Below are 57,671 nucleotides of genomic sequence, written 5' to 3'. Positions count from 1 at the left end.
CTACGTCGTCGACACCGGCGCGAACCTCGTCTTCAAGGTGAGCAGGACGAACGGCGACCTGACCTCGCTGGTCTACCGGGGCACCGAGTACCAGGGCTACGGCGGCAAGAACTCGCACGTCGAGTCCGGCCTCGGCACCTCCACGGTGACGATCAAGCAGTCCGGGACGACGATCCTGGTCTCCGTCGCCTACGGCACGCTCAAGCACTACTACGCGGCCCGCAGCGGAGAGAACAACATCTACCTCTGGACGAACAAGGCCGACACCTCCGTCAGCGCCACGCGCTACATCGTGCGGGTCAAGGCCGGCCTGTTCCCCAACGACGAGCCCGATTCCTACACTTACGCGCCCACCGTCATCGAGGCCGCGGACGTCTTCGTGAAGTCCGACGGGCAGACCCGCTCGAAGCACTACGCGAAGCGCCGCGTCATCGACTACGCCGCGACCGGCTGGACCACCGGGGGCGTCGGCCTGTACGTCGTCCGCTCCAACCACGAGAAGGCCTCGGGCGGCCCGTTCTACCGCTCCCTGCTGCGCCACCAGAGCACCGACGGCGGCGGGCTGTACGAGATCCTGTACTACGGCGAGAACCAGACCGAGGCCGAACGCTTCGGGCTCCAGGGCCCGTACGTCATCGCCTTCACGGACGGCGGCGCCCCCTCCTCCTCGCTGTACCCGGGCACGCTGACCACCGCGTGGGCGGACTCGCTCGGCATCTCCGGCTACGTGGCGGCGAGCGGCCGCGGCAGGGTCGCGGGCGTCGGCATCACGGGCCGCGACACCACGTACGCGTACACCGTCGGGCTTGCCGACCAGGCCGCGCAGTACTGGGGTTCGGCGCGGGCCTCGGACGGCTACTTCTCGATCGGCGGCGTCCTGCCGGGGACGTACGCGCTGACGGTCTTCAAGGGCGAACTCGCCGTCCACACCACCTCGGTGACGGTCACGGCCGGCGCGACGACCACCCTGAACACCATCACCGTCGCGTCCACGAACGACCCCGCCAACGCGAGCGCGATCTGGCGGATCGGCACCTGGGACGGTACGCCCGCCGGGTTCAAGAACGCGGACCTGATGACGTACGCGCATCCGTCCGACGTCCGGGCCGCCGCGTGGACCGGCAACGTGGTCATCGGCAGCGGCGGCGAGACCGCGTCCTTCCCGGCGTACATCTGGAAGGACGTCAACAGCGGTCTGCTGGTCTACTTCAAGCTGACGGCCGCGCAGGCCGCCGCCGCGCACACCCTGCGGATCGGGGTGACCACCGCATACGCGAACGGACGGCCGCGGGTGACGGTCAACGACTGGGTGTCGTCGATCCCTTCGCCGCCGGCCCAGCCGAGCACCCGTTCCCTGACGGTCGGTTCGTACCGCGGCAACAACCACACGTTCACGTACAGCGTGCCCGCGAGCGCCTGGCTCACCGACACCAGCCGGTACAACGTGCTGAGGATCGACGTGGTGAGCGGATCGGGGACGACGTCGTTCCTCAGCGCCGGCACGTCGGTCGACGCGCTGGACCTGCTGGTCTGACCCCGGAGCGGCACCCTATACGCCTCACCGGGAAGGGGTTCACATTTCCCCCGTTCCCGCCGAAGGGCGACTTCGCGGTGCCACAGTGGCCTCTCCCGGGCGGGGGCCCGGGTGACCGACGGGGAGGGAACCTTGAACGATCCGCGATGCGAAGCCGCGCTGGCGTTCACCGACGAGGCGGACCCCGAGGGCGCGGCGGAGGCCGTGTCCCTCCTGGCCGAGGAGTTGTCCCTGCTGGATCCCCTCTCCGTACGGCACCAGGAAGGCGGTCCGGCGCCCGGCGGCACACGGGCCGGGACGACGGTGGTCTGGACGACGCTCCTCGTCACCACGACGAGCGCGGCGACGCTGCGGGCCGTCGTCGCACTGGTCCAGGACTGGCTGGCACGCCGCAACTCGGGCTCGATCGATCTGACGATCGGCGGTGACGAACTGCGTCTGACGTCGGTCTCCCGCGCGGACCAGCGGCGCGCCGTCGAGCTGTTCGTGGACAGGCACGCTCCCAGGGACACCGGTGCGCCCGATGCGTAAGGCCGCGCTCCTCGTCGTCAACCAGCACTACGCCGACCGGCGTTTCGACGAACTGCCGGGAGCCGCGGCGGACGCCGAGCACCTCGCCGCCGTGCTCGGCGACCCGGCCGTCGGCGAGTTCGAGGTCACCGTCGTCGAGAACGGCACGGCGCCGGAGATCCGCAGGGCGGTCCAGTCCTTCTTCGCCCACGCGCGGAGCCAGGACCTGCTCCTGCTCCACCTCTCCTGCCACGGCCGCAAGGACCCGCGGGGCCGGCTGCACTTCATCGCCTCGGACACGGAAGAGGCCTATCTCGACGCGACCGCGGTCTCCTCCCAGTTCGTCGCGGACCAGCTGGAGCAGAGTCCCTGCCGCCGGGCCGTCGTCCTGCTGGACTGCTGCTACAGCGGGGCGTTCGCCCAAGGGATGCGGACCCGCGGCGCCCCGCCGGCGGTCGACGTGAGGGAGCCCTTCTCCGGCCGGGGCCGGATCGTGATCACCTCCTCGACCGCCCTGCAGTACAGCCACGAGAGCGAGCTCAGCAGCAGGGAGCGGGCCGAGCCGTCCGTCTTCACCGCCGCCGTGGTGGAAGGGCTGCGGGACGGCTCGGCGGACCTGGACGGGGACGGCTACGTGTCGGCCGAGGAGCTGTACGCCTTCGTCCACGACCGCGTGCGCAGCCGGCTGCCCAGCCAGACGCCGACCCGCAGCGTCAACAACTGCGAGGGCACGCTCCGTCTGACACGCGCCCCCGGCAACCTCCACCCGGCCGCGCCCGGGGGACCTGCGTCCCCGGGGCTCCGGCACGGCCACGGCCTCGGCCTCGGCCTCGGCGAACCGCCTCCCGGTGCGCCGGCCGCCGCCTCCCGGGTCACCCGGCCGCTCACGCACGGGTCGAAGATCCTCGGCATCGACTTCGGGACGACCAACTCCGCGGTGGCGGTGTTCCTGGACGGCGGGGTGCGGGTGATCCCGAACCGCCACGGCGAGGTCACCACCCCCAGTGTCGTGGCGTTCGCCGAGGACGGGACCCTGCTGGTGGGGAAGGCCGCCAAGGAGCGTGCCTCCCGCGTTCCGGGCGGCGGCATCCACCGGGTCAAACGGGAACTGGGCACGGGGTGGACACACCGGCACGGGGTCCGCCGCTTCTCCGCCGAGGAGGTCGCGTCCTGGATCCTGGCCGACCTGCGGCAGAGCGCGGAAGCGCATCTGGGCGAGACGGTGACGCGGGCGGTCCTCACCGTGCCCGCCCACTTCACCTGCGTCCAGCGCGCGGCCCTCGCGGACGCGGCGGCCCTCGCGGGCATCGAAGCCGTCAGGATGCTGAACGAGCCGACCGCCGCGGCGCTTTCGTACGGCTTCGGCCGGGACGACGAGAACATCATGGTGTTCGACCTGGGCGGGGGCACCCTGGACGTGTCCCTGCTCGGCATCGGTGACGGGGTCGTCGAGACGCTGGCCACCGGCGGCGACAGCCGCTTGGGCGGAAGCGACTGGGACCGCCGTCTCGTCGACCACCTCGTCCGTGACCTCGCCCTCCGCCAGGGCGTCCGGCTCACCGACCGGGCCGCCCTCCAGCGGGTGGCCGAGGCCGCGGAAGCCGCGAAGATCGAGCTGTCGCAGGCCACGGCCGCCGTCGTGCGCCTGCCCCACATCGCGGCCTCCCCGTACGGTCCCGTGCACCTGGACACCATGCTGACGCGCGCACAGCTGGAGGGGATGACGAAGGACCTGCTGGAGCGCTGCGCCCGGCCCGTGCGGCGGGCGCTGGAGTCCGCCTGGGGCATCGACGGCGTCAAGGACGTCGACCACTTCATCCTGGTGGGCGGAGCCACCCGGATGCCGGCGATCGCCGCGCTCCTCAAGGATCTGGCGGGCGGGCGGGAGCCGGTCCGGGCCATCGTCCCCGAGGGGGTGGTCATCGGCGCCGCTCTCCAGAGCGCCGTTCTCACCGGCCAGTTGTGCGACGAACTGCTCCTGGACGTGACCTCGCTCCCCCTCGGCGTCGAGACGGAGGACGGCGTCATGACCGAGGTCGTCGGGGCGGACACGACGATCCCGACGAAGCGCGACGGTCTCTTCACCACGGTCGAGGACGGTCAGAGCCACGCCCGGATCGGCGTCTGCCAGGGCAGCCGGGAGACCGCCGCCCACAACACGAGGCTCGCCGTGCTCGAACTGCCGCTGCGCCGGGCCCCGCGCGGCGTCCCGCGGATCGAGGTGACCTTCGACATCGACGCCGACAGCGTCGCCCACGTCACGGCCAAGGACCTCGGCACCGGTGAGGAGGTGTCCGTCCTGCTGGACCGGCGCAGTGCGGCCCACGCCGGGACGCGGGAGTCCGACCCCCGGAAGGCGCTGGCCCCGGTCCCCCGCGGCGGCCCGGAAGCCGGTTCCTGACGGCACCGCGCGGCGCACGCCGAGCACCGCGCGTCCGGCACCGGTCGGCTAGCGTCGTGGCATGGCCAGCGAAAACGCCCCCGCCCTCGCCGCCGCGCTGTCCCGCGGTCCGGTCGTGCTCGACGGCGGCATGTCCAACCAGCTCGAGGCTGCCGGTCACGACCTCGGCGACACGCTGTGGTCGGCGCGGCTGCTCGTGGACCGGCCCGAGGCGGTCACCGAGGCCCATCTCGCCTACTACGAGGCGGGCGCGGAGGTGGCGATCACCGCCGGCTACCAGGCGACGTTCGAGGGTTTCGCCCGGCGCGGCATCCCGCGCGAGGAGGTCGCCGGACTGCTCGGCCTGAGCGTCGGACTGGCGCGCGAGGCCGCCCGCCGCGCGCACGCGAAGGGCGTCGCGCGGCCCCTGTGGGTCGCCGCGTCGGTGGGCCCCTACGGGGCGATGCTCGCGGACGGTTCGGAGTACCGGGGGCGGTACGGGCTGAGCGTGGCGGAACTGGAGCGGTTCCACGTGCCGCGCCTGGAGGTGCTGGCCGCCGCCGCGCCCGACGTACTGGCCCTGGAGACGGTCCCGGACACGGACGAGGCGCGGGCGCTGCTCCGGGGGGTGCGCGGGCTCGGCGTACCGGCGTGGCTGTCGTACAGCGTGACCGGTGACCGTACGCGGGCCGGACAGCCGCTGGAGGAGGCCTTCGCCCTGGCCGCGGAGGCGGACGAGATCATCGCGGTCGGGGTCAACTGCTGCGCTCCCGGTGACGTCGACGCGGCCGTCGCCACGGCCTCGCGCGTGACCGGGAAACCGGTCGTGGTCTACCCGAACAGCGGCGAGACCTGGGACGCGGGGGCACGTGCCTGGACCGGCCGTTCCACGTTCACGGCCGGCCAGGTCGGCGGATGGGAGCGGGCCGGGGCCCGGCTGATCGGCGGCTGCTGCCGGGTGGGCCCGGAGGCGATCACGGGGATCGCCTCGGCACTGCGGGCCGCCTGAGCCCACGCGGCGCGCGGGCCGGCCCCGGCGGACCGGTCGGTGCCGGGGCCGACCGGTGCCGGGCCGGTCGGTGCCGACGGGTAGGGCTCAGTGGCGTTCCGCGCCGCCCGAGCGGCGGAAGCGTCGTACGGCCGACAGCGGTGTCCTGATGCGCACGGGGGCGGGGGAGGCGGGTGCGCCGTCCACCTCGCCGGGCGGGGCGTCCGCGGTCTCGGCGGCGAAAGCGCCCGCGGGCCCGTCGGCGTTCCCGGCGCCGGGAACGGTGTCCGCGTCGAGGGCGGGCCCTCCGACGGCTTCGAGGGCGGCCGCGCCGATGGTCCCGACCGTGGATCCGCCGGTCTGCCGGCGCGTGGGGCCGGTCGCGGGCCGGGCCGCGGCCCTGGCCGACTCGGCTTCCCACAGGGCGAGTTCACGGTCGTGCGGGCCGTGCACGGTGTGCGGCTCCCCGGCGCCGAAGACCCGGACCGGGTGCGAGGCGTCCCAGGCGGCCCACCCCGGGTCGCCGTCGACCGCGAACCGCACCCACGCGCCGTGCATGGCGTCCGCCAGCTCCTGCGGAGCGCCCTCGCCGGCGAGCTTCGCCGCCTCCGGCGCGCCGACCGTGTCGAAGACGAAGCCCAGTTCCAGGGCGTGGCAGGCGCCGAGCCCCGGCACGTTGGACGGCCAGGCGAACTCGTAGACGTGCGCCGGGGCCCGGCCCCCGCCGGGAGCGTCCGCGCCGGGGGCCGCGGCGGGCGTGCCGCCACGCGCGTCGGCGAGACGGTGCAGCGGCACCCGCAGCAGATGGTCGGTGATCATCTGGCCGACGAGATCGGCGGTGCCCGTCTCCGGCTCGAGGGCGCGGTAGCCGCGGGGCACCTCGTGGCCGCAGTGGCAGCGGGCCATCGCACCGGCCAGGGCGACCGGGCCGAGCCGGTCGACACGCTCCAGGAGCCCGCCCGGCACGAGCCACAGCCGGTACTCGTCACGGGTCCAGCCGAGCAGGAGGCCGACGTCCGCCGCGGCGCCCTCGACCAGGGCCTCCAGCGGGTCGCGCGGCACGAGGTCGCCGTCCACGACGATGCCGAAGGCGGGACCGCCGAGCACCGGACTGCTGAGTCTGCCCACGTCGGCCTGGGTGCGCAGCAGCAGGTCGCGGTCGACGGCGGCGAACGCCTCCGCCGTCGCGGGGATCTTCAGCCGGGTGGCCATCCTGCGCACCATGCGGCGCACCTTGTCGCGGTCGCTCGCCTCGGGCGGCCCGCTCTGGAGCACCGCCCGGTGGAACAGGCCGCGGGCTCGCGGGCTCGCGAGCAGCGCGCCGATGCTGATCGCCCCGGCGGACTCGCCGAAGACGGTCACCCGGCCGGGATCTCCGCCGAACCGGGCGACGGACTCCTGGACCCACTCCAGCGCGGCGAGCTGGTCGCGCAGCCCGGGGTTGGCGGGAGCGTCCGGGAAGAGGCCGTAGCCCTCGACGCCCAGGCGGTAGTTGACGGACACGAGGACCACGCCGTCGCGGGCGAAGGCGTGCCCGTCGTACACGGGCACGGCCGAGGAGCCGCGGGTCAGCGCCCCGCCGTGGATCCACACCATGACGGGGAGGCGGGCAGCGGGGTCCGGCGCCGGGGTCCACACGTTGAGGTTGAGGCAGTCGTCGCCGGGGACGACGGGGTCGGCGAGGAGGCGGGCGAACGCCTCGGAGTACGGCGGTTTCGGCGGCGTCGGCCCGAACGCGCCGGCGTCCCTGACGCCTTCCCAGGGCTCGGGCGGCTCGGGCGGGCGGAAGCGCCGGTCGCCGAAGGGCGGGGCCGCGTACGGGACGCCCCTGAAGACCGCGATCCCGTTCTCGTACCGGCCGCGCACCGCTCCGTAAGGGGTGGGGACCACCGGGTCCCCCGTCTTCGCCACCGGATCCACCGCGTCCGCCGCCATGCTGGACCAGCTCCTCACCGTCGCGCGCCGCAGAGACCGGAGCACCACCGCGCTGTAGAGATCAGAGCACCACAGTGCGTCCCGGTATTCCTGCGGAAGTCACCCGTCCGGCCGACCCCGCGGGCCGGCACGGGCCGGTCCGCCGGGCCGGAGCGGGTCCCCGCCGGGGCCGGCGCCCCGGTCAGGCGCCCGGGTCCGGAGCGGCCTCGGAGGGCTCCCGGGCCGCCCAGAGGATGCCGCCGAGCAGGTGCCCGAGGAAGTCGGGGTCCTCGTACGCCTGCGCGGCGTGGCCGAGCGCGGTGTAGAAGACCCGGCCCGCCCCCTGTTCCCGGCACCAGACCAGGGGGTGGTCGGCGCCCATGCCCCCGCCCTCGTAGGAGGCTTCGTCCGCGGAGGCGAGCACGCGCACGTGTTCCGTCCCGCGCGGATTGGTGCGGAAGTCGTACCACTCGTCCGTGAACTCCCAGACCGGCGGCAGGAGCCGGGTCGCGGGATGCCCGCGGTCCTCGACGAGGACCCTGCCCGGCTGGAGGGCCGGGTGCCGGTCGAAGCGTGCGCCGAGCAGTTCGCCGTAGTGGGGCCAGTCGTACTCGGTGCAGGCGGCGGCGTGCACGCCGACGAACCCGCCGCCGCCCTCGACGTGGGCGGCCAGCCGGTCGCGGCCCGGCGGCGTCAGCACCTCGCCGCTCGTCGACAGGAAGACGACGGCCGCGTACGGGTCGAGGGGGGCCTCGAAGACCGCGGGGTCCTCGGTGGCGTCGGCCTCGAAGCCGTGCGCGCGGCCGAGAGCGCGCACGGCCTCGACGGCGTCCGGGATCGAGTCGTGCCGGTAACCGGTCGTGCGGGTGTACACGAGAACGCGGAAGGCCATGCCGGGAGCCTAAGGGATGTCCCGTATAAGGACGTGAGCTGGGGTTCGCCTGACAGTACGGTCGACGCGTGGAGTCGAAGATAGTGAGCGAGTGCCCGTTGCACGGGGGTGGTGTGCGTCCTGACTACCTGGTCGGACGTCGTCTTGAGCAAGTAGTCGCTTCGTGGCACCTGTACGACTCAGAAGCTCCGTCCGGCCCGCTGGACGTGTGGCTGATCGACAGCGAAGCGGTCGCCACGCGCATTACGACCGGTTCGGACTGGTGCCTGACCGTGGAGGCATCGGACCCTTTCGCGGGGTACGACATGGCGGAGTCAGGCCGCGTCGAGGTGGCGCCGGTCAGCGGCGAGACCCCGTTCACGGATCACTTCGGCGAGACAGTGCTGGCAGTCAGCGAAGAGAGTGCCTCGGACAGTGGGCGGATCGCACTGGAGATCACCTTCGACTCCGGCCGTGTCCGATGTGAAACCTGGTCCGGCAACCTTCGCCTGTCCAGCAGGTGATCAACAGACCAGCCACGGCGAGAACCGTGTGAGGCTCCCGCAGTGGCTGGTGTGATCACGGCGTCGCAGCCGTCCTGGATAGCCCCGTTCACCGGGTTGAGCCCCCGCTCCTTCGGCACGTTGGTGGCACAGCTGCGGCACGAGGGGGCTGACGCGGTTCGCAGAGGCCGGCCGTGGAGCCTGCCGCTGGAGGATCGGGTGCTGCTGGTCACGGCCTACTGGCGTACCAACTTGACGTTGCGGCAGCTCGGCCCCCTGTTCGGCGTCTCGAAGTCCGCGGCCAACCGCATCGTCAGCCAACTCGGCCCCCTGCTCGCGCTCAAGCCCCGCAGGCGATTCCGCAAGAGCACCGTCCTCATCGTGGACGGCACCTTGGTCCCCACTCGCGACCATAGGGTGGCCGAGCGGTCGAAGAATTACCGGTACTCCACCAACCACCAGGTCGTCATCGATGCCGACACCCGGCGCGTCGTAGTGGTCGGCCGGCCGTTGCCAGGCAACCGCAACGACTGCAAGGCATGGGCACTGTCCGGCGCCAAGAGCTCGGTCGGCAACACCACCGTGATCGCCCACGGCGGCTACCGGGGCACCGGCCTGGTCATCCCGCACCGCCGCGAGCACGGGCAGAGCGAACTGCCAGCCTGGAAGGAAGAGCACAACGCTTCCCACCGCCAGGTCCGCGCCCGTGTCGAGCACGCCTTCGCCCGCATGAATGCCTGGAAGATCCTCCGAGACTGCCGGTTGAAGGGCGACGGCGTCCATCACGCGATGAGGGGCATCGCCCGCCTGCACAACCTGGCACTCGGCCGATAGGTGAGCCGAGCGGACAGCAGCCCGATCGCGGGCCCGCTGAATCGAAAATCTTTACGGGACAGCCCTTAGGGCCGTGACCCGGCCGGCAGGCATGGCGAGAACCGTTCCGGTACGCCCGGCCGGACTCCGGCCCCGCGCGCCCGTGACCACGGCTCCCGGAATGTGCACGGGAACGGGCCGGTACAGGCCGCGCGGAAATCGCGTGACCTGCACCAGCAATCCGGGCCGAATTCAGTCGACTCCCGCACGGAATGCGGAATTCAGTTCCGCGCGGGAAGGAATTCGTTCCCGGGAAGGAACGTGCGCCGGCACGGCCCTTCCCGGAAATCCGCCCGATCTCCCGCTAGAGGATTTCGATGTCCTTGACCTTCGGAGGACGGCTCGGGAAGGTGATGTCGGTCCACCGGTTGATGCGCACCGAGTCGCCGTTCGCGTCGTAGTAGATGAGGTCGTTGTTGCCCGTCGAGATGCGGTCGACCCACCACGAGCCGAAGCCGGTCCGGCCCTTGTTGGCGTAGCAGTCGACACTGGACCTCCCGTCCAGGTGCGACCAGATCTTCAGGTAGTCCGCCCCGCCACGGCACTCGATGTGGTCGATGGCGAACGCGTTGCCCGTGGGCATGGCCATCGTGACGGCCACGGTGGCCGCGGCCGCCACGGCCACGGAACGGGCGACCCTCATCGTCTTCGAGATCACAACTTCTCCTTCATTCAACATTCGAACAGGGAGAGCACGTCACGGCCGGACGCAAGGAGGCTCGCCGAACAAATCAAGGCTCGCCGAAAAGGTGCCTGCCCGCCTCCGTACGGCCCTTCCGCCGCCTCCCCCGTCGGGCTTGCCCTACGAACATCGCGCAAGACAGCTGCATACAACAAGGATCTATTGCCCTCTGGGCCAGAATGCGCCCCTGAATGTCTAGATAGAGGCCAAGAAGAGCGGGTCGAGAAGAGCGGGTCGAGAGATTGTTTCCCTACCGCCCGCAAGCCGTTTTTCGTTTCGGTGCGTGACAGCCGGGTGTGGCGTACAGGTGGGTCGTCGCGCTGCCGAGGGCTGCCCCGGGAGCGCCGCCCGGGCTCTGTCCGTTTCCTTCAAGACCGGGAGCCGGAACCCTCCTACGGTGGCCGTATGACTCCACGATTCGATGTGATCGGGCTGGCGGTCTCCGACATGGCCGCCTCCCTCGCCTTCTACCGCCGTCTCGGACTCGTCTTCCCCGACGGTGCGGAGAACGAGCCGCACGTCGAGGCCGGACTGCCCGGCGGGCTGCGCCTCGCGCTGGACACGGAGGACACCATCCGGTCGTTCCACGCCGGGTGGCGGCCCCCGGACGGCGGCGGCAGGGTGTCGCTCGCCTTCCGCTGCGAGAGCCCCGCCGAGGTCGACTCGGTGTACGAGGGGCTCGTCGGCGCGGGCCACCACGGCGAGCTCAAGCCGTGGGACGCCTTCTGGGGCATGCGGTACGCCGTCGTGCACGACCCGGACGGCAACGGCGTCGACCTGTTCGCCCCGCTGCCGGAAGGACCGGCGACGACCCAGTAGTCGGACCCGTCACCGGCGGCCGGCCGGCTCGCGCCCGTCACCGGCGGCCGACCAGCTCACCGAGTGTCGCGCCCGCCAACTCCCTCACGTCCCGTGCCAGATGGGCCTGGTCGGCGAACCCGGCGCGCAGGGCGGTCTCCGCGAAGGGCACCCCGTCGCGGGCGAGGGCGAGGGCCCGCTGCAGCCGCAGGACCCGGGCCAGGGTCTTGGGTCCGTACCCGAAGGCGGCGAGCGAGCGGCGGTGCAACTGCCGTGCCCCCAGGCCCAGTCGGTCGGCCGTCTCGGCGACCGGGCGCCCCGCGTCCAGGGCGGCCACCACTTCGCCGAGGAGCGGGTCGGGGGGCTCGGCCCCGGCCGCCCGGAGCAGCGCGACCTCTTCGAGCGCGCTCACGGGGTCGGCGGCCGCGTCGATCCGCGCGGCGAGGCGGCGCACCTCGGCGGCGGGCCACAGGTCGGTCAACTCCACGCGCCGGTCGCGGAGTTCGTCGGCGGGCACGCCCAAGTAGGCGGGCGCCGTACCGGGGTGGAAGCGGACGCCCGCCCAGCCGCCGGGTGCTCCGTCCGGGACGTGGGGCCGGGTGTCGGGACCGGCGACGAGCAGGCGCCCCTCGGTCCACAACAGATCCATGCAGCCGTCGGGAAGCACGGCGTCCCGCACGGACCCCGCCGCCTGCGGGTGCGCGGGCGCCGGCGCGGCACCGCCGTCAGGGGCGGGACCGGTCAGGAGGCGGCTCCAGACCACCGCGCCCGGCAGCCGGGAGGCCCGTTCCGCGTACATGCCCGCCAGGCTACGCCGGGCGGACCCGGTGCTCCTGCGGGCTGACGCCGTAGACCCGCTTGAAGGCGCTGGAGAGCGCGAAGGCGCTGCCGTAGCCGACGTGGCGGGCGATCGTCTCCAGGGTGTCGTCGCTCTCGCGGAGCCGGTCGGCGGCGGCCGCCAGACGCCGGCCGGTCAGGTACGTCATCGGGGGTTCCCCGACGAGTTCGCCGAAGCGTCTGGCCAGCGCGGCACGCGAGACACCGGTCTCGGCGGCGAGCCCTGCGACCGTCCAGGGGCGGGCCGGGTCGCCCTGGAGGAGCCGGAGCGCACGGCCCACGACCGGGTCCGCGAGGGCCCGGTACCAGGCGGGCGTCGCGGCCTCGGGGCGGGAGAACCAGGCCCGCAGGGCGCTGATCACCAGCAGGTCGAGGAGCCGGTCGAGGACGACCTCCTGGCCGGGCTCGTCCCGGGTCATCTCCTCGGCGAGGATCGGGGTCAACGGGCATTCCCACACGTCGGAGGGGAGCGCGAGCAGCGGCGGCAGGGCGTCGAGCAGCCGGCGGTCGACCTCGCCCCGCATCATGTACGTCCCGATCAGCAGCACCGTGGAGCCGTCGGGCCGGTCGCCCCAGCTGCGGACGCCGAGGTCCCAGCGGCCCTTCAGCGAGCGCCCGTCGGGGTAGGAGCACTCGCCGCCCGGCAGGATCACGGCCTGGGGCGGGGTGCCGGGGTCGTCGGCGCAGAGGTACGGATCGGGGCCCCGCGCGATGGCGAGGTCACCGGCCCGCAGCCGCAGCCGCTCGCCGCGGTCCGGCACGACCCAGGCGTCGCCGCGGGCCACGAGCATGACCGACAGGGGGGCGCGGTCCTCGACGCGCACGCTCCACGGCGGGTCGAAGCACGCACGGATCATGAAGGCGCCACGCGCGCGCGGCCCCTCCAGCAGGCTTGCGAGAGGGTCCCCCCGCATGAGCGTGTCCGAGCCGGGCGGGGCGTCCATGCCGCCAGCGTAGACGGCGGCACGGACGGGCGCGGGTGATCGTGGACGACCGCTTATGGGAATGAGCCGTTCGCCGATGGTTCCCCGCCGGGGGCGGCAGTTGACTGGGCGCATGGCAGAGAACAAGCGGGACATGACAGTGCTGGTGACGGGGGCCACGGGGCGGACCGGGAGCCGGGTCGCGCGGGCCGCGCGGGCGGCGGGCCTGACGGTCCGGGCCGCCTCGCGCGCCACGGGTTTCGACTGGGAGGACGCCTCGACGTGGGCCGCGGTGCTGCGCGGCGCCGACGCGGCCTATCTGGCCCATCCCACGGACGTCGGTTCACCGGCCGCCACGAAGGCGGTCGGGGAACTGGCGAGGGCGGCGGTGGAACTCGGCGCGCGGCGGCTGGTGCTCCTGTCGGCCAGGGGCGAGGACCTGGCCGGACCCACCGAGGAGGCGCTCAGGACGTCCGGCGCGGACTGGACGATCGTACGAGCGGCGTGGTTCTCGCAGAACTTCAGCGAGGGCCCGCTGGTCGAGGGGCTGCGCCAGGGGGAGCTGGTCTTCCCGGCGGGTGAGGTGCGGGAGCCGTTCATCGACGTACGGGACATCGCGGACGTCGTGGTGGCCGTGCTGACCGGGGGCGAGCGGTACACCGGGCGGGAGCTCACGGTCACGGGGCCCCGGCTGCTGTCCTTCCGGGAGGCGGTCGCGGAGATCTCGCGGGCCACGGGCGGGGAACTGGTGTACACGCCCGTGACGGCGCGGAGCTACGGCGACACGCTGGCCGGGTCCGGGATGCCGGCCGAGGAGGCGGGGTTCCTCGTCGGGCTCTTCGAGAGCCTTCTCGACGGCCGCAACTCCCACCTCTCGGACGGTGTCCGGCAGGTCCTCGGCCGTGCGCCGCGGGACTTCACCGACTTCGCGCGGGAGGCCGCGGCGGCCGGAGCGTGGAAGGCCTGACGGGGCCGCCGGGGCCGGGGCGCGCGGAAGACCTGACGGCCGCCCCGGCTCACTCCCCCCGCGAGCGCTCCTCGCCGTTCTTCGTGGCGCGGTCGTGGTGGGTGTCCTTGGTCTGGGTGTCCTTGGCGTGGACGTTCTTGGCGTGGGTGTTCTTGGCGTGGGTGCGCAGCCGGGACGCCACGTCCTCCGGGGGCAGGAAGCGCGACCAGCGTTCCGGGAACTCGGAGGGCATGTCGGGGTCGTCGGGGTCGGCGTCGTACGAGCGGTGCGCGGCGACGCGCGCGACGTACTCGGCGGCCTGGGCCTCGCGCAGCCGTTCGTTGGCGGCACGGGCCACGGCGGTGGCGGCGGCCGGCCAGACCCGGTCGATGGCGGCGTTGACGGCCGCGCCGACGAGGACGGCGAAGGCGGAGACGCCGATCCACAGCAGGACGGCCACCGGGGCGGCGAGCGAGCCGTAGATGGTGGGGCCCTCGATGGTGTTGGTGAGGTAGATGCGCAGCAGGAAGCTGCCGAGGACCCACATGGCGAGCGCGACCAGGGCGCCCGGCACGTCCTCGACCCAGGGGGACCGGACCGGGACGGACACGTGGTAGAGGGTCGTCAGGAAGGCGACCGACAGCACGATGACGACCGGCCAGTACAGGATCTGGACGACGGTGGTCGACCACGGCACGACGTTCACCACGGCGTCCGGGCCCGCCACCATCAGCGGGAGCGCCACGGAGCCGATCAGCAGCGCGACGATGAACAGCAGGAAGGACATCATCCGGGTCTTCACGATGCCCCGGGTGCCGTCGAGCCCGTACATCACGGTGATGGTGTCGACGAACACGTTCACCGCGCGCGAGCCCGACCACAGGGCGAACAGGAATCCGAGGGAGATGATGTCGGGCCGGCCGCCCTTCATCACGTCGTGCAGGATCGGCTCGGCGATCTCGTGCACGCCCTTCTGGGTCAGCACCGTGCGGGAGGCGTCCAGGATGTTGGACTCCAGGCTGGCGATGGTGTCGGCGCCGGTCCACGCGTCCACGTACCCGAGCAGCCCGATCATGCTGAGCAGCAGCGGCGGCACGGACAGGAGCGTGAAGAAGGCCGCCTCGGCCGCCAGGCCGAGGATGCGGTACTCCACGCACGAGTTGACGGTGTCCTTGAGCAGCAGCCAGGCGGTCCTGCGCTTGGAGACGTTCCGGTAGAGCGCGCGAGCGCGGTGGAGGCGGCCCGGGCGTGGCCGTTCAGATGTTTCTTTTGCCTGGTGCACGTCCTTACGGTAGCGGTGTGACTCCTCCCCCTGTTAAAGCCGGGGGCTTCTCGCTACACCAGGTCGGCGTCGCGACGGACCAGCCCGGCCCGTAGAACGTTGATGGCCCCGACCGTATCGGCGTGCGCGGTGTAGCCGCAGGCGACGCAGTGGAACTTTTCCTGTGTGGGCCGGTTCTCCTCGGCGGTGTGCCCGCATGGGGGGCAGGTGCGGGAAGTGTTGCGGGGGTCCACAGAGATCACTTCCCGTCCGGCGCTTTCAGCCTTGGCGTGCAGGATCATCAGGAACACCCCCCATCCGGCGTCAGTGATGCTGCGGTTGAGCCCGGCCTTCGCGGTGGCCCCGTTCGGCAGGAACACGCCTACCTGATCGGGGTCGGGTTTCGGTGCGGGGGCCCTGCGCATATTGCGGATCTTGAGGTCTTCGTGCACGATCACGTCGTGTGCGCGGACCAGGTCGAGCGCGGTCTTGTGCGCGTGGTCCAGCCGCCGACGCCGGACCTTGCCGTGCAGCTCGGCGACCTTCTCCACGGCCCGCTGGTGATTGGCGGTGCGGTCCTTGGCCTTACAACGGGGGAACCTGGACAGGGCCTGCTGCGCCGCCTGGAGTTTCGCAGTGGCACAGCGGCCGTGGCGCGGATTGGGTACGAAGGCTCCGTTCGAGTCGGCGAGGAAGTTCGCGATGCCCAGGTCGATCCCGGCCACGCTGCCGGTCGCGGGCAGCGGCTGCGGCCGTTCCTGTTCGGCGGTAAGCACGACGAACCACTTACGGCCCTCGCGCTTGACCGACACCGTCTTGACCCTGCCGGCCACCGGGCGGTGCCGGTGGACCTTGACGTGGCCGACGCCCTGGAGGCGGACGCGGGTGACCGGGTCGTGAGGCGTGGAGTCCCAGCGGCAGCCGTCACCGTCCTTCGGGAACTCCACCGTGTCGAACCAGTTCACCCCACGAAAGCGAGGGTAGCCCGGGGTGTCGCCGGATTTGGCGCGGCGAAAGAACGCCTGCATCGCCTTGTCCAGGCGGCGCAGAGTGGCCTGCTGAGAGCTGAAGGACCAGCGGCCCTGACGCTCCGGGTCGAACGCCCGGATCTCCTTGAGCTGCGCGGACTGCACCCCGTACTTGACGGTGGTCTTCGATACGTGCCGGTAGGCATCGCGGCGTTCCTGCAAAGCCCCGTTGTAGAGGGAGCAGTGGTCCCGCAGCATCTCGCCCAGCGCCTGCCCCTGGCGGACGGTGGGCCGCAGGAGAAATTTGTACGCACGGATCATCCAGTCCCCCCTCCGGCCGAGTTCGCTCGAACCTACTACCTTGGCGCATCTCACTCCATCGAGAAACAGATCCTCATATAAAGTGAGAAAATGATGCAATCTGCCACCTGTACGCCCGCTTGGTGTTCGTCACGAAGTACCGGCGTGAGACCTTCGCCGGTGAGACCCTGAGTCGCCGCGAGGCGATCACGCGGGACGCGTGCGAGAGCTTCGGTACCAAGCTGCACGAATTCGACGGTGAAGGCGATCACGTCCACCTGCTCGTGCACCACCCGCCGAAAATCGCCCCGTCCGAGCCCGTCAACTCCCCCAGGACGTCAGCTCCCGATGCCTGCGGGCGGAGTACACCGGCCGGTCCGATCGTCACCCGCAACGCAGGGGACTTCGGCGCTCCGCGCCTCCGGGCCAAGGATCGCATTCCCGCCCGGCCTGAAGGCCGGGATTCCCTGCGAGGATCAGGGTATGGCAGCCAGCACCCACACCGTGACCAACCAGGCTCCGCCCCTGGTCGGATATGACGTATTCGCCGCCGACCGGGCCCTCGGCGAGGCGGTCGGCCGGCATCTCGACCCGGAGCTCCTCCAGGAGGCCCGCGAGGAGCTGTCGGGGCTCGGCCGGACGACGGGTTCCGCCCAGGTCCAGGAGTGGGGTGCGCTGGCCAACGAGAACCCGCCGAAGCTGCGCAGCCACGACCGTTACGGCAACCGGATCGACGAGGTCGACTTCCATCCGTCCTGGCACCGCCTCCTCGGCAAGGGCGTGTCGGCCGGGCTGACGTCGGCCTGGACACGCCCGGGCGGACACGTCAGGCGCGCGGCGGGCTTCGTGGTCTGGACGCAGGCCGAGGCGGGCAACGGCTGCCCGCTGTCGATGACCCACGCGGCGGTGCCCGCGCTGCGCACCGACCCGGCGCTCGCCGCCGAGTGGGTGCCGCGGCTGACGTCCGCGGTCTACGACCAGGAGCTTCGTCCCGCGTCCCTGAAGGCCGGCGCGCTCTTCGGCATGGGCATGACCGAGAAGCAGGGCGGCAGCGACGTCCGCGCCAACACGACGGAGGCGAGGCCGCTCGCCGAGGACGGGACGTACGCGCTGACCGGGCACAAGTGGTTCTGCTCGGCGCCGATGTCGGACGGCTTCCTCGTGCTGGCACAGGCTCCGGACGGGCTGACCTGCTTCCTGGTGCCGCGGGTCCTGGAGGACGGCGGCCGCAACGTCTTCCGGATCCAGCGGCTCAAGGACAAGCTGGGCAACCGGTCCAACGCGTCGGCCGAGGTCGAGTTCGACGGGACCTGGGCGCGCCGGGTGGGCGACGAGGGGCGCGGGGTGCGCACCATCATCGAGATGGTCGCGGCGACCCGGCTGGACTGCGTGCTCGGTTCGGCCGGGCTGATGCGGCAGGCGGTCGCGCAGGCGGTCCACCACTGCACCTACCGGGAGGCGTTCGGCGGCCGTCTGGTCGACAAGCCGCTGATGCGCAACGTGCTCGCGGATCTGGCGCTGGAGTCGGAGGCGGCGACGACCCTGGCGATGCGGCTCGCGGCGGCGTACGACGACGGGAGCGAGCGGGAGCGGGCGTTCCTGCGGCTCGCGGTGCCAGCGGCCAAGTACTGGGTGACCAAGCGGTGTACGCCGGTCGCGGTGGAGGCGCTGGAGTGCCTGGGCGGCAACGGCTACGTCGAGGAGTCGGGCATGCCGCGACTGCTGCGGGAGTCTCCGCTCAACTCCGTCTGGGAGGGGGCGGGCAACGTGCAGGCGCTGGACGTCCTGCGCGCGCTGCGGCGGGAGCCGGGGGCCCTGGACGCGTATCTGCGGGAGGTGGGACAGGCCCGCGGCGCCGACCACCGGCTGGACGGGGCGATCAAGAACCTGCTGACCGAACTCGCCGACCTGGACGGCATCGAGGCCCGTGCCCGCCGGCTGGTCGAGCGGATCGCGCTGGTGCTCCAGGGATCGCTGCTCGTGCGGTACGCGCCCCCGGAGGTCGCCGACGCGTTCTGCGCCTCGCGCCTGGGCGGAGACTGGGGCACGGGCTTCGGGACGCTGCCGCACAGTCTGGATCTGGCCACGGTGGTGGAGCGGGCCCGGCCGGTGTCCTGAAGGAGGCGCCGACGCGGGGGTGGTGCTGCGCCGACACGGCACCACCCCCGCCGCTCGCCCCGTTCAGGAGCTCGGACGCCGCGCGGGCGGCGTCGCTGTAAGTTTCGGGGAACCCGGTGACTCTTGGCGAGAGTTGCAGACCGTTGCATTCCTTTGTGCACCTTGTGCGAAGGCCCGGCGGACCCGGCCGAGAGCAGGCACGATGTGGGATGACGGCGGTGTCGCGGCCCGTACGAGGTCCTGGTTTCGGGAGTGCTCTGTGAAGACCACATCGTTCAACCCCGCCCGTTTCGCACCGCCCGGCGCGTCCGGGACGGCGGGGCACCTCCAGGAGACCTGGGCGGCGTCGGCCGGGGGCGAGCGTGGCGCGTTCACCCCGCGTCCGGTGATCAGCCGGTCCTGGCAAAGAGCGAAACGTTTCGGTGTCAATCCCGAACAGGGAACGGACAGCATCCTGCTCCATCCCGACGAACTCGAACACCGGCGGACGTCCACCGCACTCGCGGACGTGATGCCGACCCTGCACGGCGGCCTCGGGACGGTCGCCGACGCCTCCCTGCAGATCATGGTGGTCACCGACCCCGAGGGCCGGGTGCTGTGGCGCTCCGGGAACCCGGGCGTGCTGCGCCGGGCCGACGCCATCTGCCTGGAGGAAGGCGCCGCCTGGAGCGAGGACACCACCGGCACCAACGCCATCGGAACCGCCCTGTCGGCGGGCACCCCGGTCCAGGTGCACTCTGCCGAGCACTTCGTGCGCACCCTGCACGACTGGACGTGCGCCGCCGCGCCCGTCCACGACCCTCGCGACGGACGGCTGCTCGGGATCATCGACGTGAGCGGCCCGGACAGCACCTTCCACCCCGCCACCCTCGCGCTGGTCGACGCGGTGTCCAGACTGGCCGAAAGCGAACTGCGCACCGCGCACCTGAGGGCCGTCGAGCGGCTGCGCGCGGTGGCCGCGCCCCTGCTGTGCCGGCTGGACGGACCAGCGCTCGTGGTGGACTCCCACGGCTGGCTCGCCGCCGTCACCGGAATGCCGCCCGTGGACCGGGTCCCGCTGCCCGGCTCCTTCGGCGCCGGCCACGTCTGGCTGCCCGCCCTCGGAACGTGCGTCGCCGAGCCGCTGCCCGGCGGCTGGCTGCTGCGCGTCACCGGCGCCGACGACCCGGGCAGCGCCGGACGGGTGGTCCTCGACCTCGGCGACCCCCGGCGCCCGCACATCACCGTCTCGGGCACGGCGGGCAGTTGGGCCCAGTCCCTGAGCCCGCGCCACGCGGAGCTGCTCTACGTCCTCGCCGTGCACCGGCAGGGACGCAGCGCCGCCCAGCTCGCGGTCGACCTCTTCGGCGATCCCACCCGCACGGTCACGGTCCGGGCCGAACTGTCCCGCGTGCGCCGCCGGCTCGCCGGACTCCTCGACCACCGGCCCTACCGCTTCCGCGAGGAGGTGGAGGTCGAGGTCCTGCTGCCCGGGGACCCCCTGGACCTGCTGCCGCACTCGACCGCGCCCGCGGTGCTCGGGGCACGCGCCACGGCCGGACCGGAGCCGTCGTGAACGCGGGCGGGGCCGGGGCGAGCGTATTTTCGTGGACGTCTTCCGCCGTCTTTCTGCTGGCCGGGGGGTCTCTGCCGTAGCATCCACTCCACGGGCCACCCCACCAGTCTCTCCGTCAACGCCTTCGGCGGGGGAGGCAGTTGGCCTCTACGGGAGGATGCATGAAGCAGCGCGGCAGGCACCGTCGTCGAAGAAGGGGGCAGGCGCTCCGCGCCACCCTCGCCGGGACCGCGCTCGCGCTCACCGCGGCAGCCACCCTGATCAGCACCTCGCAGGCCACCGACGCCGGCAGTCCGGGCGGCCTCACCGAGGTGCGCGCCGGCTCCGCCTCGCGGCTCGGCCTCCACGAGAACCTCGCCTCGCGGGACGCGCTCGACGTGCTCAGCGGGAGCATGGGCGGCAACGTGGGCGTCGAAGGGGTCCTGCGCGACGCCGACCGCTCGATGCGGAACACCGCCGACTGCACCGGGGACGAGCGGGCCGCGCTCCCCGTCGAGCCGACGGCCACCCGCGCGTACTGCTGGGACGACGCCGACGCGGAGACCTCGCGGTGGCGTCCGCGTTCCGTGACCACGTCCGGTGACGCCGACGACGACGGCACGTGGGGCACGCGCCAGGTGATCCTGGCCGGCTGGACGCACCGCGACGGCCGGGCGTCCGCGCCGGACCGGGAGGAGGGACTGGCCCGGATCGCCGTCGTCGACGCGACGGACCCGGACGCCCTGCGCTACCGCTGGGTCCTGCTGGTCGCCCCGCGGGCCGGCGGCACGGACTTCACGGCGGTCCGCACCGGCCTCGGCGGGATGGTCTGGTACCAGGACAAGCTGATCGTCACGGCGGACCGCGGCGAGGGCCTGCTCGTCTTCGACCTGCACCGGCTGCTGCGCGCGGACGTGGACAGCAGTGCCGTGGGCCGGGTGGGCCACGGCTACTCGGCCGCCGGCTACCGCTACGTGCTCCCCGCGATCGGCTCGTACGACCTGGAGGGCGGCTCGTGCGCCCGCGGCCGCGACCACGCGGTCCCCTGCATCGGCTCGCTCTCCCTGGACCGTACGACCGCTCCCGACAGCCTGGTCGCGACGGAGGCCGCGGGCGGCCGCCCGGAGCGCACCCGCGTCTGGCGGTACGCGTTCAGCACCGCCGCCTACCGCACCGGGCTCCTCGCCGACACCCGGGGCCGTGTGAAGGCGGCCGAGGCATGGACGACCAAGGGGGCCGCGATCTCCGGCGCGCTCTCGCACCGGTCCGCGGGCGACCGCGAGGCCCAGTGGTACATCGGGCGGCCGTCCGACGGCCGCGCCGGGCACGGGTCCCTGTGGCGCCAGAGCGCACACGGCGCCGAGGCGGCCACGTGCACCGCGGACCAGTCGCACGCCTGCTGGAGCCTCGGCACCGGGTCGCTCTCCTACTGGCAGCGGACCGGCGAGCTGTGGAGCCTCACGGACACGACGGACCGCAGGGTGCTCTACGCGGTGCCGCTCTCCTCGGTCGACGGCTCGCTCGACTAGGACCTGTCCGGTCGATCATGGTGGAGGATCCCGACGGTGCTTGACGGGTGCCGGTGAGCGGGGTGTGGTGCGTGCAGCTGCAAGGCGGAGGAGGGAGGCGACGCGGAGCGTCGTCGACTGACGACAACGCCGCAGATGCGCGCACCACACCCCGCGTCTCCGCCATGATCGACCGGACAGGTCCTAGCGGGCCCGGGGCGGTCCGCCCGCCCCCGGACACGGCGGCGCGCCCCGCCCCGCCGGCCGCCCCGTGGACGCCTTTGGAGAGGCGGTCGGCTCCGTGGTTCCCTGGCGGTCATGAGCGACATCAGTGTGACCACCTGGTCCCTGGAGCAGACGGCCCCGTCCGACCTGCTCCCCGCGAGCGTGCCGCAGGGGGACCTGCGGATCGTCCGCGCCGAGGTCCCCTCGCCCGAGTTCAGCCGCTTCCTGTACGCCTCCGTCGGCGGGGACATCCTCTGGACGGACCGTCTCGCGTGGACGTACGAACGGTGGCAGGAGGTCCTCGGCAGGCCGGGCACGGAGACCTGGGTCGCCTACGACCGGGGGACCCCGGCGGGCTACGTCGAACTCGAGGCCCAGGACGACGGGGTCGTGGAGATCGTCTACTTCGGCCTCGTCCCCTCCTTCCGCGGCCGCCGGATCGGGGGCCACCTGCTCGCGTACGGGACCGCGCGCGCCTGGGACCTGGCCGAACGCTGGCCGGGGCGGGACGGGACGAAACGCGTCTGGCTCCACACGTGCAGCAAGGACGGCGAGCACGCGATGGACAACTACCTGCGCCGCGGCTTCCGGCTCTTCGACACCAAGGTCGAGCAGGAGACGGAGGCCGCCACCCCCGGCCCCTGGCCGGGCGCGTACACCGTCTGACCCGCTTTGCACCGCGGTGACCGCGGCTCCGGATCCTCCCCGCCACCCCGCGGGAGGGCCCGGCATGTGATCGACAACACCCTTGTCTCGTGATTCGAGACAAGGGTGTCCACATGTTGGATGACGGTGGACTGCCCCGAGATCCCCGTGACACGCTTCCGTCATGTCTGGAACTGGAATTGCCTTGGTGAGTCGGCGGCACGTCGACCTCGGCCGCATGTCCAGCGCCATCTGTCCGGCGAGCTGATCAGCCCAGCAACGCCGATCCCCCTCTTTTTGCGACCCTTGCGCAGCGCTGCGCCCATTCTTCCGTGTGCACCCGTATGCGCAGGTCAGAGCCGCAGATCAGACCTGCCCCGCAGTCTCGAAGGACGTAACAACCATGGCCGCCACCCCGCAGGATCCAGCCGTCGCGCCCCGCCGCAAGGTGAGCCGTCACCGCGGTGAGGGCCAGTGGGCCGTAGGTCACTTCACCCCGCTCAACGGCAACGAGCAGTTCAAGAAGGACGACGACGGTCTCAATGTGCGGACACGCATTGAGACGATCTACTCGAAGCGGGGATTCGACTCGATCGACCCCAACGACCTGCGCGGCCGGATGCGTTGGTGGGGTCTCTACACCCAGCGCAAGCCCGGGATCGACGGCGGCAAGACCGCGATCCTGGAGCCGGAGGAGCTGGACGACAAGTACTTCATGCTGCGGGTACGGATCGACGGTGGCCGGCTGACCACCGAACAGCTCCGGGTCATCGGTGAGATCTCGCAGGAGTTCGCGCGCGGCACCGCCGACCTCACCGACCGTCAGAACGTCCAGTACCACTGGATCCGCATCGAGGACGTCCCCGAGATCTGGGACCGCCTGGAGGCCGTCGGCCTGTCCACGACCGAGGCCTGCGGTGACACCCCCCGCGTCATCCTCGGCTCGCCCGTCGCCGGCATCGCCGAGGACGAGATCATCGACGGCACCCCGGCCGTCGAGGAGATCCAGCGCCGGATCATCGGCAACAAGGACTTCTCGAACCTGCCCCGCAAGTTCAAGTCCGCGATCTCCGGCTCGCCACTGCTCGACGTGGCCCACGAGATCAACGACGTCGCGTTCGTCGGCGTGAACCACCCCGAGCACGGCCCCGGCTTCGACCTCTGGGTCGGCGGCGGCCTCTCCACCAACCCGAAGATCGGCCAGCGCCTCGGTGCCTGGGTCCCGCTCGACGAGGTCGCGGACGTCTACGAAGGTGTCATCTCGATCTTCCGTGACTACGGCTACCGGCGGCTGCGCAACCGCGCCCGCCTGAAGTTCCTGCTCGCCGACTGGGGCGTGGAGAAGTTCCGCCAGGTCCTGGAGGACGAGTACCTGCAGCGCAAGCTGGTCGACGGCCCCGCCCCCGCCCAGCCCGTCGCCCGCTGGCGCGACCACGTCGGCGTGCACCGGCAGCAGGACGGCCGCTACTACGTCGGCTTCGCCCCGCGCGTCGGCCGCGTCGACGGCGCCACCCTGACCAAGATCGCCGAACTGGCGGAGGCGCACGGCTCGGGCCGGGTGCGCACCACGGTCGAGCAGAAGATGATCGTCCTCGACGTCGAGGAGGGGCAGGTCGACTCGCTCGTCGAGGGCCTGGAGGCCCTCGACCTCACCGCCCGGCCGTCCTCGTTCCGGCGCGGCACGATGGCCTGCACCGGCATCGAGTACTGCAAGCTCGCGATCGTCGAGACCAAGGCGCGCGGCGCTTCCCTGATCGACGAACTCGAGCGCCGCATCCCCGAGTTCGACGAGCCCATCACCATCAACATCAACGGCTGCCCCAACGCCTGCGCCCGCATCCAGGTCGCGGACATCGGTCTCAAGGGCCAGCTGGTCCTGAACGACGCGGGCGAGCAGGTCGAGGGCTACCAGGTGCACCTGGGCGGCGCGCTCGGACTGGAGGCCGGGTTCGGCCGCAAGGTCCGCGGCCTGAAGGTCACCTCGGACGAGCTGCCCGACTACGTCGAGCGTGTCCTCAAGCGCTTCCAGGCGGAGCGTGAGGACGGCGAGCGCTTCGCCGCCTGGGCCACGCGCGCCTCCGAGGAGGCGCTGTCGTGAGCGAGCGTGCGGCGCCGTTCTACTGCCCCTACTGCGGAGACGAGGACCTGCGACCCAGCGAGGAAGGCCACGGAGCGTGGGAATGCGCGGCGTGCAACCGAGCCTTCCAGCTGAAGTTCCTGGGACTGCTGTCCCGGGGCGTCCAGCAGGAAGAGCGTGGAGGGGCGGAGATATGACGGCCATTCAGCAAGAACGCACGGACGACGACTTGAGGAAGCTCGCCGAGCAGGCGGGGCGCGATCTGGAGGACGCGTCGGCGCTGGAGATCCTGCGCTGGGCGGCGGACACCTTCGGCGAGGAGTTCTGCGTGACGTCCTCGATGGAGGACGCGGTGGTCGCTCATCTGGCGTCGCGGGTGCGGCCCGGCGTGGACGTGGTGTTCCTCGACACCGGCTACCACTTCCCGGAGACGATCGGCACGCGGGACGCGGTCGAGGCCGTGATGGACGTCAACGTCATCACCCTGACCCCGCGTCAGAGCGTCGCCGAGCAGGACGCCAAGCACGGGCCGAAGCTGCACGACCGCGACCCCGACCTGTGCTGCAAGCTCCGCAAGGTCCAGCCGCTGGAACAGGGCCTGACTGGCTATCAGGCATGGGCGACCGGCCTGCGCCGCGACGAGTCCCCCACCCGGGCGAACACCCCGGTCGTCGGCTGGGACGAGAAGCGCCGCAAGGTCAAGGTCTCCCCGATCGCCCGCTGGACGCAGGACGACGTGGACGCCTACGTCGCCGAACACGGCGTCCTGACCAACCCGTTGCTGATGGACGGCTACGCCTCCGTCGGCTGCGCCCCCTGCACCCGCCGGGTGCTGGAGGGCGAGGACGCGCGCGCCGGCCGCTGGGCGGGCCGCGCCAAGACCGAGTGCGGACTGCACGGATGACGACGACCACGACGAACACCGCGCCCGGCGCGGGTCCCACGATTTCTCAGGAGCGGGAAGTGACGAGCGGAGCCACCGTCTGGCTCACGGGTCTGCCGAGCGCCGGCAAGACCACCATCGCCTACGAGCTGGCGGGCCGGCTGCGCGAGGAGGGCCGCCGCGTCGAGGTGCTCGACGGCGACGAGATCCGCGAGTTCATCTCGGCGGGCCTCGGCTTCAGCCGCGAGGACCGACACACCAACGTGCAGCGGATCGGCTTCCTGGCCGAACTGCTCGCCCGCAACGGCGTCACGGCGCTCGTCCCGGTCATCGCGCCCTACGCCGACAGCCGTGAGGCGGTGCGGGGGCGTCACGAGGAGAACGGGACGACGTACCTGGAAGTGCACGTCGCGACCCCGGTCGAGGTGTGCTCGGTACGGGACGTGAAGGGTCTGTACGCCAAGCAGGCAGCGGGGGAACTGACCGGGCTGACCGGGGTCGACGACCCCTACGAGGCGCCGGAGTCGCCCGACCTGCGCATCGAGTCGCACACCCAGACCGTGCAGGAGTCCGCCGCCGCGCTGCACGCGCTGCTCACCGAGAAGGGTCTCGCATGACGACCGTCGCCAGCGTCTCCGAGGAGACGCAGAGCAGCCCGTACGCGCTGTCGCACCTGGACGCTCTGGAGTCGGAGGCCGTCCACATCTTCCGTGAGGTGGCGGGTGAGTTCGAGCGGCCGGTGATCCTCTTCTCCGGTGGCAAGGACTCGATCGTCATGCTGCACCTGGCGCTGAAGGCGTTCGCCCCGGCGGCGGTCCCCTTCACGCTGCTGCACGTGGACACCGGGCACAACTTCCCCGAGGTCCTGGACTACCGCGACCGGACCGTGGAGCGGCACGGTCTGCGGCTGCACGTGGCCTCGGTGCAGGACTACATCGACCGCGGTGTGCTCAAGGAGCGCCCGGACGGCACCCGCAACCCGCTGCAGACGCTGCCGCTGACGGAGAAGATCCAGTCCGAGCGTTTCGACGCCGTGTTCGGCGGCGGGCGCCGGGACGAGGAGAAGGCCCGGGCCAAGGAGCGGGTGTTCTCGCTGCGCGACGAGTTCTCCCAGTGGGACCCGCGCCGTCAGCGCCCGGAGCTGTGGAACCTGTACAACGGCCGCCACGCGCCCGGCGAGCACGTCCGCGTCTTCCCGCTGTCGAACTGGACCGAGCTGGACGTGTGGCAGTACATCGCCCGCGAGGGCATCGAACTGCCGGAGATCTACTTCGCCCACGAGCGCGAGGTGTTCCGGCGGTCGAACATGTGGCTGACCGCGGGTGAGTGGGGCGGCCCGAAGGACGGCGAGAGGGTCGAGAAGCGGCTCGTCCGCTACCGCACGGTCGGTGACATGTCCTGCACCGGCGCCGTCGACTCCGACGCGACCACGCTGGACGCCGTCATCAACGAGATCGCCGCCTCCCGGCTCACCGAGCGCGGCGCGACCCGCGCCGACGACAAGATGTCCGAGGCCGCGATGGAAGACCGCAAGCGCGAGGGGTACTTCTAGACATGACCAGCACCACCGAACCCACCGAGCCCCTGTCGGTCGAACAGCTCTCGGCGACCACCCTGCTGCGCTTCGCGACCGCGGGCTCCGTCGACGACGGCAAGTCCACGCTCGTCGGACGACTGCTGCACGACTCGAAGTCGATCCTGACCGACCAGCTGGAGGCCGTCGAGCACGCCTCCCGCAACCGCGGCCAGGACACCCCCGACCTCGCACTGCTCACCGACGGCCTGCGCGCCGAGCGCGAGCAGGGCATCACCATCGACGTCGCCTACCGCTACTTCGCCACCGCGCGCCGCCGCTTCATCCTCGCCGACACCCCCGGCCACGTGCAGTACACCCGCAACATGGTCACCGGCGCCTCCACCGCCGACCTCGCCGTCGTCCTCGTCGACGCCCGCAACGGCGTCATCGAGCAGACCCGCCGCCACGCCGCCGTCGCCGCGCTGCTGCGCGTCCCGCACGTGGTCCTCGCCGTCAACAAGATGGACCTGGTCGGCTACGAGGAGTCCGTGTTCGCCGCGATCGCCGAGGAGTTCACGGCGTACGCCTCCGAACTGGGCGTCCCCGAGATCACCGCGATCCCGATCTCGGCGCTCGCCGGTGACAACGTCGTGGAGCCGTCCGCGAACATGGACTGGTACGGCGGCCCCACCGTCCTGGAGCACCTGGAGACCGTGCCGGTCAGCCACGACCTGGCGCACTGCCACGCGCGGCTGCCGGTGCAGTACGTGATCCGTCCGCAGACCGCCGAGCACCCCGACTACCGCGGCTACGCGGGCCAGATCGCCGCCGGTTCGCTCAGGGTCGGCCAGCAGGTGACCGTCCTGCCGTCCGGGCGCACCTCGACGATCTCCGGGATCGACCTGCTGGGCGAGCCCGTCGACATCGCGTGGACCCCGCAGTCGGTCACCGTGCTGCTGAAGGACGACATCGACATCTCGCGCGGCGACCTGCTCGTGCCGAGCAAGGACGCGCCCGCCACCACCCAGGACGTCGAGGCCACCGTCTGCCACGTCGCCGACGAGGCGCTCACCGTCGGCCACCGGGTGCTGCTCAAGCACGGCACCCGCACGGTCAAGGCGATCGTCAAGGACATCCCCTCCCGCCTCACCCTCGACGACCTCTCGCTGCACCCGCACCCGGGCCGGCTGGTCGCCAACGACATCGGCCGCGTCAAGATCCGCACCGCCGAACCCCTCCCGGTCGACTCCTACGCCGACTCCCGCCGCACCGGCGCCTTCATCCTCATCGACCCCGCCGACGGCACCACCCTCACCGCGGGCATGGTCGGCGAGTCCTTCGCCGCGCCGCAGCCGGTCAAGGACGAGTCCGACGACGACGGCTGGGACTTCTGACATGAACCCCATCGACATCTACGCGACGTTCGCGAAGGAGGGCGGCCGCGTCGGCAGCGGCGCCCTCGGCAGCGGGCAGGGCGGAGTGGCGCGATGTGCGCGATGACGTACGCGCACCGCCTGCGCGCCCTCACCCCCCACCTGCACAGACGAAGACCTGCCGACTTCCCGGCCACGACCTGAGAAGGGCGTGACCGCCGGGCCACCGAGAGGAACACCTCCCGTGTCTGCCATCCGCTCCACGCGCACCAAGCTGCTCGGCCGCGGTATCGCCCTCGTCACCGCTCTCCCGCTGCTGGCGCTCGCCGCCTGCAGCTACGGCTCCGAGGCCAAGGACGACAACGCCGCGGCCAAGGTCGCCGCCGGATCGAAGAAGATCGACGGACTCGACTCCGTGAAGATCGGCTACTTCGGCAACCTGACGCACGCCACCGCGCTGGTCGGCAACCAGAAGGGCTTCTTCCAGAAGGCGCTCGGCGCCACCGAGGCGAAGTACCAGGTCTTCAACGCCGGACCCTCCGAGATCGAGGCGCTGAACTCTGGCTCCATCGACATCGGCTGGATCGGCCCGTCGCCGTCCATCAACGGCTTCACCAAGTCCGAGGGCAAGAACCTCAGGATCATCGGCGGTTCGGCCTCGGGCGGCGTCAAGCTCGTGGTGAACCCCAAGAAGATCAAGTCCCTGAAGGACGTCAAGGGCAAGAAGATCGCGACACCCCAGCTCGGCAACACGCAGGACGTCGCGTTCCTCAACTGGGCCGCGGAGCAGGGCTGGAAGGTCGACGCCGAGAGCGGCAAGGGTGACGTGTCGGTCGTCCGCACCGACAACAAGATCACCCCGGACGCCTACAAGTCCGGTTCCGTCGACGGCGCCTGGGTGCCGGAGCCGACCGCGTCCAAGCTGGTCGCCGAGGGCGCGAAGGTGCTGCTCGACGAGTCGGACCTGTGGCCCGACAAGAAGTTCGTGATCACGAACGTCATCGTGTCGCAGAAGTTCCTCGCGGAGCACCCGAAGGTCGTCGAGGCGGTCCTGAAGGGCTCCGTCGAGACGAACAAGTGGATCAACACCAACCCGGACGACGCCAAGGCCGCCGCGAACAGGCAGCTGGAAGCCGACTCGGGCAAGGCACTGCCGGCCAACGTCCTCGACCCGGCCTGGAAGTCCATCCAGATCACCAATGACCCGCTGGCCTCCACGCTGAACACCGAGGCGGACCACGCGGTCAAGGCCGGTCTCCTGGAGAAGCCGAACCTGACCGGCATCTACGACCTGACGCTCCTGAACAAGGTCCTCGCCGCCGCGGGCGAGAGCAAGGTCGACGACGCCGGTCTCGGCGTCAAGTAAGCCCGGATCCCGAAGAGTTCCCAGGAGGTGACGACCATGGCAACGATGCTCGCCAAGGCCGCCGACGGCGCCGACACGACCGAGTACGCCGCCCGCATCGAGCACGTCTCGAAGTCCTTCGCCGGACCCGCGGGTCCCCAGCTCGTCCTCGACGACATCACCCTCGATGTCGCACCGGGCGAGTTCGTCACCCTCCTGGGGGCCTCGGGGTGCGGCAAGTCCACACTGCTGAACCTGGTCGCGGGGCTGGACAAGCCCTCGGCCGGCACCATATCGACCAACGGGCGCCCCGCTCTGATGTTCCAGGAGCACGCCCTCTTCCCGTGGCTGACCGCGGGCAAGAACATCGAACTCGCCCTGAAACTGCGGGGGGTTCCCAAGGCCGCGCGACGCGAACGGGCCGAGGAACTGCTCGAACTCGTCCGGCTGAAGGGCGCGTACGGCAAGCGGGTGCACGAGCTGTCCGGCGGTATGCGCCAGCGCGTGGCGATGGCCAGGGCGCTCGCCCAGGACAGCCAGATCCTGCTGATGGACGAGCCGTTCGCGGCGCTGGACGCCATCACCCGGGACGTGCTGCACGACGAGCTGACCCGGATCTGGAGCGAGACGGGACTGTCCGTCCTCTTCGTCACGCACAACGTCCGCGAGGCGGTCCGGCTCGCCCAGCGCGTGGTCCTGCTGTCCTCCCGCCCGGGGCGCGTCGCCCGCGAGTGGCGGGTGGGCATCCCGCAGCCGCGCCGCATCGAGGACGCTCCCGTGGCGGAGCTGTCCATCGAGATCACCGAAGAACTGCGTGGGGAGATCCGCCGTCATGGCCAGCACTGAGACGAAGTCCGACGAGGCGGTCAAGGACACCGACGGCCTCGGCGGGCTGGAGGCGGGCCTCGACGCGCTGGAGTCCTCCGAGGCCGGTCACCGTTCCTTCGGCACGACGTTCCGGCAGAAGGTGCTGCCGCCGCTGGTCGCGTTCGTGATCGTCCTGGCGGCCTGGCAGGCGCTGATCACCTTCAAGATCGTCGACGACCCGACCAAGCTGCCCTCGCCGTCCGACGTCTGGAGCGAGGTCCAGGACGCCTGGCTCCAGGGCACCCTCCTCGACTACATCTGGACCAGCGTCTCGCGCGGTCTGCTCGGCTTCCTGTTCGCCCTGGTGATCGGGACCCCGCTGGGCCTGCTGGTGGCCCGGGTGAAGTTCGTGCGCGCCGCGATCGGCCCGATCCTGTCCGGCCTGCAGTCCCTGCCCTCGGTGGCGTGGGTGCCGCCGGCAGTGATCTGGCTGGGCCTGAACAACTCGATGATGTACGCGGTGATCCTGCTCGGCGCGGTCCCCTCGATCGCCAACGGACTGGTGTCCGGCGTGGACCAGGTGCCGCCGCTGTTCCTGCGGGCGGGCCGCACGATGGGCGCGACGGGCCTGCGCGGGACCTGGCACATCGTGATGCCGGCCGCGCTGCCCGGCTACCTGGCCGGTCTGAAGCAGGGCTGGGCCTTCTCCTGGCGCTCCCTGATGGCCGCGGAGATCATCGCCTCCTCCCCCGACCTCGGCGTGGGCCTCGGCCAGCTGCTGGAGAACGGCCGCAACGCCAGCTCCATGCCGATGGTCTTCCTCGCCATCTTCCTCATCCTGTTCGTCGGCATCGCCATCGACCTGCTGATCTTCAGCCCGGTGGAGCGGTGGGTGCTGCGCAGCCGCGGACTCCTGGTGAAGGGCTGACCCCGTCATGAGCAGGCCCGAGCGCCCCGTCCTCGTCGTCATCGCCCACGGCAGCCGCGATCCGCGGCACGCCGCGACGGTGCACGCCCTGGTACGAAGGGTGCGCGACCGGCGCCCGGGCCTGCGCGTGGAGACCGGTTTCCTCGACTTCACCATCCCCTCCGTGCAGGGGGTGCTGGAGTCCCTGGCGGCCGAGGGGGTGCGCGACGTGGTGGCGCTGCCGCTGCTGCTGACGCGCGCCTTCCACGCCAAGTCGGACATCCCCACGGTGCTGCGCCAGGCACCGTCGCGGCTGCGGATCCGGCAGGCCGAGGTGCTGGGCCCGTCGCCGCTGCTGACGGCCGCGCTGGAGCGCCGGCTGTACGAGGCGGGGCTCGCGCCCGCGGACAAGTCCCGGACCGGGGTCGTCCTGGCCTCGGCGGGATCCACCGACCCGGAGGCGATCGCGGTGATCGCAGAAATCGCGCGGGAGTGGCGGCACACCGGCTGGTGCGCCGTGCGGCCCGCGTTCGCCTCCGCATCCCTTCCCCGCACCGAGGACGCCGTCCGTGAGCTGCGCGCCCTCGGCTGCGAACGCGTCGCCGTCGCCCCGTACGTCCTGGCGCCCGGCTTCCTGCCGGACCGCATCGCCCGGGGCGCCGCCGGGGCGGACGTGCTCGCCGACGTCCTCGGTCCCGCGCCGGAGGTCGCGCGGGTCCTGCTGGAGCGCTACGACGAGGCCCGGATGCCGTCCCTGTCCGCGATCGGCGCCTGACCTCCGCACGGCGGCGGGTGTTCCGGGGACGGTCAGTCGAAGGAGAGCCCTCCGGTCCGGGTCCGCTTGAGCTCGAAGAAGTCGGGGTGGGCGGCGAGGACACGGAAGCTGTCGAAGAGTTCGGCGGCCTTCTCACCGCGCGGAACGGCCCGGAGCACGGGGCCGAACCACACCGTTCCGTCGACATGGATCGTGGGGGTGCCCACATAGGCGCCGGAGTCCGCCTCGGCCCCGGCCTCGTGGCTGCGGCGCACCGCCTCGTCGTACGAAGGGTCGTGGGCCGCGTCGGCGAGCGTGGCCGGGAGTCCGAGCTCGGCGAGCGCCTCCGCGGTCACCGCGTCGAAGTCCTTCATGCCGCGCTGGTGGATGCGCGTGCCGAGGGCGGTGTAGAGATCGCGGAGTATCTTCTCGCCGTGCCGCTCGGCCGCGGCCACCGCCACCCGTACCGGCCCGATGGATCTGTCCACCAGATCCCGGTACCAGTCGGGCAGTTCGTTGCCCGTGTTGTGCAGATACAGGCTCATGGCGTGGAAGCGGAGGTCGAGCGGGCGGCTCCGTTCGACCTCCAGGATCCAGCGCGAGGTGATCCAGGCGAAGGGGCAGGCGGGGTCGAACCAGAAGTCGACCCGGGTGGGCGATGTGGTCGTCATGCCGTCGAGGCTAGTCAGCCGGTGGCCTGGAATCCCGGCCCAATCCCGCACGGAAATCATGGGCCACTTCTCGGGCTCAGCCCGTCTCCCCGGTGACCGCGCCGACCTCGTCGGGGTCGTACGGCGTGCCCTGGTGGAAGTACAGGAGCCAGTCGTCCCCGATGCGCCGCCACAGCGAACTGCGGTGCGCCCGGCGGCCGTTGTTGTCGGTGTCGAAGGTCAGGTGGACCAGGTCGGGGGCCAGCTGCACCCCCTTCATGCGTGAGGTCGTGATCCGGCCGCCGTCCTCCATCCCGTCGGCCAGCGACGCGACGGTCGAGGCGCGGTCCCAGACGCGGCCGGACGCGCCGAACTCGTGGAAGTCCGGGTGCAGCAGCGCGGCGACGAGGTCCGGTGAGCGGCGGACCGCCGGGTCGAGCAGGCGCAGTTCGCTCTCGACGGCGGCCTCGACGGCGGGATTGCGCTCAAGCACCGGTCAGCTCCTCCAGTTTGACGACGGTGTTCCAGTTCCGCGTGGTGGCGAGGACGCCCTTGAGCAGCCTGGGCCTCGCCAGTGCCTCCGCCAGCCTGGAACGGCCGAGGCCGTCGGGCGCGTAGAGGTAGAGGGCGCGGTCGCCGAGGCGGAACTCCTCGGGGAGGAAGGCCGCGGGCTCGACGGAGGCGAAGCGCTCGGCGTCGAGGGGGTGCGAGAAGTAGGTGACGTGGAGCTGTCTGGCCTCCAGCTCGGCGGCCGGGAAGGGACATGCCTCGCGGACGGCCCGCAGGTAGGCGTGATCGCGGACCAGTACGCCGACGCCGAAGCCGAAGTGCTTCTCGACGGCCCCGGAGAGCTCCTCGGCGAGGGATTCCTCGTCCCCGGCGTCGCTGTCGAACACCGCGTTCCCGCTCTGGAGATAGGTGCGGACGCCGCCGTACCCGAGTCCTTCCATCAGGGTGCGCAGCTCGGCCATCGGCACCTTCTTCGCGCCGCCCACGTTGATGCCGCGCAACAGCGCCGCGTACGTCGTCGTCATCCGCCCACCATAGGCCGGGCGCCGCACACCGGACCGGTCCCTGAGCCGCGCCCCCGAGAAGTGCCGTTACGTGTAAGGGGCTTCCATCCTCCCCAGTGCGGAGGACGCGCGGTCCGCGGGGAGGAGCGGGAGGCCCGCCGGTTCACCGGCCAGTACGAGGAGACGGGCTTACAGGGCCCATACCTTCGATACGGAAGGTGGCGGCAGGGGGCTGTCACCGTACGCGAGGGGGCAGGCCCGTCATGGGGAAAGCAGACACACGGGTGCGCGGCATCGCCGCGCGAGCAGGCGGCTGGAGCGCCCGCCACCGATGGGCGGCCGTCGGAATCTGGGTGCTGTTCGTCGTCCTGGCGATGGGCCTCGGCTCCGCGGCGGGCCGCGTCGACGTCAAGGAGAGCGACCAGCTCAAGGGCGAGACGCACACCGCCGCCAAGATCATCGAGGATGCCGGGATCGAGGAGCCGGCCGGCGAGACGGTTCTGGTCCAGGCCAAGGACCCGGGCACCAAGGCGACCGACGCCGACTTCAGGAGCGCCGTCTCCGCGGTCGTCCGGGCCGTCGGCGCCACCGGCGAGGTCGCCGACGTGACCTCGCCGTACGACACGAAGACGATCTCGAAGGACGGCCGCAGCGCGCTCGTCCAGTTCGACATGCGCGGCGACCCGGAGACGGCGGGCGACCGCGTCGAGCCCGTGCTGAAGGCCGTCGAACGCGTCCAGAAGGACCACGCCGGGCTGCGGATCGAGGAGATCGGCGGCGCCAGCATGATGAAGCAGTACGACGACGCGTTCGGCGACGACTTCCAGCAGGCCGAACTCTCCGCCGTCCCCGTGGCGCTGGGCATCCTGCTGATCGCGTTCGGCGCGCTGGTCGCGGCCCTGCTCCCGGTGGCGCTCGCGGTCACCGCGATCATGGCGACGATGGGTCTGATGGGCATCGTCAGCCATCTGATGCCGATGAGCGACACGGCCAACTCCGTGATGCTGCTGGTGGGTCTGGCCGTCGGCGTCGACTACTGCCTGTTCTACCTGCGGCGCGAACGGGAGGAGCGCGAGGCGGGCCGCGACGCCGGTACGGCCCTGCGGATCGCCGCCGCGACCAGTGGCCGCGCCATCATCGTCTCCGGCGTCACCGTGTGCGTGGCGATGGCGGGCATGCTGTTCACCGGGCTCGCCGAGTTCGAGGCGATGGGCCTGGCCTCCCTGATGGTCGTCGCCGTCGCGATGGTCGGTTCGGTGACCGTGCTGCCCGCACTGCTCTCCCTGCTCGGCGACCGCGTCGAGAAGGGCCGCGTCCCGTTCCTGCACCGGGCCAAGCGGCGTGCCGCCGCCCGGGGCGAGCGCCGTCCGGCCGACCAGGGCAGCAGGTTCTGGAGCGCTGTTCTGCGCGTGGTGCTCGCCAAGCCCGCCGTCTCCCTGGTCGTCGCGACGGGCGCGCTGCTCGCCATCGCCGCACCGGCCCTCGGCATGAAGACCCAGCAGCTCACCCTGGACAAGGAGTTCGGCGACTCGCTGGCGATCGTCGGCACCTACAACCGGGTCAACGAGGCCTTCCCCGGCGGCTCCGAGCCGGCCGAGGTGGTCGTCAAGGCGCGGGACATCGACGCCGCCGACGTGAAGGCGGCGCTCGCCGACTTCCGGGAGGCGGCGATCAGTTCGGGTGCCTCGCGCGGCCCGGTCGACATCAAGGTGCACGCGGAGCACGACGTCGCCTTCGTCTACGTCCCGCTGGTCGGAGGATCCGACCAGGACAAGGCGGAGAAGAGCCTCGAACTCCTGCGCGACAAGGTGCGCCCGGCCACCCTCGGCAAGGTCGACGGCCTCCAGGCGCCCGTCACGGGGCAGGTCGCGGGATCGCACGACTTCAACGACCAGCTCGTCGGCTCGGTGACCCCGGTGTTCGCCTTCGTGGTCGTGTTCGCCTTCCTCCTGATGCTGCTCTCCTTCCGCTCGCTGACGATCGCGATCACCTCGATCGTGCTCAACCTCCTCTCGGTGGCGGCCGCCTACGGCATCCTGGTCGCGGTCTTCCAGCACGGCTGGGGCGCCTCCCTGGTGGGGGCGGAGGGCGTGGGAGCCATCGTCGCCTGGCTGCCGCTGTTCCTGTTCGTGATCCTCTTCGGGCTCTCGATGGACTACCACGTGTTCGTGGTGTCCCGGATCCGTGAGGCACGGCTGCGGGGCCGCGACACCAAGGACGCGATCCGGCACGGGGTGGTCACCACGGCCGGTGTCGTCACCAGCGCCGCCGTCATCATGGTCGCCGTCTTCGCGATCTTCGGCACCCTGTCCATGCAGTCCATGAAGCAGATGGGTGTGGGCCTGGCGGCCGCGGTGCTCATCGACGCGACGGTCATCCGGGGTGTCCTGCTCCCCGCCGTGATGGCACTGCTCGGCGAGCACAACTGGTACCTGCCGAAGTGGCTGAACCGGATGCCCGACCTCACCCACGACGAGAGCTCCGAGGCCGTCGCGCCGCCGGTGGTCCGCCAGGGCGAACGGGCCGGGGTCTAGCACCGCGCCGGCCAAGGTTCGCCCCGTCGCGAAGGACGGCCGGGACGACCTCGCCCCCAGGGCCCGTCGGTCCCTCCTCCCGGAGGGGCCGACGGGCCTTTCGCCGTCACGGCCTGGGGGAATGCGAGACTGGCCGCCGGACGGCACGCGCCCGCGGCCGTCGTACGCGACGGCACGGAGGCGAGCGATGGACGAGGCACGGGCGCGGGACGTACTGGCCGCGGCGAAGGTGCTGCCGGGGCCGGCGCGGGACGCGTCGCTCCTCGCCCTCGGCGAGAACGCGGTGTTCGGCGCCGGCGACCTGGTCGTCAAGGTCGGACGCGACGCCGAGCTCCTCGACCGGGCACGCCGGGAACTGGCCGTCGCCGCCTGGCTCGCCGAGTCGGACGTCCCGGCGGTGCGGGCCGCCGAGCCGGAAGCGCTGCTGGCCGACGGACACCCCGTGACCGTGTGGCACCGGCTGCCCGCCGCCGTCCGCCCCGCCGAGCCGCGCGACCTGGCCGCGCTGCTGCGCGTGGTCCACGCGCTGCCCTCCCCCTCGTTCGCGCTGCCGCCCCGTGAACTCCTCGGCGGCGTGGAACGCTGGCTGCGGCTGGCGGGCGACGCGATCGCCGACGACGACGCGGCGTACCTGCGGGAGCGGCGCGACGGCTTCGCCGCGGCGGCCGCCGCGCTCACCCCGCAGCTCCCGCCGGGCCCGATCCACGGCGACGCGCTGCCCCGCAACGTCCACGTCGGCCCCGACGGCCCGGTGCTGGTCGACCTGGAGACCTTCTCCGCGGATCTGCGGGAGCACGACCTGGTGGTCATGGCCCTGTCCCGCGACCGCTACGGGCTTCCCGCCGAGGCCTACGACTCCTTCACCGAGGCCTACGGCTGGGACGTCCGGGCGTGGGAGGGCTGCTCGGTGCTCCGGGCCGCCCGCGAGACCGCGAGCTGCGCCTGGGTGGCCCAGCACGCGCCGGCGAACCCCAAGGCGCTGGCCGAGTTCGAACGCCGGGTGGCTTCCCTGCGGGACGGCGACGAGACGGTGCGCTGGTACCCGTTCTGACCCGGCGCCGGGTCCCCCGATCGGGTCAGACGCGTTCGTCCGCCAGGTCCCGCAGGGGCCAGGTCCCGTCCACCACCGCGTCCGTCTCGCCCTTGCGGCGCAGGAAGGACTGGAAGTCCGCCGCCCAGTCCGCGTACCACTCGATCTGGCGGCGGTGCAGTTCGACGGGACCGAGGGCGGCGACCTTGGGGTGGCGGCCGGCTATCGCGCGGGCCAGCCGGGCGGCGGCGAGGGCGTCGGCGGAGGCGTCGTGGGCGGAGCCCAGGACCACTCCGTACTCGGTGCAGACCGCCTCCAGGTTGCGCTTGCCACGGCGGTACCGGTCCACGGAGCGGTCGATCGTGTACGGGTCGATGACGGGAGCCGGGTCGGCGCCGCCGAGCCGCTCGCGCAGCGACGGCAGTCCGTACCGCCGCAGCTCGGCGGAGAGCAGCGTGAGGTCGAAGGCCTTATCCACGCACGACCGTGTCTCACGATCTCCCTCGTCGTTGATCGGCCAGGGGGTGCGATCAGATGGAGATCTTCTTCACCGACCCGGAAGCGTTGGAAGCGGCCGGGGTGACCGATGCACAGAGGGCACTGGAACGGCACGGGTTGCATGCCGGTGCGCCGTTCATCATCAGTGATGACGGCAGCTACGACATACAGCTGAACCGCTTCCTGTGGTCCTTGCCCACCCTCGGGGTGAGGTCGGCGAACTCCTGGCGGGCGTACGCTCTCGATCTGCTGACCTGGGGGCGGTTCCTCCACGAACATCGCGGCAAGACCGTCTGGCAAGCCGACCGTGACGATGTGACGGCTTTCCACCGGGCCCGGCGCATCGCGTCCGACCCCACTCAGGTCATCTCGGCCTCCACCTGGAACCGGTCCGTCGCGGCCTTGGACAAGTTCTACACCTGGGCGGCGGACGAGGGTCTGATCGCGCGGACGCCGTTCAAGTACTACGAGAACTCACGGCGAACAGAATCCGGCCGGCAGGTGCCCGTCCGTAACAACCGCGCAGTGGAGAAAGCCGCCAAACGTGGGTCCGTCAAGTTCCTCTCCGTACCCCGGTATGCGGCTTTCCGCGATGTCGGACTGCGCGGTCAACAGCCGTCAGGAGCCGTCGATCCGTCCTTCCGTGGCCGTAATGCGGAACGCAACGTCGTCATGGCCGAGCTGCTGGTCACCACCGGCTTGCGCATCGAGGAGGCCGCATCGCTCTGCTGGCCGGAGCTTCCCGCCCCGGACCGCCAGGACGGAAAGAAGAATGTGCCGTTCGACCTGGCACCGCCCACCGCGAAAAGGGACAAGGGGCGCAGGATCCTGCTGCCGAACCGAGTCGTCGCGGCCCTGGCCGATTACATGGAGATCGAGCGGTCATTGGTGCTGGACCGCTGGAATGCCCGAGGTCGTCCACTGCCTGCCGATGCAGTGCTGGGGAGCCAACCCGACCGGCGGGGCGTACGGATGCGAACGAAGGACGGTCGGCTGCGAAGAGTTCCCTGGTCACGCGTGCCGCCGTCGATCCGGTCACGGCTCTTCCTCGTGGACGAGCAGGACCGTCTTCTCGGCCCTGCGTGTGTATGGCTCGGACAGGAAGCACGACCTGTGTCTCTGTCCGCCTGGGAGTCGGTGTTCGTGCGTGCCTCGGAGAGGTGCCGGACGTTCGGAGTCGATGTCACCACCACTCCTCATGTCCTCAGGCACACCTTCGCGGTGCACCTGCTGTCGGCGCTCATCCACGAACAGATCACCTCCGTGGACAAACCTCAGTCGGCGGATGGCGTGTACCGCCGGATCATCGGAGACCCCCTCGATCACCTGCGTCGACTGCTGGGGCACTCCTCGATCACGACGACGTACATCTACCTCGACTGCACCGACCAGGCGCAGTCCTTGATCGACGGTGCTGTGGACGCTTGGACGTCCGAGGTCGCCGCAACGGCGACTCAGGCATGGGGAGAGGGATCGTGGTAGGGCGGGGAAGGCGTCAGGCCCGGCTGAATGTGCCGGTGCGGCAGGCTGCCGAAACGGCTCTCACGGCGCTGGGGCCGCTGAGAATCGAAGTCAGGTTCCCGGACAACCGAGCAGCCGTGGTGGACTGGACCCGGGAACCTCAGCAGCGACTGCTGCGGTCTCTGGGCGCCGAGCTGGCAGCTTCGTGCGCCGTGGGCCAAGGCACGGGGTCACCGCATACGCTGCGGAATCGATCCCGCTCGTGCCGAGAATGGACGCGCTGGCTCGCATCGACCGAGAACGCGGAACTACGCGTGGGTGATCTCCTCCCGCGTCACCTGGACGGGTTCGAGAGCCATCTGCGCGAGAGGTATCCGGAGTCATCGCGCACTCCGTACTCGCGTATCGCCGACGTCGTATGGATCTTGCGGCGTTTACGCGACAAGGACGGCGGCCTGTCGCCAGCAATGGTTCGACGGCTCGCCCATACCTCGGCAGGTCCGGTCGGTTCGTACTCCCCTCGCGACGCCTATTCTCCGTACGTGGTGGAGCAGTTGCGCACTGCCGCACGCTCCGATGTCGACCGCGCCGTCCGGCGGCTGACGGTGGAAGGGCGGGCGCTCCTGGCCCAAGGACAGGACCCTCGGGTGGCAGGATGGGACTCCGATGCCAATGTGCTGTGGGAAATTCATCAGAGCCAGGGAAAGTTCACACGCAAAGAGCTGGCCAACCGGGTCGGTCAAGCCGTGGCGGACGAGCACTCCCCCGGGCGTCTCGCGCCCCTGCTCTACCCGACCAGCCGCGACCTGTTCGCATTGCTCCTTCTGTTCTGTCTCGAATCCGGCATGGAGTTGGAAGCAGCCAGAGAGCTGACCTCGGACTGCCTCAAGAACCCGAACCGCGGTTACGTGCAGGTTGAATACCTCAAGCGCCGCCGGCACGGCCAGGAATGGAACACGATCCGTGTCAGGGACGGCTCGCCCAACTCGCCCGGCGGGCTACTGCGGCTCGCCCTTCGACTCACAGCCTCCGTAAGGGAGTCCACCGGATCCACCGCCGTGTGGCAGTTCCGGACCAAGGATGGCGTCCTGGCAACCGGCTTGACCACAAGCGCGGTGACGCGCACGGCACCGAGCTTCGTCTCGGCACACAGCATCAGTGACAACGGCCGCCCTGTCGAACTGCGCCTGTCCCGGCTGCGAAAGACCTACAAAGCCGCTGTGTACAAGGTCACCGGCGGAAGGATGTCGGCTTTCGTGCAAGGCCACTCGCCTGATGTCGCCGCCGCGCACTACGCGGACATCCCCTCTCTGCGTGATCTGCATGAGCAGGCCGTGGCGGACGGCTTGCAAGACGCGCTCGACGAGGCCCGCACTCCCTCGGTCCTCACACCGGAGGACGAAGAACGTCTTGTTCAACAGCCCGCAGAGGCTCCGAAGTTGCTCGGAGTTTCACCAACAGAGGTCGGGCCGCTCCTGTCCGGCGACTCCGATCTGTGGCTGTCGTCCTGCCGTGACTTCTTCGACTCGCCATTCGGTACCAAGGGCAAAGCGTGCCCGGTGTCGTTCTTCAGCTGCCTCGGCTGCGGAAACGCTGTCATCACCCGGAGGAAGCTGCCGGCCATCTTGGCGTTCCTCAATCACATCGAGGCCGAACGAGCCAAAACGCCGGAAGCCGAATGGGCGGCCCGCTTCGGCAAGGCCCATCAGCAGATCCGGGAACTGATCCTGCCGAGGTTCAGCGAGAGCGACGTCCTCAGCGCCAAGGCGGTGGCCGAGTCCTCCGAGCCCCTCCTCTTCCTTCCCTCCAACCTGTTCGGAGGTCACTGATGCCCACGCAACCACTGCCACTCAGACCCGGCGCTGACCGACCCTGCGACACCGCACCCGTTCTGTCCGGACGCCTTCTCGTCGGCGGCCCGGCTCTCATGCCACGGTTCGGAGACGACGTCTGGAACATCGGTGTAGCTGGCTTTGCCGGAAACCGGTACGCCAGCGAGTTCCTGATCGACTTCAAGTCCCTCGGCCATCCCGTACGGCGCGAGGCCGCACGCGAGTTCCTCTTCTGGAGGCTCAACACTCGTCCGGGCCGTGGCCCCCTGCCTTCGATCTCGACGGTGGCAGCGGAATGGTGGAACCTGCGGTGCTTCTTCCGGTTCCTCGACACCGAGCACGAAGGCCTGCGTCTGGACGCGGTCACGCAACCGACTCTCGACTCCTACCTCGCTCACTGCCGCAGCGATGGGCTACTTCCGAGCAGCCTTCGTCATCGGCTCCAGGTGCTCTCCCGCCTGCACTTCGCAGCGCAGTCCGTCGTCACCGACGCGTTGGTCATCAACCCGTGGAACGGCCGTCCCCTCACCCGAGTCATCGGCGTCGAACCGACACGGAAGCACGAGAACGAGACCCCCCGCATCCCACCGAACGTGATCGGCCCATTGGTCCAGGCAGCGCTGTTCTACATCCGTACCGCGGCAAAGGACATCATCAACGCACGTGCCGAGCTCACGGAGCTGGAAGCCTCCGTCGAAGACATCCATGGACTGTCCCTCGATCGGCTTGAGCACTATCTCCACGGTCTGGCCGACGAGGGACGAGGAGTCCCCGTAGTGGACGGGGTCGGACGGCAAGTACACCTGGCCGGTGCGCCGGCCTACACATACGTCATGCGGAAGTCCGGAGCCGGCCGGGGAATCGCCGGAGGCGTCTACGACGAGCGTATCGATCGAGCACTGGAGCTACTGGGCCCCGAGCCCGGCGGTATGGACACTCCCATCGCACCTCACCCCCAGACCGGTCTCCTCTGGCGGGACAGATTCAGCCCCGCCGCTGTACCCCACGAGGAACGGCTTCTGCGAACCGCCTGTTACATCCTCATCGCCTATCTGTCCGGCATGCGTGACTCCGAGGTCAAGGAACTGCGGGACGGCTGTCACTTCACCGAGCGGAGTGCGGATGGTGTCGTCGTTCGCCACAAGGTGCGCTCGCAACTCGTCAAGGGCGGGCGCGGCACAGCGGAAAGCTGGGTGGTCATCGGGCCCGTTGCCGAAGCCATCGACGTCCTTCGGCAACTACCCCATCGTGACGCGCTGTTCTCTCGACCGGTCACCCGTGATCGGTATTCAACGATCACGGCCAACCGAATGAATGAGAACCTCAACAAATTCCGAGCACACTGCACGCGTATCGGCTTCCACGTGCCCGACGTGGATGGGGAACCCTGGAACCTCACCACCCGCCAGTTCCGCAGAACCGTGGCTTGGCACATCGCCCACCGCCCCTACGGCACGGTCGCGGGAATGATCCAGTACAAACACCTCTCCGTGGCCATGTTCGAGGGATACGCCGGGACATCGGCCTCGGGCTTCCGCGCGGAGGTCGCCGCCGAAGAAGCCATGGCGCGCTTGGCGGACATCGTGGAGCGCTACGAGGACTTCAAAGCCGGTGTCCGCTCATCCGCACCCGGCAGTACTCGGATCGACAACGAATTCGCGCGCGTGCGAGAGGAACTCCAGGACTTCCCCGGGCGAGTGGTCGACGAGCGCCGCCTCCACGCCATGCTCAGAACCTCGGCGAACACCCTGCACGTCGGAACGCTGAACGACTGCTACTACCAGCCCGAAACCGCCCTCTGCCGAACTGTTGGCGGTACGGACCAGCCCATGCTCAACAATTGCCGCCCGGATCGCTGCGGGAACTCGACCATCACGCCCCGGCATCGCAACGGGTGGGAATCAGCACGCGGAGACACCGAGCGTGCACTGGCCTTCGTGGGACTCTCCGATCTCCAGCGAACAGCTCTGCGAGAGCATCTCGACGACGTCACCAAAGTGATCGAGGGGATCGACCGTGCCAACGACTGACGCAACCGAAACAGCCCTCCGAGCGGCTTCCGAACGCCTGCTTCGAGGGGAGCCCACCCGTAGTGACGGTTCCCTGACTGTCGCCTCACTCGCCGTTGAAGCCGGCGTCAGCAGAGCCAGCGCCTACCGCTTCCCCCATGTTCTGGCGGAATTCCGAGACCTCGTAGCCGATCTAGAAGAAGCAGTTACACCCTCAGCCTCCCTCCGGCAGGAGGTCCAGGCGCTGAAGGGCGCCGAGCGCCGACTCCGCCAAGAGCATGCGCGCGAGGTGCGGGAGTTACGCTCCTCGATCAACGTCCTCGCACAGCAGGTTCAGCTCCTCACACTGGAGAACCAGCGTCTCTCCGAGGCAGCCGATCGAAGCGATCGCGTCACTCGCATCGATCGCCGCTGATCGATTCGGCCTGATGCGGCACGGTATCCCGCTTGCAGAAGGTGATCTCGATGGCCATCCTCGAAGGCGGCGATGCGCCGGCCCCCGCCCTACGCTCCCGATCACGAGATCGACCGCTGAGCAAGCATCGTCAACAACCACGGGAGCAACGTGCCACCTTTCGTCTACCGGATCACCAAGTACGACCCTGCCGACCGCGACGAGCACGGCAGCTACATCGGCGCTGAGGACTCGACCAGCGACCACGGACCGGTCGAGGCCGCATATCTGCAAGCAATTGCCGCCTTCGCCGAGGACACCGGCGTCGACCATCTGGCCATCCGTGAGCCGGGTATCTCCAGCCTTGCCCACTTCGGCCTGGAGCCGGCGATCGACGGCCACGGTCTTGCCGGGCTCTTCCCACCTGATCTCAGCGGGTTCCACGACGGTGCCGAGGTGCCCCTCTCCCTCGGCCTGGAGCTGGTCAGGGTCATGCTCCGCGACAACGGTGCCTGGTGCCACCTGGAGGCAGAGGACAAGTTCGACGTGCAGGTCGGTTGGGACCAGTACGTCTACGTCAGCAGCGACCAGCCCTGCGAGCGCGCCGTTGCCCATACCCGGGCTCTCGGTCTCTTCCCGGAGCGGCTGGCTGCCTCGCCCTACGACGCGGACTTCGACGAGCCCGGCGTGCAGCGGCCAGCCGACGAAGACTTTTGGGCCCTTCTACACTGGTCCATCGCCATGCGGCAAGCAGCGATATTGGAGGAGGGGTACCTTCACAATGCCTCCCGCTGGCATCGCCTCACCGAGGACACCCTCGACGCGGTACGCGCCCGGCTCACCCCTCGTGCCCAGTTGACCGTCTGGCCGGATTTGTCCACCGATGTCGAAGCGGTCCTCGCCTCGCTTCCCGACGAAGGTCCGGTGGAGTTCGTATGGGAGGACGAGAACGGGACCATCTCCAGCACGATGGCCGACGAGTCCGAGTACAGGGAACTCGCCGCCCGGGTGGCAGGCGCCCGTGCCGCTACGGCCCTGCCCTTGACCCTCGACGAACGCCACCCGCTGTTCACCGCGGTCCTGCCCGACAGCGATGGTGTTCTGCGCGCGCGGTGGAGAACCGATCCGACGCCGAGCGACCGGAACTGGGCCTTCCTGAAGACTCTCCGCCGCGGGCAGATCGTCACCGGGACGGTCACGAAGATCGCCAGCTTCGGTGTCACCTTCGTGGACATCGGCGGCTTCACCGCGATGATCAACGTTCCAGAGCTGTCCTGGAGGCACATCGATCACCCGTCCGACGTCGTCGCCGTCGGACAGGTGATCTCGGCCGAGGTCCTCGACGTCGACATGGCGAGAGAGCGCGTGCCGCTGTCCTTGAAGGCATTGCAGGACGACCCGATGCCGCAGTTCATCCAGCAGGTCGGCCAAGTCGTGACCGGTGTCGTGACCAAACTTGTGCCGTTCGGCGCCTTCGTTCGCATCGAGGACCGAGAGGACGGCCTCGAGGGACTCGTGCACAACACCGAGTTGTCCGAGGACCCCGCTGCCGACCCGGAGGACGTCATTCAGGTCGGCGCCTCTCTTGCCGTGAAGATTCTCGACGTCGACCCCACCCGGCGGCGCATCACTCTGTCCCACCTTCAGGCTCTCACGCACGGAGGGGCTTGACCCGTCCGAGCCGTCAGCTGCGCGGGATGACCGGCCAAGCCGACTCCACGACTGCCGTCGGGTTCGTGGTCCGCCGCAGGTACGCCTGCAAAGAGGCCGACTGCTCAGCCGCCGCTCGTACCTGGAGGTCGTGCAGGTCCGCCAGAGACATCGCCCCGATGGACTGGCGCTTCTCCCCTATACGTCGCACCACGCGAGCCGCAGCCACCGCGTCCGCTCTCGCATTGTGAGCGTCGTCGAGCGACACGCCGTAGTACGCGCACAGGGCGTGGAGGGCACGCGTGCCCTTCCGATACTTGTCGATGTGCTTGTCGATCACCAGGGGATCCACAACCGGCGAGGGAACGGCACCCAGCCGCTCACCGAGCGGCTCCAGCCCGTACCGCCGGCACTCACGGTCCAGCAGCGACAGGTCGTAGCGCGCGTTCATCACGACCAGAGGCGTCCCTGCCTGCAGGACCTCTGCGACAGCACGTGTGATTTCCTCGATGGCGAGCGAGGCCGGGACCCCCTGCTCCCGGGCGTGCTCCGTCGAGATGCCGTGGATCGCCGCGGCCTCTTCGGGTATCGCCACCCCGGGGTCGAGCAGCCAGGTCCGTTCCGTCGAGACGGCCCCGTCCAGCTCCAGGCGCACGACCGCCGCGGTGACTACGCGGTCGGTCTCGATGTCCGTGCCCGTGGTCTCCAGGTCGAAGGCCGCCAAAGGTCCAGTGATCCAGGTCATCACGCGGCCCCCACTCCAGCGCAGGCCGGAACCCGGAACACTTCCGGATGAGACATCTGAGACGCGGCTGAGGTGCGCGGATAAAAGGCCGCGTTGTACGCGACGACCGGGACGCCGGTGCGCCAGTAGGTGGCGAGGACGTCCGCCATCGCGTCGGCGACCTCGTCCGCGGGACGGCCCTCGGCGGTCGCGCGTTCATTGGTGATGCCGTGCACCGCCACGGCGTCGGCCGGGATCTCCACGCCCGGATCGGCCAGCCATTCGCGGCGGTCCAGCGGCTCGCCGTCCCTGACCTCTATCACGGCCCCCGTGACGATGCGCGACTCGCGCGGATCGGTGCCGGTCGTCTCCAGGTCGAAGCCGATCAGCAGCTCCCGGTGCCAGCCCATGGGCGGCCCCCCTTCTTCGTGGTGCTTTCCCCCAGTGGTCCCCACGATCGCACGAGCCACTGACAACCGGAGGATCGCGTTCCACTCGGCCGGAGGGGGCGCCCTTCAGGACACCGGACGCGAATCCGCCCAAGCCGCCTCGAACTCTTCGCGGTAAGTGGGGAAAAGCCCTTCTTCACCCATTTGGTCCGGCTTGAGCAGTCGGCTTCCGCCGCGCAGCACCAGCACCGGCGCCTCCATGCCCCGTGTCCGGCGCAGGTACGACTGGACGACCGCGATGCCGTCCGAGCCGTCCCCGTCCACGAGGTACGCGGTGAAGCGGGGCGTCTCGTCGTAGACCTGGATCGCGAAGGCGTCCGGGTCGCGCAGCCGGGACCGCACCCGCCGCATGTGCAGGATGTTCATCTCGACCGACCGGCTCAGCTCGCCGCGCTTGATGCCGAGCTCGCGCTCGCGCCGCTTGACCGCGCTGGACGCGGGGTTCAGGAACAGCAGCCGGGTGCGGCAGCCGGACTCGGCGAGCCGGACCAGCCGGCGCCCGGAGAAGTTCTGCACCAGCAGGTTCAGGCCGATGCCGATCGCGTCGAGCCGGCGGGCGCCGCCGAAGAGGTCTTCGGCGGGGAACTGGCGCAGCAGCCGCACCCGGTCGGAGTGCACTCCGACGACGTCCGCGTAGCGGTCCCCCACGAGGTCCTCGACGGCGTCCACGGGCAGCCTGCGCGCGGAGGGCACGTCGCTCCCGGCGCCGAGGATCTCCAGGAGCCTCGCCGCGGCCCGCTCGGCCTGGTTCAGGACGGCCTCGGACAGAGCGCGGTTGCGCGACACGACGTTCCGGGTCACTTCCAGCTCGTCCAGGGCGAGTTCGACGTCCCTGCGTTCGTCGAAGTACGGCTCGAAACACGGCCAGTGCTGCACCATCAGCTCGCGCAGCTGGGGCAACGTGAGGAAACTCAGCACGTTGTCGTCGGCCGGATCGAGCAAGTACCCCTTGCGGCGGCTGACTTCGCGCACCGCGACGGCCCGCTGCACCCATTCCTGGCCGGCCGGACCCGCCGCGGCGACCACCCAGTCGTCGCCGTGGACGGGTTCGTAGACGGGCCGGAGAACAGCGGCCACGACCGCGCGCAGCCGCTGTTCGACCAGGTTCAGCCAGATGTAGGCGCGCCCGGCCCGCTGGGCACGGGTGCGCACCTCGCTCCAGGCGTCGGCGCCCCAGTCCAGTTCCGGTCCGATGGATCCCATTTCCATCGGCCGTGCCAGGGACACCGCGCCGGGCGGGACATCCGTGGAGTTCCCCTCGTGACCCTCGTCACCAGGAGGCAGCTCCAGCCCTCCCGAGCCCACCCGTGCACCGCCTTCCGCTCCCCCGAGCACTCCCCAGGGGCCAGGCCCCAATCAACGATCAAGGAAGGGTACTCCGGGAGCGGCGAGCGGTGCAGCCCGATGCGCATGTCGTTTCCCAACTACCGTGATTCGACATTCCCGTTCTGGTCCGCGAGCTCCGCCGGAGTGAGCGGGTTCATGGCGGTGACGTCACGCGGGGCGAGGGAGAATCCCTGCCAGTGGACCGGCATCGGCTGCTGGTCCTCGTCCCGGGCGATGTGGTGGAACCCCGAGTTGACCCAGACCACGGGGTGGGTGAGCGTCTGTCCGTCGATCCACTTGTCGACGGACTTGCCGTGCCCGGCACCGCAGTTGGGCAGGTTGTCGCTCGAGAACTGCTCACACTTGTTGTACTCGGTGAAGTAGACGTCGTGCTTGGTGAAGGGGCGGCCGGGGTACTTGGTGGTCGCGCCCGGGACGATCTCGTACGAGCGTGCGTGATTGTCCTTGTTCTTGCCGGAGTTGCTGACGATGCGCCACCAGCGCATGTTCTTGGCGTCGCCGGCGAGTTCCTTGCCGACCTTGGTGACCGTGGTCTTGTTGCTCGGGGCCTCCTGGCCCCGCGCGGGCGGGCTGACCACCGAGTCGTACTGTTCGACCTTCGTCTTGGACGAGCCGTCCAGGCCGAAGTTGAGCCGCCAGAAGATGTTGTGGCTGTGGCTCGTGGCGTAGTCCTTGGCGCCCTTGCCGAGCGGCCAGCCGCGGCCGTCGCCCGCGTCGTAGTCACCGGGCGAGAGGCTGCCGGTGGCGCCGACGTTCATGTTGAGGGTGCCGTCGTCCTGGAAGCGCCACTCGGTGATGTACTCGTACCAGCCGACCTTGTTGACCGTGTAGATCAGCAGGTCCTTGCCCTGCTTCTGGAAGACCTTGTTCCCGGTGTCGGCCTCCATGCGGTAGGCGTGGCCGCGTGAACGGGTCGTGGTGCAAAGGCCCTTGACGTTCGCGTGCTGCGGGTCCCAGGCGTCGGGGACCTTGACCGTCTTGATGGCGCCGCCGGGGCACTCGGCGGGGGTCATGTCGACCAGGCCCTGGCCGAAGCCGGCGCCGGTCAGGTCGTTGTACTCGACCGAGCCGTCGTCGTAGGGGACGTGGATCTGGGCGAGCTTGGCGGTGTTCAGGATCTTGATCGGCTGGGCCTCGCCGGGAGGCTGGTAGGAGATGTCCTCCAGGACGAGGCCGGCCTCGCTCTCGTAGTGCCAGCACATCCGCCAGGTGGTGCCGGTGGAGAGCTTCTGTTCGATCCGGTACGCGGCGCTGCAGTCGGGTGCCGGGGCGGGCGCGGACCTGGGCTGGGCGACGGCGGGCCCCGCGGCCGTCGTCGCGCCGGCGGCCAGGGCGAGCGCCGAGAGGCCCACGGCGGCGCGGCTGCGGGCACGGCTGTTTCTGTTGACGCGCATGAAGAGACGACTCCTTGCGGAAAGCTGTGAAGGCGGTAAGGGAAGAGGGGCGGCGCTCAGCCGAGCTTGCCGACCTTGCGGGCACTCAGGTCGATCACCAGGTCACGGCTGTCGATCCAGGGCCCGTTCTTGACCTTCGGGAAGAGCCGGACGCACCGGTGCTCGCCGCAGGCGCCGAGGACGGCGGGCTGGGCACCGGGGGTCGCGCGGTAGACCATGCTGTTCAGCATCAGCTGGCCGGGCGAGGTGAGTTCCTTGCCGGTCGCGTCCTTGTAGTCGGCCTTCAGGCCGGCGCCCAGCGGGTCGGCGATCAGCAGCTCGGCCGCCTCGGTCATCTCGTCACGGCTGATCGGCGGCTGTACGCCGTGCTGGACGCCCGTCTGCTCGACCTTCCCGGTGTCGAGGTCGACGGTCTTGGTGACGAGCGTGTCGTCCTTGTAGTCGTAGAACCTGATGTCGGCGCGGCGCGGCGCGTCCGGGTTGTCCAGGTCCGCCGCGTCGGGCTCGGCGAGATCGATCCCGATGCGCTGCGGTCCGCGCGCGCCCTCGACGTTCTCGCTGGAGTTGAAGAGCTGCCGGTTCACCGCGATCCGCTCGGCGCGCCGCATCTCGTCGTCGGTCAGCGGGTCACGGCCCTTGCCCTTCTGCCCCTCGGCAGGCGCCCGCTCGACGACGCCGGGCCGCACGACGCCGCCCTGACCGCTGCTCCCGCCGTCCTGGCCGTCCTGTGCCGCCTGCTGCGCGGTCCCGCCGGCCTGGAGGCCCCCGCCGGATTCCTCGGCTCCCGCCGACCCCGGCAGGGTGATCCCGATCATCACGGCCGTCCCGGCCACCGCGATGGCCGCACCCGCCACCACCTTGCCCAGGTGGCGGTGCACTATCTTGCGCACGTTTCCCCCCACTCCTCCCACATCCCCAGGAGTCGTTCGAGTCCCACTGGTTCGGCATAAGAGATATGCCTGGTCGCGGGGTAAGAGGGATGTAAGCCGTGTGAGGTTCCATCACTTTCGGGAAGACTCGGACTCGGACTCGCCCCCAGGGGCACGGAACTACGGGAAGAGTCATATCCATGCAGGTCTGGCCTGGCGAGGCGTATCCACTCGGTGCCACGTACGACGGCGCCGGCACCAATTTCGCGGTCTTCTCGGAGGCCGCCGACCGCATCGAGCTGTGCCTTCTGCACGACGACGGCTCGGAGACCGCGGTGGAACTGCGGGAGACCGACGCGTTCGTGCGCCACGCGTACCTGCCCGGCGTCATGCCCGGACAGCGGTACGGCTTCCGGGTGCACGGGCGGTACGCGCCCGAGCGCGGGCAGCGCGCCAACTCGGCGAAGCTGCTGCTCGACCCGTACGCGCGTGCGATCGCGGGCTCCGTGCGCTGGGGCGAGGAGGTGTACGGCTATCCGTTCGGGTCGCCCGACAGGCGCAACGACCTCGACTCGGCGCCGCACACCATGTCGTCGGTCGTGGTCAACCCGTACTTCGACTGGGGCGACGACCGGCGCCCCCGTACGGAGTACCACCACACGGTGATCTACGAGGCCCACGTGAAGGGCCTCACGATGCTGCACCCGGCCCTCCCGGACGAGCTGCGCGGCACGTACGCGGCCCTCGCCCATCCGGCGATCATCGAACACCTGACGGAACTGGGCGTCACGGCCCTGGAGCTGATGCCCGTACACCAGTTCGTCAACGACCACCGTCTGTCCGACATGGGCCTCAGCAACTACTGGGGCTACAACACGATCGGCTTCTTCGCCCCGCACAACGCGTACGCGTCCTGGGGCGACCGGGGCCAGCAGGTGCTGGAGTTCAAGTCGGCCGTCCGGGCGCTGCACGAGGCCGGCATCGAGGTCATCCTCGACGTGGTCTACAACCACACGGCCGAGGGCAACCACCTGGGCCCGACGCTCTCCTTCCGGGGCCTCGACAACGCCTCGTACTACCGGCTGACGGGCGACCCCCGCTACTACATGGACACCACGGGCACCGGGAACTCCCTGCTCATGCGGTCCCCGCACGTCCTGCAACTGATCATGGACTCGCTGCGCTACTGGGTCACCGACATGCACGTGGACGGCTTCCGCTTCGACCTCGCGGCCACGCTGGCGCGCCAGTTCCACGAGGTGGACCGGCTGTCGTCGTTCTTCGACCTCGTCCAGCAGGACCCGGTGGTCTCCCAGGTGAAGCTGATCGCCGAGCCCTGGGACGTGGGCGAGGGCGGCTACCAGGTGGGCAACTTCCCGCCCCTGTGGACGGAGTGGAACGGCAAGTACCGCGACACCGTGCGGGACATGTGGCGCGGTGAGCCGCGCACACTGGCGGAGTTCGCCTCCCGGCTGACCGGCTCGTCCGACCTCTACCAGGACGACGGACGCCGTCCGCTCGCCTCCATCAACTTCGTGACCTGCCACGACGGCTTCACCCTGAACGACCTCGTGTCGTACAACGACAAGCACAACCAGGCCAACGGCGAGGACAACCGGGACGGCGAGAGCCACAACCGCTCCTGGAACTGCGGCACCGAGGGCGAGACGGACGACCCGGACGTGCTGGCGCTGCGGGCCCGCCAGCGGCGCAACTTCATCGCCACCCTGATGCTCTCCCAGGGCGTGCCGATGCTCAGCCACGGCGACGAGTTCGCGCGCTCCCAGGGCGGCAACAACAACGCCTACTGCCAGGACAGCGAACTGGCCTGGGTGCCGTGGCCGGAGGAGGACTGCGAGCTCCTCGCCTTCACGCGCGCGATGGTGTGGCTGCGCCGGGACCACCCCGTCTTCCGGCGGCGGCGCTTCTTCCACGGACGGCCCGTCCAGGGCACCCACGACGAGCTCTCCGACATCGCGTGGTTCACCCCGGAGGGCCAGGAGATGACCCAGCGCGACTGGGGTTCCGCGCAGGCCCGGGCGCTCTCCGTGTTCCTCAACGGCAACGCGATCTCCGAACCGGGCCCCCGCGGGGAGCGCATCTGCGACGACTCGTTCCTGCTGATGTTCAACGCCTCCCCCGAGCCCCTGGAGTTCGTCGTACCGGTCGACCACGGCCGCCAGTGGCAGGTCGTCGTCGACACCTCCCTCCCGGAGGGGGTGGCCCCGGGCACGGGCGCGAAGGTCACGGCGGGCGACCGGCTCACCCTGGTCGACCGGAGCATGACCGTGCTCCAGCGACCCGCGTAGGACGTGTCCGCGAAGCCCCGCCCGGCGACGCCCGGCACGCTCCAGGACGGCCTCCCTCCCCGGCGCGCGGCCGGGGAGGGAGGGGCCGCGCGTGCCCTTCCGCGGGCGCAGGTGACAGAAATCCGGCCGGACGGGTACGTAGAGTCGCATGACCCCTGAGCGCCCCGAACCGGCGATCGCGGACTCGGTCGTCCCCCGCCCGGTCGCCCCCGTCGTGCCGACCGCCACCTACCGGCTCCAGCTCCAGCCGGAGTTCCCGTTCCGCCGCGCCGAGGCGGCCGTGCCCCATCTGGCCTCGCTCGGCGTCTCCCACCTGCACCTGTCCCCCGTCCTGGAGGCCGTCCCCGGCTCGGCCCACGGCTACGACGTGGTGGACCACGCGCGCGTACGGGCCGAACTGGGCGGCGAGGAGGGGCTGCGCTCCCTGGCCCGCACCGCCCGGGAGCACGGCCTCGGGCTCGTCGTGGACATCGTGCCGAACCACATGGCGATGGCCCCCCGCCACAACCGCGCCCTGTGGGAGGTCCTGCGCGAGGGCCCCGGGTCGCCGTACGCGCGCTGGTTCGACATCGACTGGGCCGCCCATGGGGGCCGGCTGCTGCTGCCGGTGCTCGGGGACCGCCTCGGCGCCGAGATCGGCCAGCTCAAGGTCGACGGCGACGTACTGCGCTACTACGACCACGTGTTCCCGCTGCGCGAGGGCACCGCGGGACTGCCGATGCCCCAGCTCCTGGACGCCCAGTGCTACCGCCCCGTGTGGTGGCGGCTGGCCCGCACCGAACTCAACTACCGGCGCTTCTTCAGCATCTCGGAGCTCATCGGCGTGCGCGTCGAGGAACCCGAGGTGTTCGCGGCGACCCACGCGAAGATCCTGGAGCTCGTCGCCGACGGGGTGATCGAGGGACTGCGCGTCGACCACCCGGACGGGCTGGCGGACCCGGACGCCTATCTGCGCCGGCTGCACGAGGCCACCGGCGGCTGCTGGACGGTCGTCGAGAAGATCCTCGCGGACGGCGAGCCGCTCCCGCCCGCGTGGCCCGTGGCGGGCACCACCGGCTACGACGCGCTGCGGCACGTCGACGGCCTCTTCACGGACGGGGCGGGCGCCAGCCGGCTGCTCGGCCGCTACCGGCGCTTCGCGGGCCCTCAGGCCGACCTGGGCGGCCACTGGGAGAGCACGGCGCGCCGGGCGGCGTACGAGGTGATCACGCACGAACTGGCCGCGGAGGCCGACCGTCTCACCCTCGAGGTGAGCGAGCTGTGCGCCGACTCCCCCGATCCCGCCGCCCGCGACCACGCCCCCTGGGCCCTGGGCACCGCGCTGCGCGAGCTCCTGGTCCGGATGGAGGTGTACCGGCCCTACCCGTCCACGGACGCGTCCCTGGTGGTCACCGAGCAGGCCGCCGCCGAGGCCAGGTCCGCGTTCCGGGTGCCCGAGGAGGCGCACGCCGTGGACGTCGTACGGGACCTGCTGCTCGGCCGGGACGGCGACGGGCCCGAGAAGGCCGCCTTCCGGGCCCGGTTCGCGCAGACCTCGTCGGCGCTGCGGGCCAAGTCGGTGGAGGACACGGCGTTCTACCGCTACGTGCCGCTGCTGTCGGCGAACGAGGTGGGCGGCGACCCGGGCAGTCCCGCGGTGTCCCCGGACGACTTCCACGCCCACTGCGCGCGCGTGCAGCGCGACCGGCCCGCCACCGGGACCGTCCTGTCGACCCACGACACGAAGCGCAGCGCGGACGTGCGCACCGCCGTCGCCGTCCTCACCCAGTGCCCGGAGGCCTGGTCCGAGGTCCTGGCGGAGGTGACCGGCGAAGGGCTGGGAACCCCCGACCCGCAGCTGGCGTGGGCCGCGTGGCAGACGGTGTTCGGGCTCGGCCCGGCCACCGGCGGGGACGGGTCCGAGGTCTACGCGCAGCGGGTCCGGGACGCCCTGCTGAAACACGTCAGGGAGGCCGGGACGCGCACCGCCTGGACCGAGCGCGATCCCGCGTACGAGGACGCGGTGACGGCGTTCGTCGCCGACGGGCCGTGCGGGCCCCCCGGACGGCACGTGGCCGCCCTGCGGGCCTCGCTGGCACCGCACGTGCGGGCGAACGTCCTGGGGGCCGCCCTGGTCCATCTGACGATGCCCGGCGTGCCGGACGTGTACCAGGGCACCGAGGACGAGTACCGGGCGCTGGTGGACCCGGACAACCGTGGGACGTTCGTGCCGCACGAGCCGTCCGCGGAGAAGCCGGCGCTCACGGCCGCCGCGCTGCGGCTGCGCGCCCGGCGGCCCGGCGTCTTCGGCGCCTCGGCGACGTACGCGCCGCTGCGCGCCGAGGGGCCGGCGGCGGAGCACTGCGTGGCGTTCGTGCGGTCGGGAGAGGTGGTCACGGCCGTCACCCGGCTGTCGCTGGGACTCGCCGAGGCCGGCGGATGGCGCGACACCGTCCTCTCGCTCCCCGACGGGCGGTGGGCCGACGTGCTCCCCTCCGGTGGTGCGCAGCGGGAGTTCACGGGGCACGCGCGCGTGGCGGACCTCTTCGCGAGGTCGCCCGTCGTGCTGCTGGAGCGCGTCAGCCCGGGCACACCGGAAGGGTCCGGGGAGAGCGGCTGACCAGGCCCTCGGCGCGCGGCCGGGGCCCGGGGGCACGGCGCAGGCCCGGCAGCGCGGTCAGCAGGGCGCGCAGGCCGGCCTCCGCCGTCAGCCGGGCCAGCGGCGCGCCGGGGCAGTGGTGCGGTCCCGGGCCGTGGGCGAGGTCGCCCGGGTCCGCCCGGAAGACGTCGTAGCGGTCCGGGTCGGCGAACCGCGCCGGATCGCGGCCCGCCGCGCCGAGCAGACACGCGACGGTGGCGCCCGCGGGTACCGGGCCGATCCGTTCGAGCGCCCGGCGGGGCACGATCTGCAGCGGCGGGTCGCGGCGCAGCGACTCGGCCCAGGCCGCGCCCGCCAGCTCGGGGCGGTCGCGGACCAGGCCGAGCTGGCCCGGGTGGTCGAGGAGGTTGGCGAGGAACGAGGCGAGGGAGCGCGCGGTCGTCTCGCCGGCCGCGCCCAGCACGGTCCCGGCGAGTTCGGTCACGGTCTCGTCCGGCAGCGGGTGTCCGCCGGGGCGGGCCGTGCACAGGACGGACAGCAGGTCGTCACCGGGGCGGTCCCGGCGGCGGAGCAGGTGGGGCCGCAGGTAGGCGTCGAGTCCGGGGCGGTGACCGCCGAGGTGGTCGAGTCCCGTCCGGCACCAGGCGTGTACGCGCGCGGTGTCCTCGTACGGCAGTCCGAGCGCGGTGACGGCCGCGGCGACGGGCAGCCACTGGCAGAACTCGGCGACGAGGTCGGCCTCCCGGCGGGCCGCCAGCCGGCTCGCCAGGACGTGTGCGGCGCGCTCGACGGCCGCCCGCAACGTGGCCGACATGCGCTCCCGCAGCGCCGGGGACACGAGGTCCCGGTACGCGCCGTGGGCCGGGACGGGGCCGGGTGACGGCGCGACGAGCCGCGGGTCCGCGAGCGCGGCGCGCACGTCGGCGTACCTGCTGATCAGCCAGGCGCCGAACGGCTCGTCGTGGACGAGGGGGAAGTTTCCGCGCAGGGTGCGGTAGAGGGGCTGGGGATCACGCTCGGTCCCCGGGTCGAGCAGGCTCGCGGGGGCGCCCACGCGCGCGGACGCCCCGCCTGGCGGTGTGTAGGGCCCTGCGGGACGGGCCGGGGCGGGGGCGAACGGGATCGTCGCGGTGAACGGGGGCGGCACGGCCGGGGCCGGTGGGACCGTGGGGGTCGCCGTCCGGGGGCCTTCGCCGGGAAGGTCGTACGGGCACAGCACCGCGGGTCACCGCCTCGGGCCTGCGCGCCGGACCCGCGCGCGGTCGCTCCAAGTCGACCACCGCCCGCCCTGGACCGCAGTTCCCGTACACCCGGACGAGTGAATCGTGTACGCCACACCGGTTCGGCCGCCCGCGGCGCGCGCGTCCGCCGGCCGGATCCTTCCCGTCGCCGCGCCCCTGGACGTCCGCCCCGGTTCTCCGCAGGCCTGCGGGACGCGGTCCGCTCCGGACGGGAGGGCCCGCGCACCTTCCGCCGCCCGTTGCCGACGGAAAATGCCACCTGGGCTCCCTTCCGGGCGCGCCGACACGTCCTTGACAGTTCCCCGAGACCGTGGAGTACTGCCAAAAGCGACGCAGGGCGGACAAGTCGGGGGTGAGTCATCTGCCGGAGTTGCGCTACCCCAGTGTGACCGAAATCGTCTCGTCCGCCCGGGCGCTGGCGGCCCACCGGCCCGACCTGTGCGTCCTGCGGCAAGTGGGCGCCTCCCGCGCGGGCAGACCCCTCCACCTGCTGTCCGTCGGCCACGCCCGGAGCGCGGTGCTCGTCGTGGCGGGGGCCCACGCCAACGAACCGACGGGCGGCTCGACACTGCTGTCCCTGGCCGAACGCGTGCTGTACCGGCGGGAGTTGCGCAGGGACACCTCCTGGCACTTCCTGCTCTGCGCGGACCCCGACGGGGCGAGCCTCCATGTGACGCCCGCGCCGCGGACCCTCCTCGACTACCACCTGGGCTTCTTCCGCCCGGCCGGACCCGAGCAGCCGGAGTGGTCGCCCTCCGTCCTGCCCCCCGACCGGCTGCCGCCGGAGACGCGGGCGCTGACCCGGGTCATCGACGAAGTGCGGCCCTACCTCCAGGTGACGCTGCACGGGACCGATCTGGGCGGCAGCTGGGTGCAGTTGACCAAGGACGTCCCGGGTCTCGCGGAGCCGTTCGCCAAGTCCGCGGCGGAGCTGCGCATCCCGGTCGAGACGGCCGCCTCGGACGCCGCGGGCTGGCCCGCCTCGGGACCCGGGGTGCACGTGATGCCGGCGCCGGGCTCGGACACCGCGTACCCGAGCATGCCGGACGACGCCCGGCACAGCACCTGGTACCACGCCCATCGGTACGGCGGTCTGACGGCCGTCGTGGAGGTGCCGATGTGGGCTGGCGACCTGGTGGACGACCCCGCGCCGCACCCGGCGCCCGCGGCGGCGATGCGCCGGCTGGCCCACCGGCTGGTGACGGACGCGGACCAGGTGGAGGCGGTGCTCGGGAGGGCCCTGCCCCGGCTGCGGGGACCCGACGGGCCCCTGCTGCGGGCCTCGAAGTGGGCCCTGGAACTGGTGCCGGGCCTCGCCGCGGACTGGTCGCAGCCGCCCCCCGCGGACACGACGATGGCGTACGTCGGCAGTGTGGACGCGTTCGGGCGGCGGATCCCGCTGCGGGCCGCGGCGATGCTGCTGCGCGTCCTCCGGGAGGCCGGCGACCACGAGGCGCCCCGTCTGGAAGCGCTGGTCGCCGGCTGGAGCGACGCCTTCGCCGAGCGCTTCCGCGCGCGCTGGGTGCCGCTGGAGAACCAGGTCGAACACCAGGCCCGTACGGTGATGGCCGCCGCCCGCCACGCGCGCTAGGGCCTGTCGTCAAATTCCCGTCATCGCCCGAAGGGCGGCCTCGCGGCGTCTGGTGCGTGCTCTGGGGGTCCCCCCGGCCGAAGGCTGGGGGAGTGCCGGGCGGAAGTCCTCGTACTGG

47 protein-coding genes and 4 pseudogenes (1 of these 51 running past the window's edge) are annotated in these 57,671 nt (G+C 71.2%); 34 read left to right on the top strand and 17 right to left on the bottom strand.

Annotation, left to right across the window (positions count from 1 at the left end):
• From ACFW6B_RS16255 to mmuM, 4 genes are all read left to right on the top strand, one after another.
• Positions 1–1,534 carry the 3' portion of a rhamnogalacturonan lyase B N-terminal domain-containing protein gene (locus ACFW6B_RS16255; protein ID WP_386596353.1) on the top strand. 161 nt of this gene lie to the left of the window's left edge, so 1,534 of the gene's 1,695 nt are visible here — the last part of the coding sequence; the start codon falls outside the window, past its left edge; the stop codon is at positions 1,532–1,534.
• A 132-nt stretch (positions 1,535–1,666) separates the two neighbouring features.
• Complete coding sequence (locus ACFW6B_RS16250; protein ID WP_386596351.1) at positions 1,667–2,065, top strand: hypothetical protein; 399 nt, start codon at positions 1,667–1,669, stop codon at positions 2,063–2,065.
• A complete protein-coding gene (locus tag ACFW6B_RS16245; protein ID WP_386596349.1) occupies positions 2,058–4,445 on the top strand; it encodes an Hsp70 family protein in 2,388 nt (795 codons plus the stop codon). Before ACFW6B_RS16250 ends, ACFW6B_RS16245 begins: the two co-directional genes overlap by 8 nt.
• A 61-nt stretch (positions 4,446–4,506) precedes the next feature.
• Positions 4,507–5,433 (top strand): homocysteine S-methyltransferase, encoded by a 927-nt coding sequence (gene mmuM / locus ACFW6B_RS16240; protein WP_386596347.1) that lies wholly within the window; start codon positions 4,507–4,509, stop codon positions 5,431–5,433.
• Positions 5,434–5,520: 87 nt separating this feature from the next.
• Here the strand turns inward: mmuM and ACFW6B_RS16235 are convergent, their stop codons facing one another.
• Positions 5,521–7,347, bottom strand: coding sequence for a carboxylesterase/lipase family protein (locus ACFW6B_RS16235; RefSeq protein WP_386596345.1), 1,827 nt, complete (start codon positions 7,345–7,347; stop codon positions 5,521–5,523).
• Positions 7,348–7,528: 181 nt separating this feature from the next.
• The gene (locus tag ACFW6B_RS16230; RefSeq protein WP_386596343.1) at positions 7,529–8,218 is read right to left on the bottom strand and encodes a ThuA domain-containing protein; all 690 of its coding nucleotides are present in this window, start codon (positions 8,216–8,218) and stop codon (positions 7,529–7,531) included.
• A gap of 68 nt (positions 8,219–8,286) precedes the next feature.
• Between ACFW6B_RS16230 and ACFW6B_RS16225 the strand changes: the two genes are divergently transcribed.
• Positions 8,287–8,721: a hypothetical protein gene (locus tag ACFW6B_RS16225; protein WP_386596341.1), complete on the top strand. Its 435-nt coding sequence runs from the start codon at positions 8,287–8,289 to the stop codon at positions 8,719–8,721.
• A gap of 42 nt (positions 8,722–8,763) precedes the next feature.
• Entirely contained in the window at positions 8,764–9,534 is a 771-nt protein-coding gene (locus ACFW6B_RS16220) for a transposase (protein WP_386596339.1), read from the top strand.
• 343 nt (positions 9,535–9,877) lie between these two features.
• Here ACFW6B_RS16220 and ACFW6B_RS16215 read toward each other — a convergent pair whose 3' ends face one another.
• Positions 9,878–10,216, bottom strand: coding sequence for a beta/gamma crystallin domain-containing protein (locus ACFW6B_RS16215; RefSeq protein ID WP_386596533.1), 339 nt, complete (start codon positions 10,214–10,216; stop codon positions 9,878–9,880).
• 444 nt (positions 10,217–10,660) lie between these two features.
• On the opposite strand from ACFW6B_RS16215, the gene ACFW6B_RS16210 reads away from it, so the two are divergent.
• Complete coding sequence (locus tag ACFW6B_RS16210) at positions 10,661–11,074, top strand: VOC family protein (protein WP_386596337.1); 414 nt, start codon at positions 10,661–10,663, stop codon at positions 11,072–11,074.
• A gap of 37 nt (positions 11,075–11,111) precedes the next feature.
• On the opposite strand, the gene ACFW6B_RS16205 is transcribed toward ACFW6B_RS16210, so the two are convergent.
• Both ACFW6B_RS16205 and ACFW6B_RS16200 read right to left on the bottom strand, forming a co-directional pair.
• The gene (locus ACFW6B_RS16205; protein WP_386596335.1) at positions 11,112–11,852 is read right to left on the bottom strand and encodes a helix-turn-helix domain-containing protein; all 741 of its coding nucleotides are present in this window, start codon (positions 11,850–11,852) and stop codon (positions 11,112–11,114) included.
• 10 nt (positions 11,853–11,862) lie between these two features.
• On the bottom strand, positions 11,863–12,834 hold the full coding sequence (locus ACFW6B_RS16200) for an AraC family transcriptional regulator (protein ID WP_386596333.1): 972 nt from the start codon (positions 12,832–12,834) through the stop codon (positions 11,863–11,865).
• Between the two features lie 112 nt (positions 12,835–12,946).
• On the opposite strand from ACFW6B_RS16200, the gene ACFW6B_RS16195 reads away from it, so the two are divergent.
• The gene (locus ACFW6B_RS16195; protein ID WP_386596331.1) at positions 12,947–13,780 is read left to right on the top strand and encodes an NAD(P)H-binding protein; all 834 of its coding nucleotides are present in this window, start codon (positions 12,947–12,949) and stop codon (positions 13,778–13,780) included.
• 49 nt (positions 13,781–13,829) lie between these two features.
• Here ACFW6B_RS16195 and ACFW6B_RS16190 read toward each other — a convergent pair whose 3' ends face one another.
• Positions 13,830–15,041 carry a YihY/virulence factor BrkB family protein gene (locus tag ACFW6B_RS16190; protein ID WP_386596329.1) on the bottom strand — a complete coding sequence of 404 codons (1,212 nt, stop codon included), beginning with the start codon at positions 15,039–15,041 and terminating at the stop codon, positions 13,830–13,832.
• Between the two features lie 53 nt (positions 15,042–15,094).
• Positions 15,095–16,309 (bottom strand): RNA-guided endonuclease InsQ/TnpB family protein, encoded by a 1,215-nt coding sequence (locus ACFW6B_RS16185; protein ID WP_386596532.1) that lies wholly within the window; start codon positions 16,307–16,309, stop codon positions 15,095–15,097.
• Positions 16,310–16,431: 122 nt separating this feature from the next.
• On the opposite strand from ACFW6B_RS16185, the pseudogene ACFW6B_RS16180 reads away from it, so the two are divergent.
• The 17 genes and pseudogenes from ACFW6B_RS16180 to ACFW6B_RS16100 all read left to right on the top strand — a co-directional run.
• A pseudogene (locus tag ACFW6B_RS16180) lies at positions 16,432–16,557 on the top strand (transposase); the annotation flags it as partial.
• Positions 16,531–16,652 (top strand): annotated as a pseudogene (locus ACFW6B_RS16175) (transposase); the annotation flags it as partial. The pseudogenes ACFW6B_RS16180 and ACFW6B_RS16175, both read left to right, overlap by 27 nt.
• A gap of 119 nt (positions 16,653–16,771) precedes the next feature.
• A complete protein-coding gene (locus ACFW6B_RS16170; protein WP_386596327.1) occupies positions 16,772–18,406 on the top strand; it encodes an acyl-CoA dehydrogenase family protein in 1,635 nt (544 codons plus the stop codon).
• 259 nt (positions 18,407–18,665) lie between these two features.
• Complete coding sequence (locus ACFW6B_RS16165) at positions 18,666–19,961, top strand: GAF domain-containing protein (protein WP_386596325.1); 1,296 nt, start codon at positions 18,666–18,668, stop codon at positions 19,959–19,961.
• Positions 19,962–20,122: 161 nt separating this feature from the next.
• Positions 20,123–21,469: a hypothetical protein gene (locus ACFW6B_RS16160; RefSeq protein ID WP_386596323.1), complete on the top strand. Its 1,347-nt coding sequence runs from the start codon at positions 20,123–20,125 to the stop codon at positions 21,467–21,469.
• Between the two features lie 297 nt (positions 21,470–21,766).
• Positions 21,767–22,339 carry a GNAT family N-acetyltransferase gene (locus ACFW6B_RS16155; protein WP_386596321.1) on the top strand — a complete coding sequence of 191 codons (573 nt, stop codon included), beginning with the start codon at positions 21,767–21,769 and terminating at the stop codon, positions 22,337–22,339.
• A gap of 163 nt (positions 22,340–22,502) precedes the next feature.
• Entirely contained in the window at positions 22,503–22,586 is an 84-nt protein-coding gene (locus ACFW6B_RS16150; RefSeq protein ID WP_309486338.1) for a putative leader peptide, read from the top strand.
• A gap of 135 nt (positions 22,587–22,721) precedes the next feature.
• Entirely contained in the window at positions 22,722–24,416 is a 1,695-nt protein-coding gene (locus ACFW6B_RS16145) for a nitrite/sulfite reductase (protein WP_386596319.1), read from the top strand.
• Entirely contained in the window at positions 24,413–24,592 is a 180-nt protein-coding gene (locus tag ACFW6B_RS16140) for a hypothetical protein (RefSeq protein WP_386596317.1), read from the top strand. The genes ACFW6B_RS16145 and ACFW6B_RS16140 overlap by 4 nt, the downstream gene beginning before the upstream one ends.
• Positions 24,589–25,299 (top strand): phosphoadenylyl-sulfate reductase, encoded by a 711-nt coding sequence (locus ACFW6B_RS16135; RefSeq protein WP_386596315.1) that lies wholly within the window; start codon positions 24,589–24,591, stop codon positions 25,297–25,299. The genes ACFW6B_RS16140 and ACFW6B_RS16135 overlap by 4 nt, the downstream gene beginning before the upstream one ends.
• On the top strand, positions 25,296–25,895 hold the full coding sequence (gene cysC, locus ACFW6B_RS16130; protein ID WP_151473465.1) for an adenylyl-sulfate kinase: 600 nt from the start codon (positions 25,296–25,298) through the stop codon (positions 25,893–25,895). Before ACFW6B_RS16135 ends, cysC begins: the two co-directional genes overlap by 4 nt.
• Entirely contained in the window at positions 25,892–26,830 is a 939-nt protein-coding gene (gene cysD, locus ACFW6B_RS16125) for a sulfate adenylyltransferase subunit CysD (RefSeq protein ID WP_386596312.1), read from the top strand. Before cysC ends, cysD begins: the two co-directional genes overlap by 4 nt.
• A gap of 2 nt (positions 26,831–26,832) precedes the next feature.
• Positions 26,833–28,188: a sulfate adenylyltransferase subunit 1 gene (locus ACFW6B_RS16120; RefSeq protein ID WP_386596310.1), complete on the top strand. Its 1,356-nt coding sequence runs from the start codon at positions 26,833–26,835 to the stop codon at positions 28,186–28,188.
• A gap of 223 nt (positions 28,189–28,411) precedes the next feature.
• Positions 28,412–29,533, top strand: a complete 1,122-nt coding sequence (locus tag ACFW6B_RS16115) for an aliphatic sulfonate ABC transporter substrate-binding protein (RefSeq protein ID WP_386596308.1) — start codon at positions 28,412–28,414, stop codon at positions 29,531–29,533.
• Between the two features lie 36 nt (positions 29,534–29,569).
• On the top strand, positions 29,570–30,358 hold the full coding sequence (locus tag ACFW6B_RS16110; protein WP_386596305.1) for an ABC transporter ATP-binding protein: 789 nt from the start codon (positions 29,570–29,572) through the stop codon (positions 30,356–30,358).
• Positions 30,345–31,247 carry an ABC transporter permease gene (locus ACFW6B_RS16105; protein ID WP_386596303.1) on the top strand — a complete coding sequence of 301 codons (903 nt, stop codon included), beginning with the start codon at positions 30,345–30,347 and terminating at the stop codon, positions 31,245–31,247. Before ACFW6B_RS16110 ends, ACFW6B_RS16105 begins: the two co-directional genes overlap by 14 nt.
• A gap of 7 nt (positions 31,248–31,254) precedes the next feature.
• Positions 31,255–32,001: a sirohydrochlorin chelatase gene (locus ACFW6B_RS16100; protein ID WP_386596301.1), complete on the top strand. Its 747-nt coding sequence runs from the start codon at positions 31,255–31,257 to the stop codon at positions 31,999–32,001.
• A gap of 32 nt (positions 32,002–32,033) precedes the next feature.
• On the opposite strand, the gene ACFW6B_RS16095 is transcribed toward ACFW6B_RS16100, so the two are convergent.
• The 3 genes from ACFW6B_RS16095 to ACFW6B_RS16085 form a co-directional block, all read right to left on the bottom strand.
• The gene (locus ACFW6B_RS16095; protein ID WP_386596299.1) at positions 32,034–32,651 is read right to left on the bottom strand and encodes a DsbA family protein; all 618 of its coding nucleotides are present in this window, start codon (positions 32,649–32,651) and stop codon (positions 32,034–32,036) included.
• Between the two features lie 76 nt (positions 32,652–32,727).
• The gene (locus ACFW6B_RS16090; RefSeq protein WP_386596296.1) at positions 32,728–33,123 is read right to left on the bottom strand and encodes a DUF4440 domain-containing protein; all 396 of its coding nucleotides are present in this window, start codon (positions 33,121–33,123) and stop codon (positions 32,728–32,730) included.
• A complete protein-coding gene (locus ACFW6B_RS16085) occupies positions 33,116–33,664 on the bottom strand; it encodes a DUF1697 domain-containing protein (RefSeq protein WP_386596294.1) in 549 nt (182 codons plus the stop codon). The genes ACFW6B_RS16090 and ACFW6B_RS16085 overlap by 8 nt, the downstream gene beginning before the upstream one ends.
• A 242-nt stretch (positions 33,665–33,906) precedes the next feature.
• Here ACFW6B_RS16085 and ACFW6B_RS16080 point away from each other — a divergent pair, with 242 nt between their 5' ends.
• Positions 33,907–36,177, top strand: a complete 2,271-nt coding sequence (locus ACFW6B_RS16080) for an MMPL family transporter (protein WP_386596291.1) — start codon at positions 33,907–33,909, stop codon at positions 36,175–36,177.
• Between the two features lie 187 nt (positions 36,178–36,364).
• Positions 36,365–37,228, top strand: coding sequence for a phosphotransferase (locus tag ACFW6B_RS16075; protein WP_386596289.1), 864 nt, complete (start codon positions 36,365–36,367; stop codon positions 37,226–37,228).
• A gap of 25 nt (positions 37,229–37,253) precedes the next feature.
• Here the strand turns inward: ACFW6B_RS16075 and ACFW6B_RS16070 are convergent.
• Positions 37,254–37,676: pseudogene (locus ACFW6B_RS16070) on the bottom strand (3'-5' exonuclease); the annotation flags it as partial.
• A 65-nt stretch (positions 37,677–37,741) separates the two neighbouring features.
• On the opposite strand from ACFW6B_RS16070, the gene ACFW6B_RS16065 reads away from it, so the two are divergent.
• From ACFW6B_RS16065 to ACFW6B_RS16050, 4 genes are all read left to right on the top strand, one after another.
• Positions 37,742–39,187, top strand: a complete 1,446-nt coding sequence (locus ACFW6B_RS16065; protein ID WP_386596287.1) for a tyrosine-type recombinase/integrase — start codon at positions 37,742–37,744, stop codon at positions 39,185–39,187.
• Between the two features lie 293 nt (positions 39,188–39,480).
• The gene (locus tag ACFW6B_RS16060; RefSeq protein ID WP_386596285.1) at positions 39,481–40,995 is read left to right on the top strand and encodes a hypothetical protein; all 1,515 of its coding nucleotides are present in this window, start codon (positions 39,481–39,483) and stop codon (positions 40,993–40,995) included.
• Entirely contained in the window at positions 40,995–43,028 is a 2,034-nt protein-coding gene (locus tag ACFW6B_RS16055; RefSeq protein ID WP_386596283.1) for a hypothetical protein, read from the top strand. The genes ACFW6B_RS16060 and ACFW6B_RS16055 overlap by 1 nt, the downstream gene beginning before the upstream one ends.
• Positions 43,029–43,572: 544 nt before the next feature.
• Positions 43,573–45,072: a S1 RNA-binding domain-containing protein gene (locus ACFW6B_RS16050; RefSeq protein ID WP_386596281.1), complete on the top strand. Its 1,500-nt coding sequence runs from the start codon at positions 43,573–43,575 to the stop codon at positions 45,070–45,072.
• A 13-nt stretch (positions 45,073–45,085) separates the two neighbouring features.
• Here ACFW6B_RS16050 and ACFW6B_RS16045 read toward each other — a convergent pair whose 3' ends face one another.
• From ACFW6B_RS16045 to ACFW6B_RS16025, 5 genes and pseudogenes are all read right to left on the bottom strand, one after another.
• Positions 45,086–45,796 (bottom strand): 3'-5' exonuclease, encoded by a 711-nt coding sequence (locus tag ACFW6B_RS16045; protein ID WP_386596279.1) that lies wholly within the window; start codon positions 45,794–45,796, stop codon positions 45,086–45,088.
• Between the two features lie 83 nt (positions 45,797–45,879).
• A pseudogene (locus ACFW6B_RS16040) lies at positions 45,880–46,185 on the bottom strand (exonuclease domain-containing protein); the annotation flags it as partial.
• A 105-nt stretch (positions 46,186–46,290) separates the two neighbouring features.
• Complete coding sequence (locus tag ACFW6B_RS16035; RefSeq protein WP_386596277.1) at positions 46,291–47,529, bottom strand: SAV2148 family HEPN domain-containing protein; 1,239 nt, start codon at positions 47,527–47,529, stop codon at positions 46,291–46,293.
• Positions 47,530–47,648: 119 nt separating this feature from the next.
• The gene (locus tag ACFW6B_RS16030) at positions 47,649–48,965 is read right to left on the bottom strand and encodes a copper amine oxidase (RefSeq protein WP_386596275.1); all 1,317 of its coding nucleotides are present in this window, start codon (positions 48,963–48,965) and stop codon (positions 47,649–47,651) included.
• Positions 48,966–49,021: 56 nt separating this feature from the next.
• A complete protein-coding gene (locus ACFW6B_RS16025; RefSeq protein ID WP_386596273.1) occupies positions 49,022–49,855 on the bottom strand; it encodes a Tat pathway signal sequence domain protein in 834 nt (277 codons plus the stop codon).
• Positions 49,856–50,034: 179 nt separating this feature from the next.
• Here ACFW6B_RS16025 and glgX point away from each other — a divergent pair, with 179 nt between their 5' ends.
• Complete coding sequence (glgX, locus tag ACFW6B_RS16020) at positions 50,035–52,143, top strand: glycogen debranching protein GlgX (RefSeq protein WP_386596271.1); 2,109 nt, start codon at positions 50,035–50,037, stop codon at positions 52,141–52,143.
• Between the two features lie 148 nt (positions 52,144–52,291).
• Positions 52,292–54,742, top strand: a complete 2,451-nt coding sequence (gene treY / locus ACFW6B_RS16015) for a malto-oligosyltrehalose synthase (RefSeq protein ID WP_386596269.1) — start codon at positions 52,292–52,294, stop codon at positions 54,740–54,742.
• Here the strand turns inward: treY and ACFW6B_RS16010 are convergent.
• Positions 54,702–55,775, bottom strand: coding sequence for a cytochrome P450 (locus ACFW6B_RS16010; RefSeq protein ID WP_386596267.1), 1,074 nt, complete (start codon positions 55,773–55,775; stop codon positions 54,702–54,704). The genes treY and ACFW6B_RS16010 overlap by 41 nt on opposite strands.
• A 539-nt stretch (positions 55,776–56,314) precedes the next feature.
• On the opposite strand from ACFW6B_RS16010, the gene ACFW6B_RS16005 reads away from it, so the two are divergent.
• Positions 56,315–57,553, top strand: coding sequence for a M14 family zinc carboxypeptidase (locus tag ACFW6B_RS16005; protein WP_386596265.1), 1,239 nt, complete (start codon positions 56,315–56,317; stop codon positions 57,551–57,553).
• Positions 57,554–57,671: the final 118 nt, after the last annotated feature.

The organism is Streptomyces sp. NPDC058751, assembly GCF_042746485.1.
GTDB lineage: Bacteria > Actinomycetota > Actinomycetes > Streptomycetales > Streptomycetaceae > Streptomyces.
Note: the sequence above shows the minus strand (reverse complement) of the source record. Positions and strands in the feature narration are given on the sequence as shown.

Bases quoted from the DNA above. Each gene is read 5' to 3' on its own strand.
- ACFW6B_RS16085 (WP_386596294.1), bottom strand. From the start codon at position 33,664: ATGACGACGACGTACGCGGCGCTGTTGCGCGGCATCAACGTGGGCGGC.
- ACFW6B_RS16100 (WP_386596301.1), top strand. From the start codon at position 31,255: ATGAGCAGGCCCGAGCGCCCCGTCCTCGTCGTCATCGCCCACGGCAGC.
- ACFW6B_RS16135 (WP_386596315.1), top strand. From the start codon at position 24,589: ATGACGGCCATTCAGCAAGAACGCACGGACGACGACTTGAGGAAGCTC.
- ACFW6B_RS16160 (WP_386596323.1), top strand. From the start codon at position 20,123: ATGAAGCAGCGCGGCAGGCACCGTCGTCGAAGAAGGGGGCAGGCGCTC.
- ACFW6B_RS16105 (WP_386596303.1), top strand. From the start codon at position 30,345: ATGGCCAGCACTGAGACGAAGTCCGACGAGGCGGTCAAGGACACCGAC.
- cysD (WP_386596312.1), top strand. From the start codon at position 25,892: ATGACGACCGTCGCCAGCGTCTCCGAGGAGACGCAGAGCAGCCCGTAC.
- cysC (WP_151473465.1), top strand. From the start codon at position 25,296: ATGACGACGACCACGACGAACACCGCGCCCGGCGCGGGTCCCACGATT.
- ACFW6B_RS16120 (WP_386596310.1), top strand. From the start codon at position 26,833: ATGACCAGCACCACCGAACCCACCGAGCCCCTGTCGGTCGAACAGCTC.
- ACFW6B_RS16095 (WP_386596299.1), bottom strand. From the start codon at position 32,651: ATGACGACCACATCGCCCACCCGGGTCGACTTCTGGTTCGACCCCGCC.
- ACFW6B_RS16055 (WP_386596283.1), top strand. From the start codon at position 40,995: ATGCCCACGCAACCACTGCCACTCAGACCCGGCGCTGACCGACCCTGC.
- ACFW6B_RS16205 (WP_386596335.1), bottom strand. From the start codon at position 11,852: ATGTACGCGGAACGGGCCTCCCGGCTGCCGGGCGCGGTGGTCTGGAGC.
- ACFW6B_RS16195 (WP_386596331.1), top strand. From the start codon at position 12,947: ATGGCAGAGAACAAGCGGGACATGACAGTGCTGGTGACGGGGGCCACG.
- ACFW6B_RS16030 (WP_386596275.1), bottom strand. From the start codon at position 48,965: ATGCGCGTCAACAGAAACAGCCGTGCCCGCAGCCGCGCCGCCGTGGGC.
- ACFW6B_RS16075 (WP_386596289.1), top strand. From the start codon at position 36,365: ATGGACGAGGCACGGGCGCGGGACGTACTGGCCGCGGCGAAGGTGCTG.
- ACFW6B_RS16185 (WP_386596532.1), bottom strand. From the start codon at position 16,309: ATGATCCGTGCGTACAAATTTCTCCTGCGGCCCACCGTCCGCCAGGGG.
- ACFW6B_RS16235 (WP_386596345.1), bottom strand. From the start codon at position 7,347: ATGGCGGCGGACGCGGTGGATCCGGTGGCGAAGACGGGGGACCCGGTG.
- treY (WP_386596269.1), top strand. From the start codon at position 52,292: ATGACCCCTGAGCGCCCCGAACCGGCGATCGCGGACTCGGTCGTCCCC.
- ACFW6B_RS16210 (WP_386596337.1), top strand. From the start codon at position 10,661: ATGACTCCACGATTCGATGTGATCGGGCTGGCGGTCTCCGACATGGCC.
- ACFW6B_RS16065 (WP_386596287.1), top strand. From the start codon at position 37,742: ATGGAGATCTTCTTCACCGACCCGGAAGCGTTGGAAGCGGCCGGGGTG.
- ACFW6B_RS16200 (WP_386596333.1), bottom strand. From the start codon at position 12,834: ATGGACGCCCCGCCCGGCTCGGACACGCTCATGCGGGGGGACCCTCTC.
- ACFW6B_RS16245 (WP_386596349.1), top strand. From the start codon at position 2,058: ATGCGTAAGGCCGCGCTCCTCGTCGTCAACCAGCACTACGCCGACCGG.
- glgX (WP_386596271.1), top strand. From the start codon at position 50,035: ATGCAGGTCTGGCCTGGCGAGGCGTATCCACTCGGTGCCACGTACGAC.
- ACFW6B_RS16150 (WP_309486338.1), top strand. From the start codon at position 22,503: ATGTCTGGAACTGGAATTGCCTTGGTGAGTCGGCGGCACGTCGACCTC.
- mmuM (WP_386596347.1), top strand. From the start codon at position 4,507: ATGGCCAGCGAAAACGCCCCCGCCCTCGCCGCCGCGCTGTCCCGCGGT.
- ACFW6B_RS16230 (WP_386596343.1), bottom strand. From the start codon at position 8,218: ATGGCCTTCCGCGTTCTCGTGTACACCCGCACGACCGGTTACCGGCAC.
- ACFW6B_RS16170 (WP_386596327.1), top strand. From the start codon at position 16,772: ATGGCAGCCAGCACCCACACCGTGACCAACCAGGCTCCGCCCCTGGTC.
- ACFW6B_RS16145 (WP_386596319.1), top strand. From the start codon at position 22,722: ATGGCCGCCACCCCGCAGGATCCAGCCGTCGCGCCCCGCCGCAAGGTG.
- ACFW6B_RS16080 (WP_386596291.1), top strand. From the start codon at position 33,907: ATGGGGAAAGCAGACACACGGGTGCGCGGCATCGCCGCGCGAGCAGGC.
- ACFW6B_RS16215 (WP_386596533.1), bottom strand. From the start codon at position 10,216: ATGAGGGTCGCCCGTTCCGTGGCCGTGGCGGCCGCGGCCACCGTGGCC.
- ACFW6B_RS16045 (WP_386596279.1), bottom strand. From the start codon at position 45,796: ATGACCTGGATCACTGGACCTTTGGCGGCCTTCGACCTGGAGACCACG.
- ACFW6B_RS16155 (WP_386596321.1), top strand. From the start codon at position 21,767: ATGAGCGACATCAGTGTGACCACCTGGTCCCTGGAGCAGACGGCCCCG.
- ACFW6B_RS16110 (WP_386596305.1), top strand. From the start codon at position 29,570: ATGGCAACGATGCTCGCCAAGGCCGCCGACGGCGCCGACACGACCGAG.